Annotated in this window: 53 protein-coding genes and 1 pseudogene (2 of these 54 only partly in view); 30 read left to right on the forward strand and 24 right to left on the reverse strand. The window is 71.7% G+C overall.

What is annotated here, in order from left to right; translation table 11 throughout:
- Positions 1-360 carry the beginning of a methyltransferase gene (locus tag OG711_RS14500; RefSeq protein WP_073784362.1) on the reverse strand. Its footprint begins 669 nt before the window's first position, so 360 of the gene's 1,029 nt are visible here — the first part of the coding sequence; its start codon is at positions 358-360; its stop codon lies beyond the left edge, outside the window.
- Between the two features lie 329 nt (positions 361-689).
- Here OG711_RS14500 and OG711_RS39230 point away from each other — a divergent pair.
- From OG711_RS39230 to OG711_RS14515, 4 genes and pseudogenes are all read left to right on the forward strand, one after another.
- A pseudogene (locus OG711_RS39230) lies at positions 690-917 on the forward strand (methyltransferase family protein); the annotation flags it as partial.
- A gap of 81 nt (positions 918-998) precedes the next feature.
- The gene (locus OG711_RS14505) at positions 999-1,664 is read left to right on the forward strand and encodes a methyltransferase (RefSeq protein WP_456341297.1); all 666 of its coding nucleotides are present in this window, start codon (positions 999-1,001) and stop codon (positions 1,662-1,664) included.
- A gap of 178 nt (positions 1,665-1,842) precedes the next feature.
- Positions 1,843-3,018, forward strand: coding sequence for a glycosyltransferase (locus OG711_RS14510; RefSeq protein WP_329559430.1), 1,176 nt, complete (start codon positions 1,843-1,845; stop codon positions 3,016-3,018).
- 456 nt (positions 3,019-3,474) lie between these two features.
- Positions 3,475-5,049 (forward strand): alpha/beta hydrolase, encoded by a 1,575-nt coding sequence (locus OG711_RS14515; RefSeq protein WP_073784357.1) that lies wholly within the window; start codon positions 3,475-3,477, stop codon positions 5,047-5,049.
- Positions 5,050-5,162: 113 nt separating this feature from the next.
- On the opposite strand, the gene OG711_RS14520 is transcribed toward OG711_RS14515, so the two are convergent.
- Positions 5,163-5,573, reverse strand: coding sequence for a nuclear transport factor 2 family protein (locus OG711_RS14520; protein WP_329559431.1), 411 nt, complete (start codon positions 5,571-5,573; stop codon positions 5,163-5,165).
- 296 nt (positions 5,574-5,869) lie between these two features.
- Complete coding sequence (locus OG711_RS14525) at positions 5,870-6,679, reverse strand: AfsR/SARP family transcriptional regulator (RefSeq protein ID WP_329559433.1); 810 nt, start codon at positions 6,677-6,679, stop codon at positions 5,870-5,872.
- Positions 6,680-6,997: 318 nt separating this feature from the next.
- Here OG711_RS14525 and OG711_RS14530 point away from each other — a divergent pair, with 318 nt between their 5' ends.
- The 4 genes from OG711_RS14530 (at position 6,998) to OG711_RS14545 (ending at position 11,851) form a co-directional block, all read left to right on the forward strand.
- On the forward strand, positions 6,998-7,186 hold the full coding sequence (locus tag OG711_RS14530; RefSeq protein WP_073784350.1) for a hypothetical protein: 189 nt from the start codon (positions 6,998-7,000) through the stop codon (positions 7,184-7,186).
- Positions 7,187-7,418: 232 nt separating this feature from the next.
- Positions 7,419-9,767, forward strand: coding sequence for a TOMM precursor leader peptide-binding protein (locus OG711_RS14535; protein WP_329559434.1), 2,349 nt, complete (start codon positions 7,419-7,421; stop codon positions 9,765-9,767).
- 126 nt (positions 9,768-9,893) lie between these two features.
- Positions 9,894-11,159, forward strand: a complete 1,266-nt coding sequence (locus OG711_RS14540; protein WP_329559435.1) for a sensor histidine kinase — start codon at positions 9,894-9,896, stop codon at positions 11,157-11,159.
- Between the two features lie 77 nt (positions 11,160-11,236).
- Positions 11,237-11,851 carry a response regulator transcription factor gene (locus OG711_RS14545; protein ID WP_073784346.1) on the forward strand — a complete coding sequence of 205 codons (615 nt, stop codon included), beginning with the start codon at positions 11,237-11,239 and terminating at the stop codon, positions 11,849-11,851.
- 51 nt (positions 11,852-11,902) lie between these two features.
- On the opposite strand, the gene OG711_RS14550 is transcribed toward OG711_RS14545, so the two are convergent.
- Both OG711_RS14550 and rfbB read right to left on the reverse strand, forming a co-directional pair.
- A complete protein-coding gene (locus OG711_RS14550) occupies positions 11,903-12,547 on the reverse strand; it encodes an antibiotic biosynthesis monooxygenase family protein (RefSeq protein ID WP_073784344.1) in 645 nt (214 codons plus the stop codon).
- A 193-nt stretch (positions 12,548-12,740) separates the two neighbouring features.
- Positions 12,741-13,724 carry a dTDP-glucose 4,6-dehydratase gene (gene rfbB, locus OG711_RS14555; RefSeq protein WP_329559436.1) on the reverse strand — a complete coding sequence of 328 codons (984 nt, stop codon included), beginning with the start codon at positions 13,722-13,724 and terminating at the stop codon, positions 12,741-12,743.
- Positions 13,725-13,944: 220 nt separating this feature from the next.
- Between rfbB and OG711_RS14560 the strand changes: the two genes are divergently transcribed.
- From OG711_RS14560 to OG711_RS14570, 3 genes are all read left to right on the forward strand, one after another.
- On the forward strand, positions 13,945-15,165 hold the full coding sequence (locus tag OG711_RS14560) for an aminotransferase class I/II-fold pyridoxal phosphate-dependent enzyme (protein WP_329559437.1): 1,221 nt from the start codon (positions 13,945-13,947) through the stop codon (positions 15,163-15,165).
- A gap of 66 nt (positions 15,166-15,231) precedes the next feature.
- Positions 15,232-16,014, forward strand: a complete 783-nt coding sequence (locus OG711_RS14565; RefSeq protein WP_073784339.1) for an AfsR/SARP family transcriptional regulator — start codon at positions 15,232-15,234, stop codon at positions 16,012-16,014.
- A 23-nt stretch (positions 16,015-16,037) separates the two neighbouring features.
- Positions 16,038-16,922, forward strand: a complete 885-nt coding sequence (locus OG711_RS14570; protein WP_266508450.1) for a helix-turn-helix domain-containing protein — start codon at positions 16,038-16,040, stop codon at positions 16,920-16,922.
- Between the two features lie 771 nt (positions 16,923-17,693).
- On the opposite strand, the gene OG711_RS14575 is transcribed toward OG711_RS14570, so the two are convergent.
- The 3 genes from OG711_RS14575 to OG711_RS14585 all read right to left on the reverse strand — a co-directional run bounded on the left by OG711_RS14575 (position 17,694) and on the right by OG711_RS14585 (position 21,954).
- Positions 17,694-18,824: a ParB/RepB/Spo0J family partition protein gene (locus OG711_RS14575; RefSeq protein ID WP_266508452.1), complete on the reverse strand. Its 1,131-nt coding sequence runs from the start codon at positions 18,822-18,824 to the stop codon at positions 17,694-17,696.
- Positions 18,825-18,940: 116 nt separating this feature from the next.
- Positions 18,941-20,425: an FAD-dependent monooxygenase gene (locus OG711_RS14580; protein WP_329559438.1), complete on the reverse strand. Its 1,485-nt coding sequence runs from the start codon at positions 20,423-20,425 to the stop codon at positions 18,941-18,943.
- 32 nt (positions 20,426-20,457) lie between these two features.
- Positions 20,458-21,954, reverse strand: a complete 1,497-nt coding sequence (locus OG711_RS14585) for an FAD-dependent monooxygenase (protein ID WP_329559439.1) — start codon at positions 21,952-21,954, stop codon at positions 20,458-20,460.
- 239 nt (positions 21,955-22,193) lie between these two features.
- Between OG711_RS14585 and OG711_RS14590 the strand changes: the two genes are divergently transcribed.
- Together OG711_RS14590 and OG711_RS14595 are read left to right on the forward strand one after the other, a co-directional pair.
- Positions 22,194-22,922 (forward strand): SDR family oxidoreductase, encoded by a 729-nt coding sequence (locus OG711_RS14590; RefSeq protein ID WP_329559440.1) that lies wholly within the window; start codon positions 22,194-22,196, stop codon positions 22,920-22,922.
- Between the two features lie 152 nt (positions 22,923-23,074).
- Positions 23,075-23,947, forward strand: coding sequence for an NmrA/HSCARG family protein (locus OG711_RS14595; RefSeq protein ID WP_329559441.1), 873 nt, complete (start codon positions 23,075-23,077; stop codon positions 23,945-23,947).
- Between the two features lie 212 nt (positions 23,948-24,159).
- Here the strand turns inward: OG711_RS14595 and OG711_RS14600 are convergent, their stop codons facing one another.
- The 4 genes from OG711_RS14600 to OG711_RS14615 form a co-directional block, all read right to left on the reverse strand.
- Positions 24,160-25,974 (reverse strand): ABC transporter ATP-binding protein, encoded by a 1,815-nt coding sequence (locus OG711_RS14600; protein ID WP_405674869.1) that lies wholly within the window; start codon positions 25,972-25,974, stop codon positions 24,160-24,162.
- 181 nt (positions 25,975-26,155) lie between these two features.
- Positions 26,156-26,482 carry a TcmI family type II polyketide cyclase gene (locus tag OG711_RS14605; RefSeq protein ID WP_073784327.1) on the reverse strand — a complete coding sequence of 109 codons (327 nt, stop codon included), beginning with the start codon at positions 26,480-26,482 and terminating at the stop codon, positions 26,156-26,158.
- Between the two features lie 57 nt (positions 26,483-26,539).
- Positions 26,540-26,815 carry a hypothetical protein gene (locus OG711_RS14610; protein ID WP_329559442.1) on the reverse strand — a complete coding sequence of 92 codons (276 nt, stop codon included), beginning with the start codon at positions 26,813-26,815 and terminating at the stop codon, positions 26,540-26,542.
- Entirely contained in the window at positions 26,812-27,591 is a 780-nt protein-coding gene (locus OG711_RS14615; RefSeq protein ID WP_329559443.1) for an alpha/beta fold hydrolase, read from the reverse strand. Before OG711_RS14615 ends, OG711_RS14610 begins: the two co-directional genes overlap by 4 nt.
- A 138-nt stretch (positions 27,592-27,729) precedes the next feature.
- On the opposite strand from OG711_RS14615, the gene OG711_RS14620 reads away from it, so the two are divergent.
- Together OG711_RS14620 and OG711_RS14625 are read left to right on the forward strand one after the other, a co-directional pair.
- Complete coding sequence (locus OG711_RS14620) at positions 27,730-28,149, forward strand: helix-turn-helix transcriptional regulator (protein ID WP_073784321.1); 420 nt, start codon at positions 27,730-27,732, stop codon at positions 28,147-28,149.
- Between the two features lie 87 nt (positions 28,150-28,236).
- Positions 28,237-28,770 carry a hypothetical protein gene (locus OG711_RS14625; protein ID WP_329559444.1) on the forward strand — a complete coding sequence of 178 codons (534 nt, stop codon included), beginning with the start codon at positions 28,237-28,239 and terminating at the stop codon, positions 28,768-28,770.
- Positions 28,771-28,825: 55 nt separating this feature from the next.
- On the opposite strand, the gene OG711_RS14630 is transcribed toward OG711_RS14625, so the two are convergent.
- On the reverse strand, positions 28,826-29,458 hold the full coding sequence (locus OG711_RS14630; protein ID WP_329559445.1) for an SMI1/KNR4 family protein: 633 nt from the start codon (positions 29,456-29,458) through the stop codon (positions 28,826-28,828).
- A 93-nt stretch (positions 29,459-29,551) separates the two neighbouring features.
- On the opposite strand from OG711_RS14630, the gene OG711_RS14635 reads away from it, so the two are divergent.
- The 5 genes from OG711_RS14635 (at position 29,552) to OG711_RS14655 (ending at position 35,069) form a co-directional block, all read left to right on the forward strand.
- Positions 29,552-29,968: a VOC family protein gene (locus tag OG711_RS14635; protein ID WP_073785511.1), complete on the forward strand. Its 417-nt coding sequence runs from the start codon at positions 29,552-29,554 to the stop codon at positions 29,966-29,968.
- A gap of 89 nt (positions 29,969-30,057) precedes the next feature.
- Positions 30,058-30,468, forward strand: coding sequence for a VOC family protein (locus OG711_RS14640; protein WP_073784315.1), 411 nt, complete (start codon positions 30,058-30,060; stop codon positions 30,466-30,468).
- Between the two features lie 82 nt (positions 30,469-30,550).
- Complete coding sequence (locus OG711_RS14645; protein ID WP_073784313.1) at positions 30,551-31,345, forward strand: VOC family protein; 795 nt, start codon at positions 30,551-30,553, stop codon at positions 31,343-31,345.
- Between the two features lie 100 nt (positions 31,346-31,445).
- Positions 31,446-33,833: an excinuclease ABC subunit UvrA gene (locus tag OG711_RS14650; RefSeq protein WP_266508477.1), complete on the forward strand. Its 2,388-nt coding sequence runs from the start codon at positions 31,446-31,448 to the stop codon at positions 33,831-33,833.
- 201 nt (positions 33,834-34,034) lie between these two features.
- A complete protein-coding gene (locus OG711_RS14655; protein ID WP_329559446.1) occupies positions 34,035-35,069 on the forward strand; it encodes a glycosyltransferase in 1,035 nt (344 codons plus the stop codon).
- Positions 35,070-35,180: 111 nt separating this feature from the next.
- On the opposite strand, the gene OG711_RS14660 is transcribed toward OG711_RS14655, so the two are convergent.
- The 9 genes from OG711_RS14660 to fabG are packed head-to-tail and all read right to left on the reverse strand — an operon-like array spanning position 35,181 to position 43,721.
- Positions 35,181-36,158 (reverse strand): Gfo/Idh/MocA family protein, encoded by a 978-nt coding sequence (locus OG711_RS14660; RefSeq protein WP_329559447.1) that lies wholly within the window; start codon positions 36,156-36,158, stop codon positions 35,181-35,183.
- A 13-nt stretch (positions 36,159-36,171) separates the two neighbouring features.
- Positions 36,172-37,581, reverse strand: a complete 1,410-nt coding sequence (locus tag OG711_RS14665) for an NDP-hexose 2,3-dehydratase family protein (RefSeq protein WP_329559448.1) — start codon at positions 37,579-37,581, stop codon at positions 36,172-36,174.
- Positions 37,578-38,177 carry a dTDP-4-dehydrorhamnose 3,5-epimerase family protein gene (locus OG711_RS14670; protein WP_073784303.1) on the reverse strand — a complete coding sequence of 200 codons (600 nt, stop codon included), beginning with the start codon at positions 38,175-38,177 and terminating at the stop codon, positions 37,578-37,580. Before OG711_RS14670 ends, OG711_RS14665 begins: the two co-directional genes overlap by 4 nt.
- A gap of 25 nt (positions 38,178-38,202) precedes the next feature.
- Positions 38,203-39,312: a DegT/DnrJ/EryC1/StrS family aminotransferase gene (locus OG711_RS14675; RefSeq protein WP_329559449.1), complete on the reverse strand. Its 1,110-nt coding sequence runs from the start codon at positions 39,310-39,312 to the stop codon at positions 38,203-38,205.
- Positions 39,309-40,037, reverse strand: a complete 729-nt coding sequence (locus OG711_RS14680; RefSeq protein ID WP_329559450.1) for a class I SAM-dependent methyltransferase — start codon at positions 40,035-40,037, stop codon at positions 39,309-39,311. The genes OG711_RS14675 and OG711_RS14680 overlap by 4 nt, the downstream gene beginning before the upstream one ends.
- On the reverse strand, positions 40,024-41,043 hold the full coding sequence (locus OG711_RS14685) for an NAD-dependent epimerase/dehydratase family protein (protein WP_329559451.1): 1,020 nt from the start codon (positions 41,041-41,043) through the stop codon (positions 40,024-40,026). The genes OG711_RS14680 and OG711_RS14685 overlap by 14 nt, the downstream gene beginning before the upstream one ends.
- Entirely contained in the window at positions 41,040-41,996 is a 957-nt protein-coding gene (locus OG711_RS14690) for a putative sugar O-methyltransferase (RefSeq protein WP_073784295.1), read from the reverse strand. Before OG711_RS14690 ends, OG711_RS14685 begins: the two co-directional genes overlap by 4 nt.
- A 53-nt stretch (positions 41,997-42,049) precedes the next feature.
- Positions 42,050-42,919, reverse strand: coding sequence for a glucose-1-phosphate thymidylyltransferase RfbA (gene rfbA, locus OG711_RS14695; RefSeq protein WP_073784293.1), 870 nt, complete (start codon positions 42,917-42,919; stop codon positions 42,050-42,052).
- A gap of 16 nt (positions 42,920-42,935) precedes the next feature.
- Complete coding sequence (gene fabG, locus OG711_RS14700) at positions 42,936-43,721, reverse strand: 3-oxoacyl-ACP reductase FabG (protein WP_073784291.1); 786 nt, start codon at positions 43,719-43,721, stop codon at positions 42,936-42,938.
- Between the two features lie 233 nt (positions 43,722-43,954).
- Between fabG and OG711_RS14705 the strand changes: the two genes are divergently transcribed.
- Complete coding sequence (locus OG711_RS14705) at positions 43,955-44,224, forward strand: acyl carrier protein (RefSeq protein WP_329559452.1); 270 nt, start codon at positions 43,955-43,957, stop codon at positions 44,222-44,224.
- Positions 44,225-44,386: 162 nt separating this feature from the next.
- The gene (locus OG711_RS14710; protein WP_329559453.1) at positions 44,387-46,174 is read left to right on the forward strand and encodes an FAD-dependent monooxygenase; all 1,788 of its coding nucleotides are present in this window, start codon (positions 44,387-44,389) and stop codon (positions 46,172-46,174) included.
- 423 nt (positions 46,175-46,597) lie between these two features.
- On the opposite strand, the gene hemG is transcribed toward OG711_RS14710, so the two are convergent.
- On the reverse strand, positions 46,598-48,061 hold the full coding sequence (hemG, locus tag OG711_RS14715) for a protoporphyrinogen oxidase (protein WP_329559454.1): 1,464 nt from the start codon (positions 48,059-48,061) through the stop codon (positions 46,598-46,600).
- Positions 48,062-48,607: 546 nt separating this feature from the next.
- Here hemG and OG711_RS14720 point away from each other — a divergent pair.
- The 8 genes from OG711_RS14720 (at position 48,608) to OG711_RS14755 (ending at position 56,664) form a co-directional block, all read left to right on the forward strand.
- A complete protein-coding gene (locus OG711_RS14720) occupies positions 48,608-49,324 on the forward strand; it encodes a gamma-glutamyl-gamma-aminobutyrate hydrolase family protein (protein WP_329559455.1) in 717 nt (238 codons plus the stop codon).
- 86 nt (positions 49,325-49,410) lie between these two features.
- The gene (locus OG711_RS14725; protein WP_329559456.1) at positions 49,411-49,866 is read left to right on the forward strand and encodes a carboxymuconolactone decarboxylase family protein; all 456 of its coding nucleotides are present in this window, start codon (positions 49,411-49,413) and stop codon (positions 49,864-49,866) included.
- Between the two features lie 64 nt (positions 49,867-49,930).
- Entirely contained in the window at positions 49,931-50,584 is a 654-nt protein-coding gene (locus tag OG711_RS14730; protein WP_073784279.1) for a sulfotransferase family protein, read from the forward strand.
- Between the two features lie 150 nt (positions 50,585-50,734).
- Positions 50,735-52,006, forward strand: a complete 1,272-nt coding sequence (locus OG711_RS14735) for a beta-ketoacyl-[acyl-carrier-protein] synthase family protein (RefSeq protein WP_266508507.1) — start codon at positions 50,735-50,737, stop codon at positions 52,004-52,006.
- Positions 52,003-53,211, forward strand: a complete 1,209-nt coding sequence (locus OG711_RS14740; RefSeq protein ID WP_329559457.1) for a ketosynthase chain-length factor — start codon at positions 52,003-52,005, stop codon at positions 53,209-53,211. The genes OG711_RS14735 and OG711_RS14740 overlap by 4 nt, the downstream gene beginning before the upstream one ends.
- A gap of 211 nt (positions 53,212-53,422) precedes the next feature.
- Positions 53,423-54,526 carry an acyltransferase domain-containing protein gene (locus OG711_RS14745; protein WP_329559458.1) on the forward strand — a complete coding sequence of 368 codons (1,104 nt, stop codon included), beginning with the start codon at positions 53,423-53,425 and terminating at the stop codon, positions 54,524-54,526.
- Between the two features lie 102 nt (positions 54,527-54,628).
- On the forward strand, positions 54,629-54,880 hold the full coding sequence (locus tag OG711_RS14750; protein WP_218623230.1) for an acyl carrier protein: 252 nt from the start codon (positions 54,629-54,631) through the stop codon (positions 54,878-54,880).
- Between the two features lie 257 nt (positions 54,881-55,137).
- Positions 55,138-56,664, forward strand: a complete 1,527-nt coding sequence (locus tag OG711_RS14755; protein WP_329559459.1) for an NHL domain-containing protein — start codon at positions 55,138-55,140, stop codon at positions 56,662-56,664.
- 68 nt (positions 56,665-56,732) lie between these two features.
- Here OG711_RS14755 and OG711_RS14760 read toward each other — a convergent pair whose 3' ends face one another.
- Positions 56,733-57,048: the 3' portion of a hypothetical protein gene (locus OG711_RS14760; RefSeq protein ID WP_073785505.1), read on the reverse strand. Its footprint extends 173 nt past the window's final position; 316 of the gene's 489 nt are visible here — the last part of the coding sequence; the start codon falls outside the window, past its right edge; its stop codon occupies positions 56,733-56,735.

Consider the following 57,048-nt stretch of genomic DNA (forward strand, 5'->3'; position numbering starts at 1 on the left):
GATCAGATGACCGAATTCCTCCCAGTGCAGCGGGTGGCCCATCAGCATGGCGAGGCCGCGCATGGAGTCCGGCGCGTCCTCCCTCAGCGCCTGGGCCATCGGCGTCAGCGCGTACCGGCCGTCGGGCTGGACGGCGAACACCGAGAAGCCCGAGAGCGTGCGCAGCAGCCGGTACGTCGCGTCGGGGTCGGAGCCGACCCGCTTGGCTATGTCCTCGGCGGTAAGCGGCCCTTCGGCGAGCACATCGGCCATGCCGAGCCTGGCCGCGACGGAGATCGCCTGGGTGATCACCGAGCCTTGGATCAGATCGAGCAACGAGTACGCGGCAGACTGGTCCCGTGCGGCGGGCACTGCGGACATGGGAATACCTCCGGAATTCGTGGCCCTGAGGAATTGTCGGCCTCAGGTTGCCGACGATAGGTCGGCGGGTTCCCGCCCACAACTTCCGGATTCCCACCGCTCCCCGGTTGAACGCCTGTTACCGTCCCCGGCCGGACGCGCATTCCCACCTCGGTTGAACACGCATTCCGCTCACCGGTTGAACGCGTATTCCTGTCACCGGTTGAACGCGTTTCCGGTCCCGGTTGAACGCGCATTCCCGCATTCAGTGGTGACGCCGCCGTCCCCCTCTCTACTGTCTTGACACGGGCAGGCCCCAATCACCTTGGAGGCAAGAAGTGTCGGACAATGTGGATCTCTGGGCGCTGAGCGATCTGGCGACCCCCTGGTGCGTGCGCGTGGTGGTGACCCTGGGCGTCGCCGAGCACATGGCGGACGGCGTCACGAAGGTCGGCGAACTGGCCCGGCGGGCCGACTGCGACGGTGAGTCACTGGCCCGGGTGCTGCGCCGTCTCGTGGCGAACGGCCTCTTCGAGGAGCCCGCCGAGGACGAGTTCACGCTCAACGAGGCGGCCCGGGTCTTCCTGGAGCCCGGCCCGCTGCGCGGCGGACTCAACCTCGACGGCCACGGCGGCCGGCTGGCCGGTGCCTGGACCGGGCTGCTCGACGCCGTACGCAGTGGCCGCCCCACCTACCAGGGCGTCTTCGGGCTGCCGTTCTGGGAGGACCTGGACGCCCATCCCGGCCTCGCGGAGAGCTACGACTCGATGATGGTCGAGGGCCGTCATGTGCCGGACCCGGCGGTCCTCGTGCACGACGGGGACTGGGCGGACGTCCACCATGTCGTGGACGTCGGCGGCGGCACCGGCGCGATGCTCGCCGAGATCCTGCGCGCCCGGCCCCATGTCCACGGCACCCTGGTCGATCTGCCCCGTACCGTCGCCCGCTCCGGGGAGATATTCGGGCCCGCCGGGGTGGCCGACCGCGCCACGGTCGCGCCGCAGAGCTTCTTCGAACCGCTCCCCGCCGGGGCCGACGTCTATCTGATCCAGTCCGTGCTGCTGGACTGGCCGGACGAGGAGGCCACCCGGCTGCTCACCCGGTGCGCCGAGGCCGCCGCGCCGAACGGCCGGGTCGTCGTGGTCGGCGGCGTGTCCGCCGACCGGGCGGCCGGCAAGGGCGGGCTGCTGCTGATGGTGATGACCGGCGGCAAGCCGCGCAGCCTGGACGAGTTCCGGGTACTGGCCGCGGAGGCCGGGCTGACCGTCTCGGCGTCGGGCGAGAGCCCGTCCGGGCACTTCATCATCGAGAGCCGTCCGAGCTGAGAGCGCGGCACCCGGCCGGGCGCGGGCCCGTTCGACTGCCGATCCCACGCAGTCGAACGGCCCGCGCCGGGCCGCCGCAGGCCCGTCATGCCCGACGCGTCCATCACGTCAGACGCGTGCGTCACGTCCGCCACCACGTCCGCCGCCCTCGCCGTCTCACGGGAAGCGCCCGAAATCCATGAAGATCCTGTTCCTCATCACCGGCAGCCATGTGACCCTCTCCGCGGTCGCCCCGCTCGTGACGGCCGCGCAGAACGCCGGTCACGAGATCCTGCTGGCCACCAACGAGCCGCTGATGGAGGCGGCGGAGGCCATCGGGGTGCCCACGGTCTCCGTCCTGCCCGAGACGATCCGGCACTTCATGACGGCCGGCGACCCGGGCGACGCCCCCTCGGACACCCCGAACGACGCGCACGGCCCCGACACCGAAGCCGAGTTGACCACCACCGGCCACGGGCTGGCCCGGATGGCCGTCGCCGAGCTGGACACCCTGTACCGGCTGGCCGAGGACTGGCCGCCCGACCTGGTCGTCGGCAGTTCGATGAGCTACGCGGCGGGGCTGCTCGCCACCCGCCTGAAGGTCCCGTACGTCCGGCACGCCGAGTACCTGGCGATCCCGGTCACCGGCATCGACGTCGGGGCCGAGGAGGGGCTGCGGCCCGAGCTGGCACGCCTGGGGTCGGCCAGGCTACCGGAGCCGGATCTGTTCATCGATGTCTGCCCGCCTTCGCTGCGCCCGCCCGGGGCGCCGGACGCGCAGCCGATGCGGTTCATCCCGAGGAACCCCCAACGCAGGCTGAAGAGCTGGATGTACACCCGCCCGGTGGACCGTCCCCGGGTGCTCATCACCTCGGGCACCCACTTCCTGATGCTCCCCGGCGACTCGCTGCGGCTGCTGGTGGACCGGCTGACCGGGGCGGGGGCCGAGGTGGTGATCGCGGCGCCCGAGGAGGTCGCCCAGCGGCTCGGCGCCCTGCCGGAGGGCGTCCGTATCGGATGGCTCCCGCTCGACGCGGTGACCCCCACCTGCGATCTCGCGGTCACCCACGGGGGCGCCACCACCGCCATGACCATCATGGCCGCGGGCGTACCGCAGCTGCTGATGCCCCCCAACACCCATACGCGGCTCATCGCCGCGGCCCTGACCGGCTCCGGTGCGGCCCTGACCGTGACACCGGACGACCATCCGGACGAGGACCCGGGCGAGCTGGTCGCCGCGGGCTGCCTGGAGATCCTCGGCACCCCCGGCTACGCACGCCGGGCCAGGGACCTCGCGGACGAGATCGCCGGGCTCCCGACACCCGCCGAGGTGGTGGGAATGATGGAGAACCTGCGCGTATCCGGAACGAGTTGAGCCGCCTGCTGACGAACACCGCTGTGAGCACACGCCACATACCTCGTGCGCGACGCGATCCGGTTCGCCCCCAACGGAGTTGAGCGGCCGGTTCTGTGTGTGGGGGATATCACCCGGCCCGCAGGGAACCCGACCGCGACCGGGGCCGGGATGGCTCGAAAGGCACCCGGCCCCCGACGGCCCCGCACCCCGCTCCCGCCCCCCTGACCGGCGGCGACCGTACCGATGTCACTCAACCGGCATGCCTGGTCACAGCGGTTTCGCCGGTCCGCGGCCGGGCCGGGCCTCCGGCGGCCCACCCGCCACCCGACGGATGGCGACAACTCGGCTTCCAAGATGGCCTGTTGCGATTGGACAGGCCACGTACCCCCATGGTTGTCTTCGCGCCACCCCCCACGCCTACTTTCTGCTGTCCGGACTCGTTCGACGAGCCCGCGCTCGACCACGGGGGTATGAATGAAGAGATTCGTCGTGATCACGGCGGCCGCGGCCGTCCTGGTGGGCGCACAGGTGGTGATACCCCAGGAGGCGCCGGCCGGACCGCGGGTGGGCACCATCGCGTGGGCCCCCTGTCCGGCCAACGACCCGCTCATGGGTGACTACCTCATGGGGCTGGAGTGCGGCTCGCTCAAGGTGCCGCTCGACCACAGCCGGCCGGAGGGCCGGAAGATCACCCTGGAACTGACGCGGGCCAAGCACACCTCGCCGGCGAAGAAGTACCAGGGCGCCGTACTGCTCAACCGCGGCCAGTGGCCCGGCACCATCGGGCGCGACCTGCCCACCCGGTTCGCCGACGGCACCACCGGACTGCCGAAGGACGTCGGCTCCACGTACGACTGGATCGGCTTCGACCCGCGCGGGGTCGGGGCCAGCGAGCCGAAGATCACCTGCGACCCGGACTATCTGTACCCGGCGAAGGCCCGGCCGGACTATGTGCCGCGCACGGCCGCGCAGGAGCGGGAATGGCTCGACCGGGCCCGCGCCTTCGCCGACAGTTGCAGCCGCAAGTACGGCGCCTCGCTCAAGCACCTCGGCACCAAGGACATGGCCCACGACATGGACCTGATCCGCCGGGCGCTGGGCCAGGAGCGGATCAACTACCTCGGCTACTCGTACGGCACGTACCTCGGTTCGGTCTACGCCACGCTGTACCCGAACCGGGTGCGCCGGATGGTGCTGGACGGTGTGGTGCGGCCGAGCACGGTCGGGTACCAGGGCGGCCTCGACCAGAACGTGGCGTTCCAGAAGCGCGCCGAGATCTACTTCGACTGGATCGCCCGGCACGACTCGGTGTACCACCTGGGCGCGACCCGGGCGGAGGTCGAGGCGAACTACTACAAGGGCATGGACAAGCTCCGTGCCGCCCCGATCGACGGGAAGATCGGTCCGGCCGAGTACAACGACATCTTCATCGTGAACGGCTACCGCACCTACATCTGGAGCTACCACGCCGAGGTGCTGGCCGACTGGGTGCTGCGGGGCAACCCGGCGGGGCTGCGGGACAACCACATGCCGGGCGACTACCGCGCGCAGAACACCTACGCGATGTACGCGGCGACCCAGTGCCGTGACTCCGCCTGGCCGCGTGACTGGCAGCGCTGGAAGACCGACCACACCCGCCAGCAGGGCGAGGGCTTCCGCTTCATGACCTGGCACAACGCCTGGTACAACGCGCCGTGCGCCTTCTGGCCGGTGACCGCGCTCCCCCGGCAGAAGCAGAACGTCGGCGCGAGCGGTGTGAACATGCTGCTGGTGCAGGCGGAGAACGACGCGGCGACCCCGGTCGCCGGCGCCCACGAGACGCACCAGCGGTTCCCCGACTCCCGGTTCGTCCTGGAGCGCGGCGGCAACTTCCACGGTACGTCCCTCACGGGCAACGCCAACCAGTGCATGAACACGTACGTCGCCGACTATCTGCGCAACGGCACCCGGCCGTCCTCGGCGGCGGGCCCGGACGCCCACTGCGAGGCGAGCCCGCCCCCGCAGCCGTCGGCCCCCACCCCGCTCGCGGCGGCGCCCGGCCTCGGCTGAGGCACGGCACCGGCACGGGCACGACAGTGACGGCCGTGGCCGCGGCGGGCGAGATGCCCGCCGCGGCCACGGCCGTCGTGCGTCCGGTTCCCGGACGTGGGGGTACGTCCCTGCTACGGGCCCGCTCCGGACTCGAAGGCGCGCAGGATGCCGGCACTGTCGATGATGACCTCGGCCTTGACGACCATGCCGTGGCGGAACGTCCACAGATGCACGAAGCGGACGTCGAACTCACGGCCGGTGTCCCGCACCCGGCCCCACCAGTTCCCGACGACGGTCATCCGGTCGTCGCCCGTGGGCCGCATCTCGGTGACGGAGAAGCGGGTCCGCTCCAGCATCCCGAACGCGCGTGTGAAGCAGTCGACGGCACCGACCAGACCCGTGCGGGTGCCGCACGCCCAGGGCAGCGAGGGGGGCGCGACGACCTCGACCGCGGGGTCGCACAGCCCGACGAGCGCCTCCAGGTCGCACCGGTCCAGCGCCTCGTACAGACGCTTCGTCACCGCCGGCGAATGCTCCGCCATGGCATTTCCTCCGTAGTTCGGTGAGCACCGGTCCGACCGTCCCGGGCCCGTCGCGCGGCACAGCGCCGCGCAGGCTCACCGGAACGGCTCGCTTCCTCCCGGAAGCGGCCGAGCTTCTCCCGTATTGCTCAATCCCTACAACACACCCCGTCGAGAGCCGGTCGAGTACGCCTCGAACCGCGCTCGAACGGGACTTGAGCGGGCCCGTACGGGACCACGGAGGCACCGTGGACCGTGGGGGTCGGGCCTGCCGGGGCCGGTCGTCCCCGGGGAGTCCGCGGTGCGGGCGGCGGCCGTCAGCGCCCGCCCTTGCGGTCGGCGACGGCCTCGGGCAGCTCCAGTTGCGGGTCACCGGAGAGCACCGCCCGGTGCAGCCGCTGAAGGTTCTGCGACGGCTCCAGGCCCAGCTCGCTGACCAGCGCCTTGCGCAGCCGCTGGTACGACTCCAGCGCCCGCCAAGCGCCGCCGGAGCGGTGCAGTGCCAGCATGAGCTGGGCGCAGAAGTTCTCGTGCATGGGGTGCCGGGCGGTCAGGACATGCAGCTCGGGGACGAGTTCACGGTGCCGGCCGAGCCGCAGATCGGCGTCGATGCGCCGTTCCAGCGCGGCCATCCGGTTCTCCTCCATCCGCAGGACCTCCAGTTCGAGCACGGTGCCGACGCGCACGTCCACGAGGGCGGGTCCGCGCCACAGGTCCAGGGCCCGGCCGAACAGGTCGGACGCCGACGCGAAGTCGTCCCGCGCGTAGGCGGACCGGCCGGCCCGCACCAGGCCGTCGAACTCCTGCGCGTCGACCCGGCCGGTGCCTATGTCGAGCAGATAGCCGCCGTGCTGCGTGACCAGCACGTCCTTGGGACAGCGGCCCGGTTCGCCCCGGAGCCCGGCGGCGATGTTGCGGCGCAGTTGAAGGATGTACGTCTGGAGGGTGGTCGCGGCGCTGCGCGGGACGTCGGAGCCCCAGACCTCCTCGACCAGGGTGGGCACCGTCACCACATGGCCCGTCTGCAGCGCCAGCACGGCCAGGATCTGACGGGGCTTGGTGGCACTCGGCACCAAGGACACCCCGCGTTCGTGAGCGGTCAGCGGTCCCAGTACGTTGATCTCCATATTGCTCAGTCCCCTTCGCTCCCTCCGGTCGGAGGCCGGCGGGTGTCGTCGCATGAGCCAGTGGTGATCCTGCGCCCCCTGTGCCATGTGGGCCAGGGAGCCTCTCACGGTTGCGACCATGAATTCCTCATGGTCGGAGGGTGACGGACACACTTCCCCTTCGAGCCGGTGCGGCCCAGAATCGAGCGTCGATCCGGCCACACCCCAGTAGCCGGGAATCGGCGATACGCGGACACGCCGCGGCATCGGAACGCAGGCACAGCGCACCGGAAAATCTACTGGCACACCGGCCACATGGAACACAGAGGGGCATTCAGGATGAACACGCACACCAGCACGCGGTACGCCCGGACCTCCAGCACCTCCGCCGGCCCCGACGGCCTCCGGTCCACCGGTGACGGCGGCACCGCCGCACCGGCCGTCACGATCGAGTACCTCGACTGGACGGCCGCCCCGGCGCTCGCGCTGCCGACGCTGCTGAGCCGCTCCGGCACCTCGGACCACTGACGGCGCGGACCGCCACCGCCGACCGCTGACCGACCGGCGCGCACCCGGTCACCCCCGCGCACGACCGCCGACCGCCGACCGCCGCACCACGAGCGAGCGGTCGGCGGTCGGCGGTGAGCGGTCGCCGGTCGCCGGTGAGCGGTCGCCGGTGAGCGGTCGCCGGTCGGCAACCCGGCCAACCCGCCCAGCCAACCCAGCCAGCCAGCCAGCCAGCCAGCAGAAGGGGAACCCGATGGACACGGGCGACGCCGGCACGGACGAGGGCCCGCGGATCGGCTTCCGCCGCCATCTGCGGGCGGAGGTGGTGCCCGGCGAGGCCGTGTACCTGCTGTCCGCCCGCCGGGTCATCGCCCTGCACGGCCCGCACGTACCGGCGCTGGCCCGGCTGCTCGACGGCACCCGCACCCTCCCGCGGCTGCTCCGCGACGCGGCCCGGGAGGTGCCCGCCGAGGACGCCCGGCGCGCGCTCGACGAGCTGGACCGGGCCGGACTGATCGGCCGGGTCGACACGGGCGCGACGGCCGGTGCCACCCCCCGCGCGCACGACAACGCCCGTGCCGCCCAGGCGTACTGGGAGCTGGCCGGGCTCGACGGCCCCGGTACCGAGGCCACCGTGTCCGGATCGCCCGTGGACCTCGTCACCATGGGCCGGGCGGACCTCGCGGAGGCCCGCTCGGCCTGCGGGGCCGCCGGACTGCTGGTCGCCGGTGAGGACACCGGGCCCGCCGCCCTCGGTCTGGTGCTGTGCGACGACTACCTCGACCCCGGCCTCGCCCGTATCGACGCGGAACACCGCGCGCTGGGCCGCCCCTGGCTGCTCGCGGACCCGTACGGGGTGGAGGTACGGGTCGGACCGGTGTTCCGTCCCGACGGGCCGTGCTGGTCCTGTCTGGCGCAGCGGCTGCGGCTGCACCGCCGCGCCGAGGAGCCGCTGCGCAACGCGCTCGGGCTCAGCGGCCCCGTCGCACGGCCCGCCACCTCGCTCCCCGCGACCCGGCTGCTCGGTCTGCACCGGGCCGCCCTGGAGGCGGTCAAGTGGCTCGCCGGGGTCCGGGGCCCCGACCAGTCGGCCGTGTGCGTCGTCGACACCCTGACCCAGGGGAGCACCCTCCACCCGCTGAGCCGCCGCCCCCAGTGCCCCGCGTGCGGGGACGACGGCCTGGTCGCGGCACGGGCCTGGCAGCCGGTCGTACCGCGCTCGCGCGCCAAGGCCGACCACCGGGGCGGCGACCGCGCGCTGTCCTCCGCGCAGATGCTCGCGGCGCACGGGCACCTGGTGAGCGGGGTGACCGGGGTGGTGTCCGATCTGCGCCGGCCGCCGTCGCTGCCCGACGGCGTGCACGCGTATCTCTCCGGCTGGAACCCGGCCTTCGCCCCGCGCACCCTGTCCCAACTGCGCGGCGGACTGCGGAGCATGAGCGGCGGAAAGGGCCTCACCGACACCGACGCCCGGGTCAGCGCGCTGTGCGAGGCCGTCGAGCGCTACTCCGCGACCCGGCAGGGGGACGAGGCCGTCCGGCTGGGCACCTACGCCGCGCTCGGTGACGAGGCGGTCCACCCCGACGACATCCAGCTCTTCGCCGACTGGCAGTTCCGCGAGCGCGACGGATGGAACGCCGCCCACGGCGCGTTCCACCAGGTGCCGCTGCCCTTCGACGAGCACGAGCCGGTGGAGTGGACCCCCGTCTGGTCGCTGACCCACCAAAGGCACCGGCTGCTGCCCACGTCCATGCTGTACTTCGACGCCTGCCCGGACGGCCCGCCCGGCGCGCTGGTCGCCGACTCCAATGGGCAGGCCGCGGGCAGCAGTCCGGAGGACGCCCTGCTCCAGGGCTTCTACGAACTGGTCGAGCGGGACGCGGTGGCCCTGTGGTGGTACAACCGCACCCGCCATCCGGCCGTCGACCTGGACGCCTTCGACGAGCCGTGGCTCGCCGCGCTGCGCGGCACGTACCGCGCGCTCGGCCGGGAGCTGTGGGCGCTCGACGTCACCTCCGACCTGGGCGTCCCGGTGGTGGCCGCGGTCTCCCGGCGGACGGACCGGACGGACGGAGCGGACAGGGCGGACGGGACCGGCCGGGCGGCGGAGGACATCCTGCTCGGCTTCGGGGCGCACCCGGACCCCCGGGTCGCGTTGCGCCGGGCCGTCACGGAGCTCGGCCAGTTCCTGCCCGCCGTGCCCGGCCCGGAAACGGCCGGTGGCCGGTACGCGGCGGGTGTCCCCGCCGATCTCGCCACCTGGTGGTCGGAGGCGACCGTCGTCGGCCACCCGTATCTGCGCCCCGATCCGGCCGCGCCGCCCACCGTCCCCGGGACCCACCCGTACCGGCGCCGCGACGATCTGCGCGCGGACGTCGAGGCGGTGGAGGAACTGGTGCGGGAGCGGGGCATGGAGCTGCTCGTGCTCGACCAGACCCGCCCCGACGTCGGCATTCCCGTGATGAAGGTGATCGTTCCCGGTCTGCGGCACTTCTGGGCGAGGCTCGGTCCGGGCAGGCTGTACGACGCTCCGGTGGCGCTCGGACGGCTCGGCCGGCCGCGGCGGCGCGACGAACTCAATCCGGTGTCGCTTTTTTTGTGAGCCCAGCCATCAAACGCGTTCTTCCTTCTTCCTTCTGTTCGAATCTGCTCGTTACTCTGGACGAGGCCCACGCGGACCGGCCTGTCTGAACCACCCGGTTCAGCGTCCTCTCTTGGGAGAAGCTTGTTGAACGGGGAAGTGGACCATGCTGTCGACACAGCCGACGCGCACTGCTGCGCCGTCAGCGCCCGGCGGAAGGAAGGTCCCGCTTCCGCGGACCCGCTTCTCGCCCCGACGGTCATGCCCGCGCCCCGGACGGCCCGTGCGATAACCGCGTTCGCCCTGTGCAGCCTCGGCGCCATCGCCTTCATGAATGTGTACTGGACGGGCGCCACCAGCGGTCAGTACGCGGTCTGTCTGGCCTTCGCGCTGGCCGCCATCGGTGTGAGCTTCCTGATCACCTCGCCGAAGGCGCCCTGCTGGCCCGCTTCCCACCGCTGGCTGGCCCTCGGCGTCCAGGCGGTGGCGACCCATCTGCCTTTCGCCTTCTTCGGGTTCAGCTGGGGAAGCATGGGCGGGCCGCTGGCCGGGGCCGTCCTGTATCTGCTGCCGATGCGGGCCGCGGCGCCGGTCTTCGGGGTCATCGTGTCCGCGCAGGTCGGCATGGGGCTGTTCGCGGGGCACAGCCTGCTGCGGACGATCTACCTCGGGCTCGTCACCGCGTACATCGGGATGTTCCTCTACGCCCTCGCCCGGCTCACCTCCCTGGTGGTGTGGCTCGACGCCTCCCGCACCGAACGGGCCTACGCGGCGGTGACCCGGGAACGGCTGCGCTTCGCCCGGGACCTGCACGACCTGCTCGGCTACAGCCTCTCGGCCATCACCCTCAAGGCGGAGCTGGTGCACCGGCTGCTGCCGGACCGGCCGGAGCGGGCCGGTGAGGAGGTCGGGGACGTGCTCACGGTCGCCCGTCAGGCACTGGCCGATGTACGGCTGGTGGCCAGCGGTTACCGCGATCTGACCGTGGAGTCCGAGATGGCGTCGGGGACGAGCATCCTCGCCACCGCCGAGGTACGGACACTGACCACGGTGGACTGCGGTCCGCTGCACCCGGTCGTGGACACCGTGCTCGCCACGGTCCTGCGCGAGGGCATCACCAACATCCTGCGGCACAGCACCGCCCGCGAGGTCGGCATCACGGTCACCCGGTACGACGGGACCGTGCGGCTGACCCTGGTGAACGACGGGGTGCGCGACGGTGCCACGGTCGAGGCCACCGGGACCAGGGGGAGCGGTCTCGGCAACCTCCGGCACCGGCTGGAGTCGATCGGCGGCAGCTTCCGGGCCGGTGTGGGGGCCGACGGACGGTTCGTCCTCCGCGCGCAGGCACCGGTCGACCCCGTGGGCGTACGGCCGGCGGACGGCCACCTTTCGCTGGGTGTCCCCAGCTGATGGACATCTTCAGCTGAAACGATTTCTCCGGTCCCGGACACGTACGCTGCCAACCAGACGACATCGACGGGGGACACATGTTATCGGTGCGCATCCTTCTAGCCGAAGACGTCCATATGATCAGGGGGGCCCTCGCGGCGCTGCTCGAACTGGAGCCGGGCCTGAAGGTGGTCGCTTCGGTCGAACGGGGTGACACCATCCTCGAAACGGCGCTGGAGGTCAGACCCGACGTCGCCGTCCTGGACGTCGACCTGCCCGGGAAGGACGGCCTCACGGCGGCGGCGGAACTCCACGAGAAGCTGCCCTCGTGCGGCACCCTGATCCTCACCAACCTCAACCGGCCCGGCATCTTCCGGCGGGCCATGGCCACCCGGGTCTCCGGCTTCCTGCTCAAGGACGCGCCGCCCGACCGGCTGGCCCAGGCGGTCCGGTCCATCGCGGCCGGACAGCGTGTCATCGACCCCCAACTCGCGCTGGCCGCCTGGAACGCCCCGTCCTGCCCGCTCTCCCCCAGGGAGCTGCAAGTACTGCGGCACGCCGCCGGGGGCGCCGCAGCCGCCGAGATCGCGGGCACCCTCCACCTCTCCCCCGGCACCGTCCGCAACTACCTCACGGCGATCGTCACCAAGTTCAACGCCCGCAATCGCGTGGACGCCATCCGGATAGCCGAGGAGGGCGGCTGGATACCCTGACCGCTCCCCGGCGTCCCCGCTCACGGCCCGGGGACGGCGGACCGCCGGGCCTCACCGCGCCATCGGTGCGGTGACCCGCGCGACACACCGGCCACGCTCCATGTCGACGCGTTCCGTCCCGGTCAGCCGGGCCGACCCCTCCCGGAACCGCTCACCGTCCGTCGCCCGCCCGCAGGACTGCTCGTCCCACCACCACACCAGCCCCCGGTACCGGTAGGGCCGCAGCGTGGAGCGCAGCAGTTCGGCCCCGGCGAAGCCGGGCGCGCGGGCGCAGCCGGCGACCAGCGCGCCGAAGGACTGCTCGAACTCCGCCGGTACGCCCGCCAGATCGGCGTGCAGCAGCAGCAGGAAGCCGCCGTCGTCGTGCCGCCGGTCGGGCAGCCGTCCGACGCTCAGGTACTGGTCCGGCTCCGGGTCCGCGTCCGGTGCGGCCAGGGCGTGCAGGGACCGCAGCGCGTCGGCCGACCCGTCGGCGTGCGCACCGGCGAGCAGGTCACGGGCGCGGCGCCAGCGGACGAACGTCGCGTAGGTGTCCTGGGGTCCGGCCACCCGGACCGTGACCAGCAGGTCGAACCCGGGGCTGCCGCGCAGCCCGGCCCCGTACTCCCGGTGCCGTCGGGCCACTTCCGCGGGGTCGCCCCGGGCGGTGATCCGGGTGGTCGTGAACGCCGGCGGGTCCCGCGGCGGAACCGTCATCCTCCCCGCTTTCCGGACCCGCGGGCGGATCGTTTCGTCAACGCGTTCATCATCACCACCCGTGTCGGCAGCCCGAGTTGTGCCGCTGAGCCTGTGCACAGCGCACACTCGGCGGCGGACTCCATCTTGCCCAACTCCGGGTGCCTGTAGCGCGGCGGGTTCCCGCCTACGTGCGCCGGGACGTCCCGAATGCTCAGGAACCGGCCCCGAACGGCGTGAACTCATCCGTCCACCAGTCGCGGTGGCGGTCGTACCAGGACACGACGTCGGCCAGCCCGTCCTCGAACGGCACCCGCGGGGCGTAGCCCAGTTCGCGGCGGGACCTGCCGTCGTCGAGGGAGTAGCGGCGGTCGTGGCCCTTGCGGTCCTCGACGAAGCGCACCGAGTCCCAGCCGGCGCCGCACTTCTCCAGCAGCCGGGCGGTCAGTTCGCGGTTGGTCAGCTCGACACCGCCGCCGAAGTGGTAGATCTCGCCGTCCCGGCCCTTCTCCAGGGCCAGTTGCACACCCCGGCAGTGGTCGGCGACATGCACCCACTCGCGGACGTTGCGGCCGTCGCCGTACAGCGGCACCCGCTGCCCGTTCAGCAGACCGGCGACGAAGCGCGGGATCAGCTTCTCGACGTGCTGGTAGGGGCCGTAGTTGTTGGAGCAGCGGGTGATCACCACCGGCAGCCCGTGGGAGCGGTGGTAGGACCGGGCGAGCAGATCGGCCGACGCCTTCGACGCGGCGTAGGGCGAGTTCGGCAGCAGCGGGTGGTCCTCCGTCCAGGAGCCCTCGGCGATCGTGCCGTACACCTCGTCGGTCGAGATCTGCACGACCCGCCCGATACCGCGCCGCAGACAGCACTCCAGCAGGGTGTGGGTGCCGAGCACATTGGTGACGGTGAACGGGGTGGCGTCGAGCAGCGACCGGTCCACATGGCTCTCCGCCGCGAAGTGGACGACCGCGTCATGGCCGGGCAGCAGGTCGAGCAGCAGGTCCGCGTCGCAGATGTCGCCCTTGACGAAGGTCAGCCGCTCCTCCCCGAGCGGCAGATTCGCCAGGTTGCCCGCATAGGTGAGCTTGTCGAGGACGGTGACCTTGGTGTCCTCGTGGCCCGGGTACGAGCCGTCGAGGACACTGCGCACATATTGCGAGCCGACGAATCCGGCCCCACCGGTGACGAGTATTCTCATAACCCGATCAGCGCTCCGATCTCAGCGGCCGTGCCGGAAAGGAATTCCGCGTACCCGAGCGTCGGTGAACACGGCGGACACCCGGTGGAGTGCCGCTGGAACCGGTACCGCACAAGCCGCTCTCGACCGGGGTACGAGGAACGTACGGAATGCTCCTGTGCCGGGGAGAACCCGTGTGAAGCCGGACCGCGGGACCCACGGCCACGATGGAGATCCCGGCGTGAAGCAGAAATTCGATGACCTCGCCCTTTTCGGCGGCCCGGCGGAATTCCCGCAGCCCTTGTGCGTGGGACGTCCGACGGTCGGTGACCGTTCGCGTTTCCTTGAGCGGCTGAACGGGGCGCTGGACGAACAATGGCTCACCAATGGCGGCCCGCTGGTGCGGGAGTTCGAGGAGCGGGTCGCGGAGGTCGCGGGCACCCGCAACGCCGTGGCGACCTGCAACGCGACCATGGCACTGCAACTGCTGTACATGGCGACGGAGCTGACCGGCGAGGTCATCATGTCCCCGATGACCTACGTGGCCACCGCGCACGCGGCCCGGATACTGGGCCTCACGCCGGTGTTCTGCGACATCGACCCGGCCACCGGCTGCCTCGACCCGCGCGCGGCCGAGGCCGCGGTGACCTCCCGTACCTCCGCGATCGTCCCCGTCCATCTGTGGGGACGCCCCAGCGCGATCGACGAGTTGGAGAAGGTCGCCGACCGGCACGGTCTGCGGCTGCTCTTCGACGCCGCGCACGCCCTGGGCTGCACCTACCAGGGCCGGCCCATCGGCGGCTTCGGCGGCGCCGAGGTGTTCAGCTTCCACGCCACGAAGGTGGTCAACAGCTTCGAGGGCGGTGCCGTCGTCACCGACGACGACGACCTCGCCGGCCGTCTGCGGTCCCTGCGCTCCTTCGGCTTCGGACCCGACGGCAACAGCCAGCGCACCGGCACCAACGCCAAGATGAGCGAGGCGGCCGCCGCGATGGGGCTGACCTCCCTGGAGGCGTTCGGCGAAACCGTCCTGCACAACCGCGCCAACCTCGCGCACTACGCGGCCGAGCTGGCCGGACTCGACGGCGTACAGGTCGTCACCTACGACGAGGACCAGAGCCCCAACTGCCAGTACGTGGTCGTCAAGGTCGACGAGAACGTCACCGGCATCCACCGCGATCTGCTGATGCGGGTGCTGGCCGAGGAGAACATCGTCACCCAGCGGTACTTCTCCCCCGCCTGCCACCAGGTCGAGCCGTACCGCACGGAGCGACCCGTCGAGCTGCCGCACACCGAACGGCTGGCGGAGCAGGTGCTCGCCCTGCCGACCGGGCCCACCGTCACCGCCGCGGACATCCGCCGGGTGTGCGCCGTCGTACGGTGCGCCGTCGGGCAGGGCCCCGTGGTGACCGACCGGTTCCGCCAGGGGGCGGACCGCGCACCGGTGAGGGCGACCCGCTGACGACCGGTCCGAGCCGCCCCAGGGGCGCGCGATCCGTCGGTGACCGAGGGGTTCTGAGGAGACGGCATGAATCGTGAGTCCAGACACTTGAGCATCGGGCTCCTCGGCCCGCTGTCGCTGCGCCTCGACCAGAAGCCGGTGCGCACCAGCGCCCCCAAGCAGCGCCAGGTGCTGGCGCTGCTCGCGGTGAACGCCGGCCGGACCGTCACGGTGCCGACACTCGTCGACGAGCTGTGGGGGGACAGCCCGCCGCGCAGCTTCGCCACCACCCTCCAGACATACATCCTCCAGCTGCGCAACGCTTTGGCCGCCGTCGACTCCGGCCACCCGGACGCACGGCAGCTGCTCAGCACCCGCCGCCACGGCTATCAGCTGGAGGAGGACGCGTGCGAGACGGACGTGGAACTGTTCCACCACCGGGTGCGCACCGGACGTGAGGCCTCCGAGGCCGGCGACCACCGGTACGCCTCGGAGGAGCTGAGCCGCGCGCTGGAACTGTGGCGCGGCGCGGCACTGGTGGGCGTCCGGCTCGGGCGCGTACTGGAGATCGAGGCGCAGTCGCTGGAGGAGCACCGGCTGAAGGCGCTGGAGCTGCGTATCGAGGCCGATCTGCATCTGGGGCGCCACGCCGACCTGCTGGGCGAGCTGACGTTCGTGGCGGCCAAGCACCCCATGAACGAGAACCTGTGCGCGTTCCTGATGACCGCGCTGTACCGGGCGGGACATGTCGGGCGGTCGTTGCAGGCGTTCCACCGGCTCCGGTCGGTGCTGGAACGGGAGCTGGGCATCGAGCCGTGCCCGAGGCTCCAGCGGCTGCGGACGGCGATCGTGTCCGGAGCCGGACGCTGAGCCCCTGGACGGGAGGCGGAGAGATGCGTGACGTGTGCGAGACACGCGGGGACGATCCGGTCGGGCGGGCGGTCGCCTGTATCCGGGAGCGGTACGGCGATCCGCTGTCGCTCACGGACATCGCGGAGAGCGCCAGGCTCAGCCGCTTCCACTTCGCCCGGCTGTTCAAGGACACGACCGGGATCACGCCCGGCCGGTTCCTCGCGGCGGTGCGGCTGCACCAGGCCAAACGGCTCCTGCTGAGCAGCTCGCTGAACGTCGCGGACATCGCGGCGTCGGTCGGGTACAGCAGCCTCGGTTCGTTCACCACGAGCTTCACGGCCGGGGTCGGGGTCTCCCCCGGACGGTTCCGCCGACTGTCGCGGTCCGGCGGCGGGCCGGGTGCGCCCGGTCCGGCTCTGCCCGCTCCGGGTCCGCCCGGTCCAGGTCTCGCCGGTCCAGGTCTGCCCGGTCCGTGGCCGGGTGCGCGGGACGGGTCCGGCGCGGTCGCCGGGACGATCAGTCTGCCGGACGGGCACGGGAACGCGCGGGTGTACGTGGGCGCCTTCCCGACGCCCGTCGTCCAGCATCCGGCCGCGGCGGGGATCGTCGTCGACGTGCCCAGCGGGCGGCCCTCCTGCTACCGGCTGCCGGACGTGCCCGCGGGGACGTGGTACGTGCACGCGGTGGCCGTCGCCGACGGGGTCGGGCCCGATCCCCGGGCCCGTCGCACCTCGCTGGTCGGGGGGCACGGGGCTGTCGCCGTCGGTGCGGGCACTGTCACGAGTACGGCGGTGCGGCTGCGGCGGGACCGGCCGGCTGATCCGCCCGTGCTGCTCGCGCTGCCCGATCTGGAGCCCCCGCGTACGCCGCTGGCCCCTGCGGGGTGCCCTGCGAGTGCCTTGCCTTCGGTGGCCGCCACCGCGTGACGCCTTCGCTTGCGCTTCCGAGGTTTCCCTGTGCTGGGCGTACTTCGTTCCTGTGCCGTCGCTTGGTGGGTTCGCGCAGTTCCCCGCGCCCCTGGATGCTGCCCCGTTGCTGTCGCTCTTCGGGTGCGGGCCGGTTCTCGTCTTCGCGCAGTTCCCCGCGCCCCTTTGGGGCGCCATCTGCTGGTTCTTCGGGTCGGTGCCGGTCGGGATTCTCCGTCCTCGATCCGACACGCTCGGTAAGTCGTTTCGTTGCCCGACTGAAGAGCATCGGAGTCTGCGAGCAGAGATTCCCGCCCACCCCCTCCCGCAGTCCGGCGAGTGCGCGAGGAGGATGGTTCCGCACCCGACCGACAGCCTCAAGAGGCGCCCCCAAAGGGGCGCGGGGAACTGCGCAAAAACGAGGACGGTCCCGCACCCGAAAAGCGACCGTAATGGGGCACCACCCAGGGGCGCGGGGAACTGCGCACCCCCGTCCGACCCGCACAGGAACAAGTACGCCCAGGTGGGGAACCCCAGGGGCGCGAGGAACTGCGCGAGCAACCACGGGCCATCCGCACCCGCACGGAAACCGCAAGCGGGCGCGACCCAAGGGGCGCGGGGAACTGCGCACCCCCGTCCGACCCGCACAGGAACAAGTACGCCCAGGTGGGGAACCCCAGGGGCGCGAGCGAAGGCGACCCGCACAGGAAACCCGGAAGCTCGAGCGAAGGCGGCCCGCGGGGACGAGTACGTCCAGGTGGGGAACCCAGAAGCGCGAGCGAGGGTAACCCGTTAGACCGCCTCCTGCTTGGTCTTGAGGCGTTCCGCGAACGTGCTCCACTCGCGGCCGATGCTCTCCGCGATCGGCGCGATCACGCTCTGCCAGTGCTCCGGGATGGAGCTGACGAACTCCCGCCAGCCGTCAGGATCGTTCGCGTGCAGGGCCATCCACTGCAAGAACTCCTTGCCCGCCTCGGTGTACCGGATGGTCGGGTCCTTGGCCATCTTGCCCGCGATCCCGGACCAGGTGACCGGCGCGTCGGTGTGGTTCCTGCGCCGCAGCGGCACACCGCCGCCGGACGGCCCGTCGGTGTCCCGTTCCGCCGTCTCGTCGGCCGCGCGCAGCACCGGCCGGCCGGTGGTCCCGGGCGCGGGCAGGTCTACGGGCGCCGGGGCCCGCTGCCCGTCGAGTTCGGGGCTGGTGCCGCGGCGCAGCCGTGAGCTGACGTCGTGCACCGTGCCGAGGGAGACATCGGTGTCCCGGGCGACCTGCCGCAGCGGGGCGTCGGGATGCGCGCGGATGTACTCGGCGGCGCGCCGCCGGCCCTCACCGGCGGCCACCGGCCGTCGTCTGCCGTCCCGGCCCAGCCGTTTGGCGGAGGCGGTCCCGCCCGGGGACCGGCCGCGCAGCGACGCGATCGTCTTGGCGCTCAGCCCGGTGATACCGGCGATGGCGCGGTCGGACCAGTCGGGATGGGTGGTGAGGACGCGCTGGGCGCCCGAGACCCGGTCGGCCTTCGACAGCGGCAGCCCGTGCGAGCTGTTCGCCTTCATGGCGAGGACGAGCGCTTCCGAATCCGTGCAGTCGAGAAAGCGTGCCTCGATGAAATGGTCGCCGCGCAGCTTCGCGGCTTCCAGCCGGTGCAGCCCGTCAATGACGCGCCAGCCGTCCTCCTGGACGAGAATGGGCGGCAGCGCCGAGGTTCCCGCCGCGTCGACGAGCAGTTGGACATGGGCGGCGTTGGTGCCGCCCTTGCGCAGATATTGTTCCGGTGACAGATCGCTCACCGGAACGTCCCGTACCGGAAGCTGCTCGAAATTCTTCAGATCGAATCCGTCGTTGGTCACCGATTCATCGGCATCCGGCGTGACAGAGCCGAAGTCGCCCGCGATCAGGACGGCCCGCCCATGGTCCAGAGCCATTCAGTGTGCTCCTTTCTGCTGCCGTGCCCTGAAGAGTGGCAGAGGCGTCTTTAGCCGGAGTCGAGGGCGGCTGGACGCACGGCTGGAGCGGATTCGAGTTTCCGGGTGCGGGTGGTTCAGACGGGCTGTGCGGTGACGCCGGTGCGGGCGGTGCCGAACCAGCGGCCGAGCGCGTCGGACAGTCCGTTCCCGCCGCCGGTCGAGGTCCAGGCGACGTAGCCGTCGGGGCGGATCAGTACGGCGTCCGGCGGGGTGCCGCGGCCGGGTGCCCAGTCGCCGGTGACGACGTCGACCCGGTCGTTCCAGCCGTCCGCGATCCGCGCGGCGTCGGTGGCGGCGCCGGTCACGACGAGCACACCCCGTACGGCGCGCAGCAGTTCGACGACGCGTACGCGGGAGCCGTCGGGGCGGACGATCTCCTGGGCGGGCGGCATCCGCAGGCCGAGCAGCGGGTGGTCGCCCGGTCCCATGTCGTAGCGGATACCGAGCCCGCTGAGCATCCCGGCCAGATGACCGGCGGCGTCCTTGTGGCCCATCAGTTCGGTCAGCACCTCGCGGACCGGGTCCATCTCCTCGCCGGTGAGGCGCAGTTCGATCGCGGCGCGGGCGTTGCGGCCCAGCTGCCGTCCGACCGGGCGGCGTTCGGACTGGTAGGTGTCGAGCAGGGTGTCCGGGGCCCGGCCGCCGATCACCGCGGCCAGCTTCCAGCCGAGGTTCACCGCGTCCTGCACCCCCACGCTGAGGCCCTGCGCCATGGCCGGGGGCTGTACATGGGTGGCGTCCCCGGCCAGGAACACCCGGCCGCGCCGGTACTCGTCGGCCACCCGGGAGGCGTCGGTGAAGCAGCTGATCCAGCGGCAGTCACCGTGGTGGATGGACTCGCCGGTGAGCCGCTGCCAGGCGTCGGCCAGTTCCGCGTACGTCAGGGAGTCCCGGTCCCGTGGCCCCATGCCCCGCTCATGGACGACGACCCTGGTGACGCCGTTCTCCAGGTCCATCGCCATGACCATGCTGCCGCCCGGCAGGTCCTCGCCGATCCGGCGGCGGCGGGTCTCGATACCGGTGACGTCGGCGGTGTAGAAGCCGCGGGTGGGCTCCGGGCCGGGGAAGCCGATACCGGCGAGCCCGCGGACCGTGCTGCGGCCGCCGTCGCAGCCGACGAGATACGCGGCGCTCTCCTCGCCGGGGCCGTCCGGCCCGTCGAAGGCCACCACCACGCCGTCGGACGTCTCACGGAAACCGGTCACCTCGTACCCGCGCCGCACCGGCACACCCAGCTCGGTCACCCAGTCCTCCAGCATCCGCTCGGTGCGGTACTGGGGGATGCCCCGGGCGGCGAAGTGGTCCTCCTCGAACACGCCGAGGTCGATCGGGACCCCGCCGAAGTGGCTGTCGGCGCGTTCCGTGCCGCCCAGCCTGCCGAGCAGTCCGCGCTGGTCGAAGCACTCGGCGGTGCGCCGGGTGAAGCTGGCGCCGCGTGACTCCCGCGACGGGGCGGGCAGCCTTTCGAGGACGACGACGTCGAGGCCGCCGAGCCGGAGTTCGCCGGCCGCCATCAGCCCGACCGGGCCCCCGCCGACGACGATCACGTCCCTGGTCATTCCCACACTCCTCATCGGTCCGCTGCGGCCGGTCACCGGACGGCCGGGGTCGCGGTGGCATCGGTGCGGGCGGCGCCGAACCAGCGGCCGAGCGCGTCGGACAGCCCGCGCCCGCTGCCGGACGAGGTCCAGGCGACATAGCCGTCCGGGCGGATCAGCAGCGCGTCCGGCAACGGCTCCTGGCCGGGCGCCCAGTCGCCGGTCACGATGTCGATCCGGTCGGCCCAGCCGCCCGCGAGACGGCCCGCCTTCGCGGCGCCGCCGGTCACGACGAGCACCCCGCGCGCGGCGCGCAGCAGTTCCCCGGCCCGGACCCGGCTTCCGTCGGCGCGGATCACCTCGTGGCCGGGCGGCATCCGCAGGCCCAGCAGCGGGTGGTCGCCCGGACCCATGTCGTAGCGGATGCCGAGCCCGCTGACGATCCCGGACAGCTGACCGGCCGCGCCCTTGTGGCCCGCCAGCTCGCCCAGCACCCCGCGCAGCGGTTCCATGCTGTCGTCGCCGAGGTACACCATCGACGCGGCCCGGGTGTCGCGGACGAGCCGCCGGCCGACCGGGTGGCGTTCGGCGTGGTAGGTGTCGAGCAGGGTGTCCGGGGCCCGGCCGCCGGTCACCGCGGCGAGCTTCCAGCCGAGGTTCACCGCGTCCTGGAGTCCGGCGCTGAGCCCCCAGGCGGCCAGTGGCGGCAGATCGTGCGCGGCGTCCCCGGCCAGGAACACCCGCCCGCGCCGGTACGCGTCGGCCAGCGCGGTCCCGTTGCCACGGGCCCACACCCACTCCGCCCGCGCCCCGTGGACGGACTCGCCGGTGAGCCGCTGCCACGCGTCCGCGACGCGTGCGAACGTGAGCGTCCCGGGGTCGGGGTCCTTCGGCAGGCTCCGGTCGTGGATCACGATGCGCCAGCGTCCGCCGCCCAGCGGGGTGCTCACCACCATGTTCCCGCCGGGCAGGCGTTCGCCGATGGGCCGCGGGCGCAGCTCCGCCCCGGTGATCTCCGCCGTGTACATACCCCGGGTGGACGCCGGGCCGGGGGCCTTGATCCCGGCCAGCGCGCGGACGGTGCTGCGGGCCCCGTCGCAGCCGACGAGATACGCGCCGGTGTCCTCGCCGGGGCCGTCCGGCCCGTCGAGGGCCACCACCACGCCGTCGGACGTCTCACGGAAGCCGGTCACCTCGTACCCGCGCCGCACCGGCACACCCAGCTCGGCCAGCCAGCCGCCCAGTGCCTCCTCGGTCCTGGCCTGGGACAGACCCAGTACGCCGCTCTGGTCCTCGTCGAGCAGGCCCAGGTCGAAGCGGACGCCGCCGAAGTGGCCCATCGCGCCCCAGCGGAAGTCCCCCAGCCTCGCGAGCAGCCCGCGCTGCCCCAGGGATTCGGCGGCCCTCCGGTTGAAGCCGAGGGCACGGGATTCCCCGGCGGGGGCGGTCAGCCGGTCGTAGACGGTGACCTCCGCCCCGCCCATTCGGAGTTCACCGGCCAGCATCAATCCGACCGGACCGGCACCGACAACTATTACGCCAGACTTCATCTTCCGGTCCTCCGCGCTGTGGCTCTGGAATCGGCGCCGACAAACTACACCGGGCCGCGGTTCGACTGCGGATCGAGCACGGTTGAACGCTTCGCCGACCGCAACCACGGAGACACCCTTGTCCGTACGGCACTTCACGGTGAACGCGGAAATCTTGCGGCCACGGGGGACAGACGGTTCATTGGTGGGGCGGTATCGCAGTTCTCCGACCATGAAAGCCGACGAAAAGGGACTCCGACGTGACGGTGGAGAGGATCGCGCTTATCACCGGCGCCAACAAGGGCATGGGATTCGAGACGGCGCGGCAACTGGGCGAGCTCGGAGGTGTCGTCCTCGTCGGCGCCCGCGACGAGGGGCGCGGCAAGCGGGCCGCCGACGCGCTGGTGGACCGCGGCGTCACGGCGGTGCCGCTGCGCCTCGATGTGACGGACCCGGCCTCCGTGGCCGCCGCCGCGGCCGAGGTCGAACGGCGCTACGGGCGGCTGGACGTGCTGGTCAACAACGCGGGCGTGGCCGGTGGCTTCACCGGGGCGCCCAGCGCGGCGACCGCCGCCGACATGCGGGAGGTGTACGAGACCAATGTCTTCGGGGTGGTGACCGTGACCCACGCGATGCTGCCCCTGCTGCGCCGTTCGGCGGCCGGGCGCATCGTCAACATGTCCAGCCATCTGGGGTCGCTGACCCTGAATTCCGACCCGGGGACCCCGTTCGCGCGCATCAACATGATCGCGTACCAGTCCTCGAAAACCGCGCTGAACGCCGTCACGGTGGCATACGCGAAAGAACTGCGGGGGACGACGGTCAAAATAAACGCCGCCCATCCCGGAATCGTGGCCACCGACATCAACGGCCATCAGGGGAAGCGGACTGCGGCGGAAGGCGCCGTGATCGCGGTGCGACTCGCCACCCTCGACGACTCGGGACCCTCGGGAGCATGCCTCTCCGACGACGGAACCGTGCCCTGGTAACGGCACCCCCCGAAATTCCGTGACGCCGCCCGGACATTCCCGTTCCGCGCGGCTCCCGGAGGAACACCCTGCCGGATCGCACGGCATCACCCGCGAGAGCAGCCCGGCGGCGAAGAGAATTCCGGCCGGGAAAGCAGACATGGAGGAACACGGTGGCGGTAGACGGGACGATCCTGGTGCTGGGCGGGACCGGCCGGCAGGGCGGGGCGCTGGTGCGCGAACTGCTGCGCCGGGGAAGGCCGACGCATGCCCTGGTGCGTGATCCCGAGGCGCCCGGGGCGCGGGCGCTCGCGGACGCGGGCGCGGTGCTCGTCCACGGCGACATGGACGACGAGGCGTCGCTGCGGGCCGCCATGAAGGGCGTCCACGGAGTGTTCAGCGTCCAGCCCTTCCGGACCCCCGGCGGGGTGGCCGCCGAGGAGCGCCAGGGCCGGGCGGTGGGCGACATCGCGGCCGGGTCCGGGGTGGCACACCTCGTCTACAGCTCCGTCGGCGGCGCGGAACGCGCCAGCGGCATCCCGCACTTCGAGAGCAAGTGGAACGTCGAACGGCATCTGCGGACCCTGGACCTGGCGGTGACCGTCCTGCGGCCCACCATGTTCTACGACGTCTTCGAGGAGATCAGCCCCCGCCGCGTGGACGACGGACTCGTCCTCGGTATGTGGCTGCGCCCGGAGGTCCCGGTCCAGATCATCGCGACCGACGACATCGCCGCGTTCGCCGCGGACGCGTTCGACGACCCGGCCGCCTGGGCGGGCCGGCAGGTCGAGATCGCCGGGGACGAGCTGACCGGACCGCAGATGGCGGAGGCGTACGCGCGGGTGTCCGGCGTCCCCACCCGGTACGAGTACCTGCCGATCGAGAAGCTCCGCGCGGTCCGCGAGGACCTGGCCACCATGTTCGACTGGTTCGACCGCGAGGGCTACCGCGCCGACCTGCCGGAACTGCGCCGCCTCCGGCCGGACCTCATCACCCTGGAGACCTGGCTGCGCGCCAACTGGACCGCGCCGGTCCCCCGGCCCTGACACCCCGCCGTACCCGCCGGTGGCGGTGCTGGAGCCGGTGGAGCCGACCCGGCGGGTACGGCGGGCGGGCAGGTACAGCGGGCACGGGCTGGTCCTCCAGGAACGGCCGCGAAGCCGTCCGGGAGCCGGGTAACCGGTTCTCGGACGGCTTCGACGGTTTTCGTGGACCCGGCGGTTCTGGTGATCCCGGCGCTGCCGCCCGCCCCGGCGGCCTAGACGGCCTCGGTGGCCTCGGCCAGGTCGGCGTCGCGGTCGACGAGTGCCGTGTAGCGGCCGCCCTTGGCGAGCAGTTCGTCGTGGGTGCCGCGTTCGACGATCCGGCCGCCGTCCAGCACGATGATCTCGTCGGCGTCCCGGACCGTGGAGAGCCGGTGCGCGATGGTGATCGTGGTGCGGCCCGCGCTCGCCGCGTCGATGGCCTCCTGGACGGCCTGTTCGGTCCGGGTGTCGAGGGCGCTGGTGGCCTCGTCGAGCACGAGGACGGGCGGGTCCCGCAGTACCGCGCGGGCGATCGCCAGGCGCTGTTTCTCCCCGCCGGAGAACCGGTATCCGCGCTCGCCGACCACGGTGTCGTAGCCCCCGGGCAGGGACGCCACATGATCGTGGATATGGGCGATGCGCGCCGCGGCGACGAGTTCCTCGTCGGTCGCGTCCGGCTTGGCGAACCGCAGGTTCTCCGCGACGGTGGCGTGGAACAGATACGTCTCCTGGAAGACGATGCCGACCGCGGCGGCCAGTACGTCGAAGGACATGTCCCGTACGTCGACGCCGTCGATGGTGACACTCCCGGCGTCCACGTCGTACAGCCGCGGGATGAGATAGCTGAGGGTCGTCTTGCCGGAGCCGGTCTCGCCGACGATCGCGAGGCTGTTCCCGGCGGGGACGGTCAGATCGATGGCGTCCAGCGTGCGCTCCCCCGTACCGGGGTACGAGAAGCACGCGCCCCGCATCCGCACTTCACCGCGCAACTGCTCGGGGGCACGGGGGTTCCTGGGTTCGGGGACCTCGACGGGCAGGTCCAGGTACTCGAAGATCCGGGCGAACAGTTCGAGCGAGGTCTGGATCTCCACGCCCACCTCCAGCAGCGAGACGGCCGGGCGCAGCAGGTTCTGCTGCAATGTGGTGAAGGCGACCAGCGTCCCGATGGAGATGGCCATATGGTCGCCGCGGCCCGCCAGTCCGGCCACCCAGTAGATGACCGCGGGCATCGAGGCCAGCACGATCCATGTCGTGGACTGGGCCCAGCGGCCCGCCATCATGGAGCGCACCTCCAGATCGGAGAGCTTGGCGGACTCGTCGGTGAAGTGGCCGGTCAGCGAGCGTGAGCGGCCCATGGTGCGGCCGAGCAGGACACCGCTCACCGACAGGGACTCGTGCACGATCGAGGAGATCGCGGCGTGCTGGCGCTGCCGGTCGCGGGTGATGCGGCGGCGCTGGGTCCCGACGCGCCGGCTGACCCAGAGGAAGAACGGCACCATGACGAGCGACGCGAGTGTGAGCCGCCAGTCGAGGACGGCCATGGCGGTGACCGTGGCGGCCACGACGGTCACGTCGGACACCAGGGTCGTCGCGCTGGTGGTGACGGTGGCCTGCATGTCGCCGATGTCGTTGGCGATACGCGACTGCACCTCGCCGGTGCGGGTCCTGGTGTAGAAGTCCAGCGACATGCGCTGGAGGTGCCCGTACATGGCGCTGCGCAGATCGTGCATGACGCGCTGGCCGACCTTGGTGGAGACATAGGTCTGCCAGACGTTGAACGAGCTGTTCGCGACGGCCACGACGACCATGGCGAGCGCGAGCACGCTCAGCAGACCGGTGCGGCGGTCGGGCAGCGCCACGTCCATGATCTCGCGGATCAGGAACGGATTGACGAGCGAGACGAGCGACGAGGCGACCACGAGGGCGCCGACGAGCAGCAGACTGGGCCGGTAGGGGAGGAACAGCCGGACGATACGCCGCAACGGCACCCGGGGGTTGGCCTCCCCGGCTTCCCCGGGCTTCCCGGGCTTACCGGGCTTACCGGGTATCCCGGAAGTCCGGGCGTTCCCGGGTATCCCGGGCTGCCCGGTCGTCCCCGGCCCCCCGGACTTCGCGGACTCCGCGGACTCCGCGGCGGCGCCGGTCGTCCCGGTCCTCGATTCGGCGGTACTCAATAACGCCTCTCCCCCGCCGGTCGCCCGGTGCCCGTGCCGGCCGTGCGCCGACCGGTCACTCGGACTCCCAGCTGTAGAACCTCGTCGCCATGGCGTCCGCGGGCGTGCGCCAGGTCGCCGGGTCGTAGGCCTCGATGTGCGGCTTCAGGTCCTCGCTGATCCGGATGAAACGCGGATCGGCCTTCGCCTCCTCGATGAGCTCGCCGCCGTTCTCGGTGTCGAAGTCCTGGAGGTGGAAGTACAGGCCGCGGAACGCGAAGAGCTGACGCCGCCGCGTTCCCATCCGGTGCGGCATCCCGGTCGTGTCGAAAGCGCTGAAGAGCCGGGCCACGTCGGCGGTGGCCCCGGGGTCCATCCTGGCCACGATCAGATTGCTGTGCATGGTGGCGATGCCTCCGTCGTTGGTGTCCGTCGTCGGTGTCCGTCCGGTCGGGAGCCGCTAGCGGAGCCGTTCCTGGAGCGCTGCCCATTCGGCGCGCTCCGCACGCGACAGGGGTGTGCCGGAGAGCTGTTCCCGGTGTTCGCGCCCGTCGCCCGGTCCGGTCACCGGTCCGGGCGTCCCCCCGGTCGTACGTGCCGTCCGGGCGGTGACGCCCGGCGGGACCGGGGTCATGCCGTAGGGCGGGCCCATCCACATCAGCCCCATCCACATGAACCCCTCACCGAGGAGGTTCAGGACGGACAGCGCGGCGGACTCGAACCAGGTCGTCCTCACCGGGTGGCGGTGAAACCGGCCAGGACCCGGCCGAGGATGTCCGTCTGCACCCGGTGCCACGAGCCGGGCAGCTCCATGCCCCAGCCGTTGGGCAGCGCCTGCGCGGTCGCCCGTGCCGCCGCGCTCAGCCAGTCGCTGGTGCTGTCGCTGCTGACGACGAGCGACGGGACACGCATCGGGGCCAGCCGCTCGGCGGGGACCTTGAAGTCGCCGCAGATGGCCGCGTCGTACGGGAGGGTGTGCGCGTTCGCCTCGTTCATCGCCCACAGCGGGGTCTGCCGCCATTCCGCGATGGTGTCGGGGGTGAAGCCCACGAGTTCGGCGAGGAAGTACTCGACGGCCTCGCCGCGCTTGTCCCCGGCGAGCAGGGCCTTGAGGGCCGCCAGGAAGTCGGCCGGGGGCTGCGGGTAGCCGTCGATGCGGAAGTACGGCTCGTGCAGTGCCAGCTTGGTGATCGGGGCGCCGGCCATGGCCGCCTCCAGCGCGAGATTGGCGCCGGACGAACCGGCGAACACCACCGACTCGCCGCCGGCCGCCTCGATCACCGCCGTGAGGTCCTCGATCTCCCGTTCGACGGCGTACTCGGGGGAGTCCCCGCTCTCCCCGCGCCCCCGGCGGTCGTAGACATAGGTGGTGCAGTGCGCTGCCAGCTCCGGCACCAGCGGATCGAAGATCGTGTGATCGCGGAATCCGCCGTTCAGCAGCACGATCGGCGGTCCCTCACCCGTTTTCTCGTAGGCGATCGTCGTGCCGTCCCGCGAAACGACCTTGCGCATCACGCACTCCTCACCCCGGATGGACATGTGTTCGCGCCGCAAATTTCCGGTACCCCGGTTGACCGCCGGTCGAGCATCGGTCGGGGCCGGGCGGCAGCGGCGGGCGGCGGGCGCCGAATCCTGTGGGATGGTGGTGGTGTGATACTGGAAGATCTCGTCCGGCTGCGCAGGGCACGGGACCTGATGGACCGTGAGTACGCGAAACCCCTCGATGTGACCGCGCTGGCGCGTACGGCGCTGATGTCCCCGGGCCACTTCTCCCGCAGTTTCCGCGCCGCCTACGGGGAGACCCCGTACAGCTATCTGATGACCCGGCGGATCGAGCGGGCCAAGGCGCTGCTGCGGCGGGGCGATCTGACGGTGACCGAGGTGTGCTTCGCGGTCGGCTGTACGTCGCTGGGATCGTTCAGTTCACGTTTCACCGAGCTGGTCGGTGAGAGCCCGAGCGCCTACCGCGCCCGCGGCCACGACGACGGAGCCGCCATCCCGGCCTGCGTCGCCAAGATCCACACCCGCCCGGTCCGGGGCGGCACTTCCAAGGCGGCGCCCGAAGGCTGAGGGCTGCCCCCGGCGTGGGTAGCATCACCTGGACAGCGCGGAACGTCCGCGACCGCGCCAGGCGGCCCGGCCCGGCAAGGAGGCCATATGAGCGAGGCGTACTCGCCGATCCCGGAGTTGAACCTGCTCAAGGATTTCGAGGGCCGGATCGGCCGGGTCTACTACTCGGACGGTTTCGAGCTGCGCGAGTACGGCGCGGATTCCGGCCTCGACACCTGGTCGGAGCATCCGGATTTCCTGAGCCGGTTCATCCCCTTCGCGCGGGCCAACGGCTCCGGCTCCGACTACGCGCTGTGGCGGTGCGACGACCGGACCGACCTCGCCACGCTGCCCGTCGTCCTGGTCGGCGACGAAGGCCATCTCTATGTGATCGCGCGAGACCTGATGGAGCTGTTCCAGCTTCTGCTCATCGACAGCGAGCCAATGTACGACTTCGGGTTTCTCGACGCTGAAGACGTCGAGGAACACAGCGAGGGGCACCATGAGTTCCGCGTCTGGTTGAAGCAGACCTTCGGTCTTGAACCGCCGGAGGACCCGCACGCGCTCTGGACCGGGCGCGAGGAGTCCGACGACCGGTTCAGGGCATGGGCGAGCCGGTTCATCGAGTTGGACGATCGCTGACGGTCCATCGCGGTTCGTGATCTCCGTGGCTGTGCGGTTGGTCGTCGGCAGTGCGTCAGTGGACGGGGTGCCAGTGCGGCAGCGCGTCGTCCAGCAGCGGCGCCTCGGGCCAGTCCCAGATCAGGCACCCCCACACCAGGCCGGGCACATCGGGGCCCATGGCGTCCGCCGGCCCTTCGGTGAGCGTGCGGTGCACGGCTTCGAGATACGCGGCGATCGACGCGTAGCGGGGCTGGTCGCAGGCCAGGTTGTCCGGGTGCGACCAGGTGCCGACGCCGTCCGCGCCCACGTAGTCCCCGGACTCGGGGCCCGCCTCGTCGCCGGTCAGCCACGGCACCACCGGGGCGCCGCCCCACACATCGACACCGTCGATCCCGGGCAGCCGCGGCCAGAGCGCGTCCGCCGGGCCGAGCAGGATCCCGCCGGGCAGGAACTCCCCCGAACGGACCTCACCCGCCACCTCGTTGGCCTCGATGTACTGGTGTTCCACACCGCCGCACAGCCGCCAGAGCGCGCCCAGTTCAGCGGGCAGACCGAAGCCGAGGTACCGCCTCAGCTCGGCGTCGGCAATCTCGATGGCCTGCTCCGGGGCGGGCGGCAGCAGGGACGCGTGGGAGACCGGGGCATGCGCCTCCAGCCAGTCCATGAGGCGGTGCCAGGCCGTCTCCACATTGAGTTGATCGCTCATCCCGCCAACCTACCGAGCCCTCCGGCGGGTTGCGGTCCGCTGTCGCGTCGCGGTCCCGCCGGGGACCACGGGACAGCCCTTAGCATGCAACTCATGAGTATCAACCTTTCGCAGTGCTTCATCGCCGTCGACGACCACGACAAGGCACTCGCCTTCTACCGCGATGTCCTGGGGCTCGAAGTCCGCAACGACGTGGGCTTCGAGGGCATGCGCTGGGTGACCGTCGGCTCCCGGGACCAGCCCGACGTGGACATCGTCCTGGAGCCGCCCGTCGCGGACCCCAACGCCTCGCCCGCCGACAAGCAGGCCATGGCCCAGCTCCTCGCCAAGGGCCAGCTGCGCGGGGTCATCTTCGACACCGACGACTGCGACGCCACCTACGAGCGCATCCGCGCGGCCGGTGGCGAGGTCGTCCAGGAGCCCGTGGACCAGCCCTACGGCGTCCGCGACTGCGCCTTCCGCGACCCCGCCGGGAACATGCTGCGCTTCACCCAGCCCCGCCGCGCCTGACCCGCGGGGCCGAGAGGGACCGGTCCGGCCGGCCGGACCGGTCAGGATCGGAGAAGCGCGGGAGCCCGGTCCCCGTCTAGCGTGATCACATGGACATCGCCATTCACGCGAGCTTCCTTCCCCACACCGATCCGGACGCCTCGCTCGCCTTCTACCGCGACATGCTGGGCTTCGAGGTCCGGGACGACGTGGGCTACGACGGGATGCGCTGGATCACGGTCGGGCCCGCCGGCCAGCCCAGTACGTCCCTCGTGCTGCAACCGCCGGCCGCCGACCCGGGCGTCACCCCCGACGAGCGCCGGACGATCACCGAGATGATCGTCAAGGGGACGTACGCGGGCGTGGTGCTGTCCACGGCCGATGTCGACGCGCTCTTCGGGCGGCTGAAGGCGGGCGGGGCGGAGATCGTCCAGGAGCCGACGGACCAGCCGTACGGCGTGCGTGACTGCGCCGTGCGCGACCCCGCGGGCAACCACATCCGTATCAGCGAGATCCGCTGACCCCACCGACCGGCGGCCGAGGCGGCACCAGCCCCAGGCGTACGCTCACCCACTCCCCTCACCCACGCCCCTGGAGGCAAGGATGACGCTCTCGCTCGACGCGATGGGCCTCGGTGTTCCCGAGGTCGAGGACGCGCGGACCTTCTACACCACGACCTTCGCACCGACCGCCGACGACCGCGGCCGGCATGTGAACCTCGACATGCACGGGACCGGACAGGTCGCCCTGTACGGGACCGAGGCGCTCGCCGCGGACGCGGGGAAGGACGCGGAGCCCGCGTCCGGCTTCCGCGGCTACATGATGACCTTCATCGTCAAGCAGCCCACCGAGGTCAAGAACGTGGTGGACGCCGCGGTCCAGGGCGGCGCGAAGGTCCTGAAGCCCGCGAAGAAGTCGCTGTTCGGCGCGTTCTCCGCGGTGTACCAGGCCCCGGACGGCTCCATCTGGAAGGTCGCGGCCCCCACCAAGAAGGACAAGGGCCCCGCCGCGAGCCCCGCGGTGCCGACCGAGACCGCGGCACTGCTCGGCGTCGCCGACATGAAGGCCGCCAAGGCGTTCTACGAGGCGCTGGGCATGAAGGTCGACAAGGACTACAAGCACTACGCCGACTTCCACCCGGACGCGGGCAGCTGCCGGCTCGGCCTGATGCCGCGCGGAACCCTCGCCAAGGACGCGGGCGTCGAGGACGGCGGCAGCGGCTTCCGCGCGGCGGTGCTGCACCGCAGGGCCGGCTCCCGCGCCGAGGTCGACACGACCCTGGCGGCGGCCGCCGCCTCCGGCGGACTGATCGCCGTCGAGGCGGGCGAGACCGGGGACGGGTACTCCGGGCACTTCAGCGACCCCGACGGCTTCCTGTGGAAGGTGACCGCCGCGTAGGGTCCGAGCCTGCGCACCGCACCCGCCCGGCCCGCGAGGGGCCGGGCGCCGCCGCGGCGGGTGAACGTGAGGGCGGCCCCGCCCGACGACAGGGAGAACGATGACGAAGACCCCGAGGACGGACCCGCCCTCGCCCGCGCCGCACACCGCCGACAGCCACGACATGATCCGGGTGCGGGGCGCGCGCGAGAACAATCTCCAGGACATCAGCATCGAGCTCCCCAAGCGCCGCTTGACGGTGTTCACCGGGGTGTCCGGCTCGGGCAAGAGCTCGCTGGTGTTCGCGACGATCGCCGCGGAGTCCCAGCGGATGATCAACGAGACGTACAGCGCCTTCGTGCAGGGCTTCATGCCCACGATGGCCCGCCCGGACGTCGATGTCCTCGACGGGCTGACCAGCGCGATCATCGTGGACCAGGAGCGCCTGGGCGCCAACCCCCGCTCCACCGTCGGCACCGTCACCGACGCCAACGCGCTGCTGCGCATCCTCTTCAGCCGTCTCGGGCAACCGCACCTCGGCTCACCGCAGTCGTTCTCCTTCAACGTCCCCTCGGTCCGCGCGGCCGGCGCGGTCACCGTCGAGCGCGGCGACAAGAAGACCGTGAAGGCGACCTACACCCTCACCGGCGGGATGTGCCCGGGCTGCGAGGGCCGGGGCACCGTCTCCGACATCGACCTCACCCAGTTGTACGACGCGTCCAGGTCACTGGTCGACGGCGCGATCACCGTGCCCGGCTTCAAGGCCGACGGCTGGTCGGTGCGCTTCTACTCCGAGTCGGGCTTCCTCGTCCCCGACAAGCCGATCCGCGACTACACCGAGCGGGAGCTGCACGACTTCCTGTACCGGGAGCCCGCCAAGGTGAAGATCGCGGGCACCAACATGACCTACGAGGGGCTGGTGCTCCAGGTCAAGCGGTCGTTCCTGGCGAAGGACCGGGAGGCGATGCAGCCTCACATCCGGGCGTTCGTCGACCGGGCCGTCACCTTCACCGCCTGCCCGGAGTGCGGCGGCACCCGGCTGAGCGCCCCGGCCCGCTCGTCGAAGATCAAGGGGGTCAGCATCGCGGACCTGTGCGCGATGCAGATCAGCGATCTCGCCGTATGGGTACGCGAACTGGACGAGCCGTCGATGGGGCCGCTGCTGACCACCCTGCGGCACACCCTCGACAAGTTCGTGGAGATCGGGCTGGGCTATCTGTCGCTGGACCGGTCCTCGGGCACCCTGTCGGGCGGTGAGGCGCAGCGCGTCAAGATGATCCGCCACTTCGGGTCCTCGCTCACCGACATCACCTATGTCTTCGACGAGCCGACGATCGGGCTGCACCCGCACGACATCCGGCGGATGAACGATCTGCTGCTCCAGCTGCGGGACAAGGGCAACACGGTGCTCGTGGTGGAGCACAAGCCGGAGGCGATCGCGATCGCCGACCATGTGGTCGACCTCGGTCCCGGCGCCGGTTCGGGCGGCGGCACCGTCTGTTTCGAGGGCACCGTCGAGGGGCTGCGGGCCAGCGGCACCCTCACCGGCCGTCATCTGGACGACAGGTCCACGCTCAAGGACAAGGTGCGGACCCCGACCGGCGCCCTGGAGATCCGGGGCGCGGACACCCACAACCTCAAGGGCGTCGACGTCGACATCCCGCTCGGGGTGCTCACGGTCGTCACCGGGGTCGCCGGTTCCGGCAAGAGCTCGCTCGTGCACGGCTCGATCCCGCCCGGCGAGGGTGTGGTGTCGGTCGACCAGACACCGATCCGCGGTTCGCGCCGGAGCAACCCGGCCACGTACACCGGGCTGCTGGAGCCGGTCCGCAAGGCGTTCGCCAAGGCCAACGGCGTCAAGCCCGCGCTGTTCAGCTCCAATTCCGAGGGCGCCTGCCCGAACTGCAACGGCGCGGGCGTCGTCTACACCGACCTCGGGATGATGGACGGTGTCTCGACCGTCTGCGAGGAGTGCGGCGGCAGGCGGTTCCAGGCGTCGGTGCTGGAGTACCGGCTCGGGGGCCGGGACATCAGCGAGGTGCTGGCGATGCCGGTCAGCGAGGCGGCGGAGTTCTTCGGCTCCGGCGAGGCCCGTGTCCCGGCCGCGCACGCGGTCCTCGGACGGCTGGTGGACGTCGGCCTCGGCTATCTCGGCCTCGGCCAGCCGCTCACCACGCTGTCCGGCGGTGAGCGCCAGCGGCTCAAGCTCGCGACGCACATGGGCGACAAGGGCGGTGTCTACGTCCTGGACGAGCCGACCACCGGTCTGCATCTCGCCGATGTCGAGCAGCTGCTCGGGCTGCTCGACCGGCTGGTCGACGCGGGCAAGTCGGTCATCGTGATCGCGCACCACCAGGCGGTCATGGCGCACGCCGACTGGATCATCGACCTCGGTCCCGGCGGTGGCCACGACGGCGGCCGGATCGTCTTCGAGGGCACCCCCGCCGAGCTGGTCGCCGCCCGTTCCACCGTCACCGGCGAGCATCTGGCGGCATACGTCGGCGCCTGACCCCGCTCCCAAGGCCCCGTCGGCCCCGTTCGACTGTTCCCCCCCGGTCAGTTGAACGGGGCCGACGGCTGTCCCGGCCGCGTCCGGGGCGGGACCACCCGGCGGCGCCCGGCGAGGATTGCGAACAAAAGGACGGCCACGGGACGATGACCGCGCCTGTCGACATCGGTCCGCCGTCTCACGGGAAGCAGATGAATCCCCATGAAGTTTCTTTTCACCGCCGGTGGGAGCCACTCGACCGTCTTCTCCATGGCCCCGCTCGCGACGGCCGCGCGGAACGCGGGACATGAGATCCTGCTGACCGTCGACGAACCGACGCTGGCAACCGCGGAGGCCATCGGCATACCCGCGGCCCCGACCCCCCACCCCGGACAGGCCGCCGCCCGGCTGGACGCGCTGCTGGAGCTGGCGCGCGACTGGACGCCCGATGTGGTCGTGGGCGGTCTGTCGTACGTCCCCGGGCTGCTCGCCGCCCATCTCGACGTGCCGTACGTGCGCCACTACTGGGACATCGTGCCGCTGCGGGACGAGCCCGCGCTGCCGCCGCTGCTGGAGCGCATGGGCCTGACCGGGCCGCCGGAGCACGCCCTGTTCATCGATGTCTGTCCGCCGTGCCTGCGTCCTTCGCCGACCCCGGGCGCGCGGCCGATGCGCTGGGTGCCGCGCAACCGGCAGCTGCGGCTCGAACCCTGGATGTACACCCGTCCCAAGGGGCGCCCCCGGGTGCTGATCACCGCGGGGACCCGGGCCTTCAGGCTGCGCAACACCGGCGCCTCCATGCGGCGGCTGGTGGACGAACTGACGCTGACGGGGGCCGAGGTGCTGGTCGCGGCGCCGCCCGGTGCGGCCGAGGAGTTCGGCACGGAACTGGGCGATGTCCGGGTCGGCTGGCTGCCGCTGGACGTGGTGGCCCCCACCTGCGATCTGATGGTCCATCACGGCGGGGCGTCCACCGCGATGACGGGCGCGAGCGCCGGGGTGCCGCAACTGATCACCCCCGAGAACGACTACGCCAAGGCGATCGCGCGGGCCTTCACCGGCTTCGGCGGCGCCCTCACGGTGGTGCCGCAGGAACGCCCCGACGAGGACCCGGGCGAGGTCATCGCGGCGAGCTGCCGGGAGATCCTCGGCGATCCCCGCTACGCCGAGCGGGCCCGCGCGCTCACCAAGGAGATCGCCGCGCTGCCGACACCGTACGACGTGGTCGAGCAGCTGGAGACGATGGCCGGCGGCTGACCCGCGGCGGCCACCACGGACAACGGCCCGCCGGCCCGGTGGCATCCGGGCCGGCGGGCCGTTCCCGCTGTGCTCTGCGCGCTTCTCGCGCTTCTCGCGCTCTTCGCGCGGTCAGGCGGTGACGCGTACCGCGTGCGAGCGGACCCGGTCGACCAGTTCCGCCTGATGGGTGATCGCCTCGGCCTGCGCGTCGTAGTCGGCGCCGTCGAGGACCGAGCGGGCGAAGTACTCGACGATGTTCCTGAACTGGTGGTCGGCGGGGAGGGTCAGTTCCTCGGCGTGGTCCTGGGACTCGATCCGGATCACCGGCTGCCGGGCCGGGGGCGGGGTGAACGCCCGGTCCAGGGTGAGCCGGCCGTGGTCGCCCCAGATCCCGTACCAGGACCGGTAGGAGTGCTCGAAGCCGAAGGACAGTTCGGCGGTGACGCCCGACGGGGCGGCCAGCAGGATGTGGCCGGCCACGTCGACGCCACGGGTCGGGTGCAGCCGCAGCACCGAGCCGATGACGTCCAGCTCGGGCCCCAGGAAGTAGGAGGCCGCGCGGATCGGGTAGACGCCCACGTCCAGCAGGGCGCCGCCGCCGAGCCCGGAGTCGTACCGTACGTCGGCCTCGTTCAGCGGGGGGATGCCGAAGCTCGCGGAGAACACCTGGGGCGCCCCGATCCGGCCGTCCGAGACGAGGCCGCGGACCGTGGCGTGCTGGCCGTGGTGGAGGAACATGTAGTTCTCCATCAGCCACAGCCCGGCCTTGCGCGCCTGGTCCACCAGGTCGAGAGCGGTGGTCTGGTCCCAGGTGAGGGGCTTCTCCGACAGCACGTGCTTGCCCGCCGCGAGGGCCCGGCTCACCCAGTGGGCGTGCAGACCGGTCGGCAGCGGGACGTACACCGCGTCGATGTCCGGCCGCTCCAGCAGTTCGTCGTACCCGTCGGCGGCGGCGCAGCCGAAGTGCGCGGCGAACCTGCGCGCCTTGGCCGGGTCGCGGCTCGCGACGGCCTTCAGCTCGATCCCGTCGGCCTCCTGCATCGCCGGCAGGACCCGGCGGAACGCGATGGACGCGCACCCCAGGACTCCCATGCGGACCACGTGCATGCGGTGCGTCCTTTCACCAGAGGCTGTGCAGGCAGGCGACGAGGGTGCGTGCCTGGACGCTCAGGTAGTGGCTGTGCCGGAGCAGTCCGCTCAGCTGGCCGAGGGTCACCCAACGGTAGTCCTGCGGGACCCGCAGCGGGAAGTCGTCCTCCACCTCGACCACCAGGTAGCGGTTCTGGGCGTCGAGGAACCGGCCGCCCTCCTCCGAGAGATGGGCGTCGAACCGGATACGGGAGGGGTCGGCGCCGAGCACGTCGTCGAGATAGCGGGGCCGCGGCAGGCCCGTGTAGTTCTCCGGGATGAGCTGGAGGGTCGGGCCGAGCTCGACGGTGTCCACGAAGCCGGGTTCGACGCGGGCGTGCGCGAGCACATGCATGACCCCGTCGACGGATTTGGCGAGGTAGGCGATGACACCGCGTCCGACGGGTGCCAGCAGCGGCTGCCGCCAGGACTGCACCTCCCGCGAGGTGGCGCTGACGTCGACCCCGACGACCCGGAAGTGCTTGCCGTCCTCGTGGACGATCTCGTGGGCCGTGCGCTTCCAGCCGGTGATCCGGTTGGCGGGGACGAGGCTCGCCGACATGTCGTGCCGGGTGCGCTCGCCGGTGAACCAGCTGAGCACATCGCCGAGTTCGTGCAGGGAGCCCGCGGAGCGGTCCAGGGACCGGGCGAGCGCGGCACGGAACGCGGCGGGCGCGTGACGGGAGCCGCTGTCGCCGGGCGGCGGGGCGAACGGCATGCAGGACAGCACCGTACGGGCGTCCATGTTCACCAGGTTGTCCGTGTGGAGCAGGTCGAGTACCTCGCGCAGCGGCAGCCAGCAGAAGTCGTCGTGCAGCGGGACGTCCCCGGTCACCTCGACGACCATGTTGCGGTTGCGTTTGCGGTAGAACCAGGAGCCCTGTTCGGACTGGAGGACGTCGACGAGCACCCGGCCGCGGTCCTCGCCCTCCGCGAAGTACTCCAGGTAGCGGGTCCGGCCGCCGCGGTGCACCCGGGTGTAGTTGCTGCGGGTCGCCTGGACCGTCGGGGACAGCTGGAGGGTGTTGACGTTGCCGGGTTCCATCTTGGCCTGCATCAGACAGTGCGGCACCCCGTCGAAGACCTTGACGATGATGCCCAGGATGCCGATCTCCGGCTGGTTGATGATGGGCTGCGACCACTGGCGCACGGGGCCGCTGTCGCTGCGGACGTCCATGCCCTCGATCGAGAAGAACTTCCCGCTGACATGGCCGAGGTTCCCGGTGTCCGGGTCGAAGCGCCAGTCCCCGAGTTCGTCGAAGGGCACCTGGGTGACGTCGAAGCGGTTCGACCGGGCGCGCTCCGCCCACCAGGGTGCGAACCGGTCGGCCGCGCGGGGCGCCAGCACCGAATCGGTGAACATCCGCGCGGCGCTGTCGTGCCGGGCCGGGGCGGACGTCATGCGAGATCCCTCTCGATGGCCCGGCACCGCTCGTAGTCCGGCAGCAGTCCCGCCGCCGCCGCTTCCGCCAGCCCCGGGGCGATCCGGTCCCGGTCGGACAGGATCGGGTCGATGTCACCGGGGATCGGCAGCCCCAGTTCCTCGTCCAGGACGGATATCCCCAGCTCGTACTCGGCCACATAGGGCGCGGCGAGCATGTACGACATGACGGTGTCGTCGGCGAGCGCGACGAAGGCGTGACCGACCCCGACGGGGAAGTACACGGCCCGGAACTCCTTGGGGTTGACCCGTACGGCGTCCCACTTGCCGAAGGTGGGCGAGCCCACCCTGATGTCGACGACGATGTCGATGGCCTCACCGGCGGCGCAGTAGACGTACTTCGCGGTGCCGGGAGGGGTGAGCGTGTAGTGGACGCCCCGTACGACGCCCCGTTTGGACATGCTGTGGTTGGTCTGCGCGACACGGAACAACGGGGCGCCGTGCGCGCCCGTGAACGCGTGCTGCTGATAGGGGGACACGAACAATCCGCGCTGGTCGGGGAACACCTCGGGGGTGAACACGTACGCACCCTCGACCGCAAGCTCTTCCGCCTTCACTGCTCTCCCTTGGGGCTCGAACCGCTCACAGCGTGCTGAGGACTTCCCGGAGCGCGCCGATCGTCTTCTCCTGGAGACCGATCGGGAGCGAGGGGTACATGGGCAGCGAGAAGATCTCCCCGGCGAGCTTCTCGGTGACCGGGAAGTCGCCCTTCTCGTAGCCCAGATGCGCGAAGCCGACCATCGTGTGCACGGGCCAGGGGTAGCTGATGTTCAGCTCGACGCCATGGGCCCGCATCCGCTCGATGATGTCGTCGCGCCGGGGGTGGCGCACCACGTAGACGTAGTAGACGTGGTCGTTGCCCGCGGTCACCCGGGGCAGCTCCAGTCCGGTGTCCGCGAGGCCGTCCGCGTAGCGCTGGGCGACGGCGCGCCGGTCGGCGATATAGGTGTCGAGGCGGCCCAGTTTGCGGCGCAGGATCTCGGCGTGCACCTCGTCGAGACGGCTGTTGTGGGCGGGGGTCCGCACCACGTAGTAGCGCTCCTCCATGCCGTAGTACCGCAGCCGCCGGAGGTTCTCCGCCGCCTCGGCGTCCGCGGTGATCGTGGCGCCGCCGTCGCCGTAGGCCCCGAGGACCTTGGTCGGGTAGAAGGAGAAGGCCGCGGCGTCGCTCATCGTCCCGGCGAGCGCGCCGTGGTGGCGCGCGCCGTGCGCCTGGGCGCAGTCCTCCAGGACCCGCAGACCGTGCCGGTCGGCGATCTCCCGCAGCGGGCGCATGTCGACGCACTGGCCGTAGAGATGGACCGGCAGCAGGGCGCGGGTCCGCGCGGTGACGGCCGCCTCGACCCGCGCGGTGTCCATCAGGTAGTCCTCGGCGCGGACGTCGACGAAGACGGGCCTGGCGCCCACCGAGTCGATGGCGACGATCGTCGGCGCGGCCGTGTTCGACACGGTGATCACCTCGTCGCCGGGCCCGATGCCGAGCGCCTGGAGACCGAGCTTGATCGCGTTGGTGCCGTTGTCCACGCCGACGCAGTGCGCGATGCCGTGGTACGCGGCGAACTCCTCCTCGAAGCCGCGCACACTGTCGCCCATGACGAGCCGGCCGGAGCGGAACACCGTCCCCACCGCGTCGAGGACGTCCTCGCGCTCCTTCTCGTACTCGGCCAGGTAGTCCCACACCCGAATGGTCACGGCTGCTCCCCCCGCACGACGCCGACGAAGATCCCCCGGCCGCCCTGGACGTCCTCGACGTAGCTCACCTCGAAGCCCGCCGCGGCGAAGGCGGACTCGTACTCGTCGCGGCGGAACAGCTTGTGCTCGTAGCGCTCCGAGAAGTGCCGCACCCCGTGCTCGCGGTCGGCGACCAGGAAGTGCACGTCCATGGCCGAGGCGGCGTCGCCGGTGCCCACGGTGTGGGAGAGCCGGGCGATGGTCCGGCGGCCGGTCTCCACCACGTCGCCGGAGACATAGCCGTCGATGAACCTCTCCAGGAACCACCACGGTTCGACCAGGACGACACCGCCGGGGGTGAGATGCCGTGCGAAGCACTCCAGCGTGCCGCGCAGTTCGTCCTCGTCGCGGGTGTGGCCGACCGAGCCGAAGAGCGAGACGACCGTGTCGAACCGGCCTTCGAGGGCGAAGTCCCGCATGTCGCCGAGGTGCAGGGGCACCCCGGGCAGCTTGGGGCGCGCGGCGGTCAGCATGTCAGCGGACAGCTCCAGGCCCTCGACCCGGTCGAAGAGCCGCGCGAAGTGCTCCAGATGCCCGCCCGCCCCGCACCCGACGTCGAGCAGCGAGGCCGCCCCCGGCCGGTGGCGGCGGATCACCTCGGTGACGTACTCGGCCTCCGAGCCGTAGTCCTTGCCCCGGCTGCTGTTCAGGTCGTCGTGGATCTCGGCGACTTCACCTCCGTACACTGGGCTCCCTCCCTGTGGTCGCGGCCTCGTCGAGCAAGGCGGTCACGGTGCGGTCCACAGCGTCCCGCAGTCCGGTGCGCGCACTCCATCCCGACGCGAGCCGGAAGGGTGCGGGGTCGATGGTCGTGCTCAGGAAATCGATGACCGGCGCGTTCGCGGGCGGCTCCACCGATGTCACCGGGACCGGTGGCCGTCCGGTGTGCGCGGCGACGGACTCCGCCACCGTCCGGAAGACCGTGCCCAGCGGGTCCTGGCGGCCGGTGCCCACCAGCCAGTGCCGTCCGGCGAGCGCGTCGGGCCGGCGCATCGCGGCCAGGAACGCCCCGGCCGCGTCCTCGACGGGGACCAGGTCGCGCAGCACCGTCCCGTCGTGCCACATGGTCAGCGGCTCACCGGCCAGCGCGCGGCGGATCATCGTGGACACCACGCCCTGGTCGGGCACCGCCGACAGGGGGCTGCGGCCGAAGACCGTCGGCAGCCGCAGGCTCACCCCGCGCAGCACGCCCTCGGCGGACGCGGCCAGCAGCATCCGCTCGGCGGCCAGCTTCTGCCGGTCGTAGACCGTCTCGGGGCGGTCGGGCTCGCTGCCGTCCATGGGGTGCTCCGGCGGCAGGCCGACCTGGGAGGTCGTCGCGGCGAACACCACCACCGGGGGCGGGCCCGCGGCGGTCCGGCCGCCCATGACCCGCACGAGTTCGCGCATCACCCCGACGTTGATCGGCTCGCTCTGCGGGTTCCCCTCGGCGTCGCGCCAGCCGCCGCTGTGCTTGCTCAGATGGAGGACGACATCCGCGTCCGCGACCGCCGCGGCGAGACTCGTGGCGTCGGTGAGGTCCGCGGTGCGCACCTCGACATCGGCCGTCGTCCGCGCGGGCACGGGGCTGGGCCGCCGGGCCACGGCCCGCAGCCGGACCGGGAGGTCCGCGAGGAGGGCGGTGAGCACGGAGCCCAGATAGCCGGAGGCTCCGAGCACGGTCACCAGGGGCCGGTCCCCGGCGCCCGTCACAGGGCGGCTCCCGCGGACTTCCCGCCCGTCCCTGCGTTCCCGGCCGTTCCGCCCTTGCGGTACAGGGCCTGCCAGTAGAAGCTCCACGGCGCGGCCCACGCGTCGGCGGCGCTGCTCCAGCCGTCCCCCGGCCGGTAGGCGTCCAGGAAGCCGGGGACGGCGTCCCGCACCGCGCGGCTGTCGTGGACGTCCAGGACCTGCCGGAGCAGACCGGTCTCCATCGCCGCGGGCAGCAGTTCGTCCTCGCCCTCGGGTCGGCCGTCCAGGGTGCGGTCGAGGTACTTGCCGACCGGGTTCTTGGTGTAGAACGCGGCGCAGCACCGGTCGATCAGCGCGAGGTAGTTGCCCGCCGTCTCCGGGAACATCTCCGCGAGGGAGTCGATGTTGATGCTGAGGTCGAAACGGCGCGAGGCGAGCGCGTCGTCGACCTCGTCCACGGTGACGAAGTCGATCCTCGCGAACCGCTCGTCGTCCAGGACCGTCCGCAGGTACCGCTTGCTGAGTTCCATGGTGGTCGGCAGGTCCACGATGCAGTACGTCGCGATGTCGTGGTTGGACAGCAGGGTGTGGCAGGTCCGTCCGTATCCGGCGCCGATCTCCAGGACGGCGGCGCCCCGCAGCTCCACCCGCTCCTCGATGAAGCCCAGTTCGAGGGTGGCCTGGAGATAGTCGAGACAGATGTCCTCGCCGTCCCACCGCACCGCGTGCGGATTGCCCACGTCACGGTTGCGGGTCCGGCGCAGCCGGTCCCAGTCGGCGGGGGAGAGACCCGTCGCCATGTTGTGGACCATCGTCTTCAGATACCGGACGCCGTTCGACCCCGGGTCCCAGAGCGATATCTTGTGGTTCGGCCGCTCGGATTTGAAGTCGGTCAGGTCCACGGCCGCCTCTGCGGTGACCCAGTCCCTGCTGATCCGCTCCCACTGCCGGCTGGCCTGATAAGTGTGTGGCATCGTCTTCTTCCCTCGCCGTTGGAATGCGGTGGTAACGAGGTGGTGGCCGGCCCTCAACCGGTTTCGGCGATCGCCATGATGTACCGGCCGTAGGGGGACTTCGAAAGCCGGCTGCCGAGGCGGTAACAGGCCTCCCGGTCGATGTATCCCATACGCCAGGCGATTTCTTCGAGGCACGCGATGCGCACGCCCTGTCTGCGCTGGAGGACCTGCACGTACTGCCCGGCTTCCATCAGGGCGTCATGCGTACCGGTGTCCAGCCAGGCGAATCCCCGGCCCAGCGATATCAACTTGGCGTCCCCGCGTTCCAGATAGGCGCGGTTGACGTCGGTTATCTCCAGCTCGCCGCGCTCGGAGGGCCGCAGCCGTCCGGCGATGTCCACCACGTCGTTGTCGTAGAAGTAGAGCCCGGTGATCGCCAGATTGGTCCGCGGGCTGGTCGGCTTCTCCTCGATCGCCACGAGGTTGCCCCGCTCGTCCAGCTCACCGACCCCGTAGCGCTCCGGGTCACGTACCGGGTGACCGAACAGGACACAGCCCTCGATGCTGCGCGCGGCCTCCTGGAGGAGGGCCGCGAACCCGGCGCCGTGGAACACGTTGTCGCCCAGCGCGAGGGCGACGGAGTCGTCCCCGATGTGGTCGGCGGAGACCAGGAACGCGTCCGCGAGGCCCCGCGGCTTGTCCTGCTCCGCGTAGCTCAGCTGGATGCCGAGCGACGAGCCGTCGCCCAGCAGCCGCCGGAACGCCGCCAGATCGTCCGGGGACGACACGATCTGGATCTCGGTGATGCCCGCCAGCATCAGCACCGACAGCGGGTAGTAGATCATCGGCTTGTCGTAGACCGGGAGCAGCTGCTTGGAGACCCCGAGTGTGATCGGGTGCACCCGCGTGCCGTAGCCGCCGGCCAGGACGATTCCCTTCACCGCGGGACCTCCGGGCTCAGTAGTTGCCGAGGCCGCCGCAGACGTTGACCGCCTGCGCCGTCATCGGGGCGGCCGCGTCGCTGGTCAGATAGCCGACAAGGCCGGCCACCTCCTCGGGCGTGGAGTAGCGGCCGAGCGGGATCTTCGCCTGGAAGCGTTCGAGGATCGCGTCCTGCGTCGTCTCGAAGTGGGCGGCGTAGCCCTCGCGCACCCGCTGCGCCATCGGGGTCTCGACATAGCCGGGACACACCGCGTTGACGGTGACCCCCGTCTTCGCGAGTTCCAGGCCGAGCGCCTTGGTGAAGCCGATGACGCCGTGCTTGGAGGCGGAGTAGGGGGCGCCGAGCACCACGCCCTGCTTGCCGCCGGTCGACGCGATGTTGATGATCCGGCCCCAGCCGCGCTCCAGCAGCTTCCCCGACCTGAGCACTTCGCGGGTCACCCGGAAGACGCTGTTCAGATTGGTGTCGATGACGTCGTCCCACAGCTCGTCGTCGATGTCCTTGGTGACGCCGCCGCCGTTGCGTCCGGCGTTGTTCACCAGGACGTCGATGTGCCCGTACCGCTCCACGGCGGTGGCCACGAGCCGCCGGACGTCCTCCGGACGCCGCACGTCCGCGGCGCAGCCGTCGGCGCGGTGGCCGTTCGACCGGAGCTTGCCGACCGTCTCCGCGACGGCGTCGGCGTTCCGCGAGCAGATGAATACCGTGAGCCCGCGCTCCGCGAGGATCTCGGCGACCGCGAGGCCTATTCCGCTCGTAGCGCCGGTGATCAGTGCTACCTGCTCTCCGTTTTCCGCCATCCCAACCCCTTCGTGGATACGGTGTTCCGGCAGCGTCGCGGCGATTCCCATAATCTCGGTCGAGCGCCGGTGGACCGCTCCGGTTCGACCATGCCGATTCTTCAGTTGAACGTTCAGCGCCATACTCCGAGGAAATACGGAAGTTGCGGCCCGGTGACGCGCCCGCTTAACGTCGGGCTCCGCCGTCACCCTGCGATCACCGACCGGCAGGGTCCCGAGGGGAAGGAGCCTCCATGGCATCCGGCGAATTCACCGTCAGCGACCTCAGGCGCATCCTGCACGAGGCCGCCGGCGAAAGTGACGGGGCCGATGTCGGCGCCGGCACCCTGGACACGGATTTCACCGAGCTCGGTTACGACTCACTTGCCCGGCTCGAAACCGGCAGCCGTATCGAGCGGGAATTCGGGATCAAGCTGGAGGACACGGCACTGCTCGAAGCGCAGACCCCGAGGGTCCTCATCGCGGCGGTCAACACCCAGCTCAGCGTGGCCGGGGCGTCGTAGCACCGCCGCAGGGCCACCGTACGGCGTCCGCCGTTCCCCGAACCGGGTACTCCGTCTACTGAACCGGGTCCGGAAAGGGCGCCGGTGAGCCGTGGGGACAGCTCGCATTTCCCTACGCGGAAACATTCCGGAAGTTCGCAGCACACATGTGGAAGGAAGGATATGGGAGCAATCGAGGTCCCAGTTCTGATCGTGGGCGGCGGGGGATGCGGCCTGTCGGCCTCCAACTTCTTGTCCGATCACGGCGTCGCCCATCTGCTGGTGGAGCGGCACACGGACACCTCGCGGATACCGAAGGCGCACTACCTCAACCAGCGCACGATGGGGATCTACCGCCAGCACGGACTCGACGGCCCGATGACCGAACAGGGCGCGTCGCTGGAGGAGTTCGGGCAGGTGCGCTGGCTGACCTCGCTTGCCGGGGACGGTCCGCTGGACGCGCGGGTGGTCCACGAGATGGACGCCTTCGGCGGCGGCGCGCTGCGCGAGACGTACGCGGCGGCCGGTCCGGTCCTGCCCGTCAAGCTGCCGCAGGTCCGGCTGGAGCCGATCCTGCGGCGGTCCGCGGAGCGGCGCAATCCCGGCCGGGTCCTCTTCGGCCATGAGATGACCTCGTTCTCCGACGAGGGCGACCATGTCGTCGCCGAGGTCCGCGAGACCGCGACCGGGGAGATCACCACCGTCAAGGCGCGGTACGTCATCGCGGCCGACGGCGGACGCGGCATCGGGGCCGCCCTCGGGGTGCGGATGCAGGGCCGCCCCGGACTCCTCGACGTGAAGACCGCGTACTTCTCCGCCGATCTGTCACCGTGGTGGCACGAGGGCACCCTCATCACCCACTTCCTCAACCCCTATCACCCGGACCTCTCCGGCAACCTCATCGAGATGGGCCCGACCTGGGGCAAGCACTGCGAGGAATGGGTCCTCCACTTCCACCCGGGCGACGCGGCGAGCTTCGACGAGGAGGAGGTCGCCCCGAAGATCCGTGAGGTCCTCGGACTGCCCGACCTGGAACTGACCCTGCTCCATGTGACCAACTGGAACGTGGAGGCGCTGCTGGCGGAGCGCTACCGGGTCGGCCGGGTGATCCTCGCCGGTGACGCCGCGCACCGTCAGCCGCCGACCGTCGGGCTCGGTCTGAACTCCGGTATCCAGGACGCGCACAACCTCGCCTGGAAACTGGCCGCGGTGCTCTCCGGCCGCGCGGACGACAGCCTCCTCGACACCTATGAGGCGGAGCGGCGGCCCGTGTGCCGACTGAACGTCGACTGGGCGGTGTCCGCGTCCCTCCACCACCAGGCGATCATGAACGCCATCGGTCTGGGCCAGCGCATCCCGCTGGAGCGCCGGGAACAGATGTTCACCGCGTACTTCGAGGACTCCCCGATGGGCGAGCTCGCGCGGACCCGGGCACGGGAGATGTTCGTGACGCACCGCGGCGGCTGCCAGGCGCACGACCTGGAGATCGGCTTCGCCTACGAGGCCGGCGCGGTCGTCCCCGACGGCAGCGGACCGCCGACCCGAGCGCCCATGCGCGACGAGCACCACCCCACCACCCGCCCCGGGCACGTGCTGCCGCACGCCTGGCTGGAGCGCGACGGACAGCGGCTGTCGACGCACGACCTGACCGGCAGCGCGACCGGCTTCGCACTGCTCACCGGACCGGCCGGGAGCGCGTGGTGCGAGGCGGCCGCGCAGGTCGCGGAGAAGTTCTCCGTCCCGATCGTCACCGCCCGGATCGGGGACGGCGGCCAGTACACGGACGCGGACGGCAGGTGGGCGGCCGTCCGGCAGACGACCGACGAGGGCGCCGTGCTGGTACGGCCCGACAACCATGTGGCGTGGCGCAGCGCGGACGCGGTCGACAACCCGGTCGATGTGCTGACCCACGCGGTCGCCCATGTGCTGGAGCACCAGACGGCCGCGTCCCTGGTCCCCCAGGAGGCGTGAGCGGACGGACAAGGCGCCCGCCCGGATCCGGCGACAGCCGGCCCCGGACGGGCGCCGCCGCGCGTCGGGCGGGGGGAGCGGGGGTCGTTGGGCGGTGGGGGCCGGGCGCCGGACGTCGGGCGTTACGCGTCGGGCGATGGGGGCGGGCGTTACGCGTCGGGCGATGGGGGCGGGCGTTACGCGTCGGGCGATGGGGGCGGGCGTTACGCGTCGGGCGACGGGCGATACGCGTCGGACACCGTACGCCGCGCGTGCCCGTGCCCCGCGAACCCCGAACCGCCACCCCGCACCCCGCACCCCGCACCGGCATTCGCGAACCCTGAATCGCCATCCGCCACCCGCGCCCACGAACCGTGCCCATACCGCGAGGGCCCGTCCGTCCCCCGGAGTTCCAGGGGTCGGACGGGCCCTCGCTCGCGTGCCCTACGAACCGGCGGCGGCCCGCTTGCGCAGTACCGCGGCCACCTGGCGGGCGGCCTTGCGGGCGCTGGCGACGCAGTTGCCGACGCCCACGCCCTCGTACGCGGCGCCGCACACCGCGAGACCGGGCAGCTCCGCCACGGAAGCCTGGATACGGGCCACCCGGGCGAGATGTCCGACGGTGTACTGCGGCAGCCCGTCGACCCAGCGGTTCACCCGGGTCGCCACCGGTGCCGCGGCCGTCCCGGTGGCCTCGGCGAATTCCGCGACGGCCACCGCGACGAGGTCGGCGTCGTCACGCATCAGTACGTCGTCCTCGCCGACCCGGCCGAGCGTGCAGCGCACCAGGTCCACCTCGTCCGACATGTGCGGCCACTTCACCGTCGAGAAGGTGACCGCCTTGACCAGTTTCCCGTCCACCGCGGGCACCCGGTAGCCGCAGCAGCCCTGGGCGGCGATGGCGGCGGGCAGCGAGCCGCGCGGATAGGCGAGCGTGATGACCGTCCTGCTGGTGTACGGGATCTCCGCGAGACCGGCGACGGCCGCCGCGGCCCCCGGGGTCCCGGCCAGCAGCTTGCCGGCGGGACCGGCTGGCACCGCGACGATGACGGCGTCCGCGTCGATGTACTCCGGATCGGCCGAGGACCCCACGGTCAGCCGCCAGCCGCGTTCGGTGCGCGCCAGCTCGCTCACCGCCGCCCCGGTCCGCACCGACGATCCCGGTGCGGAGTCGCGTACGGCGTCCGCGAGCACCGGGGGCAGCGTGCCGAGCCCGCCCGCGATGGTGGCGATACCGGGCGGGCGCTCCTCCCCCGGCGGGGGCGGCGGCGGGATCAGCGAACCTGCTGCGGCGGCGAACGAGGCGTGGGTACGGGACGCGTTGGCCAGCGGGGCCAGCATCGCCTCGAACGACAGGTCCTCCGAGCGGCCGGAGCACACCTCGCTGAGGAACGGGTCGACAAGGCGGTCCACGACCTCCTGGCCGAACCGCTCCGCGACGAACGACGCGACGGACACGTCCCCGTCCCGTGGCGACGCGGGCCGCTTCACGTCCTCCCGGGCGCGGGCCACCCCGGCGTCGGACAGCAGGCCGGAGGCGGCCAGCTCGTCCAGGTCGGAGGGCACTCCCATGAACTGGCCGACGGGCAGCGGCCGCAGCCCGCCCCTGGTCCAGATGGAGGTCGTGACGGCACTGGCCGTCACGACCTGTTCGCCGAGCCCCGCGTCCGCGATCAGCCCGGTGGTCTTGGGGCGGTAGATGTACAGCCCTTCCGCGCCCTCGTCGACGGCGGCGCCCGCCACCTCCGAGACGGCCAGCTTGCCGCCGAGCGTGGACGACCCCTCCAGGACCGTCACCCGCACCGGCTCGTCCCGGAGGAAGAACGCCGCCGCCAGCCCCGCGATCCCGCCCCCGACGACGACCACATGCGGCGCCTCGCCTGCCCCATCACGTCCGCTGTCCGCCATTCCACCCGCTCCTTCGTCGATACGGTGTCGCAGCAGTGTGGTCGGCGCGCCGATATTCTCGGTCGAGCGGGAGTCGACCCGGTATCCGACCGGCCCGCCACGGCAGGCCGGAGGACCCCGGGAAAACCGGTCCGTACCCGCGCACACCTCCGCACCCGCGGTATATCCAGGTGCCCAGGTCCCGCCCGGACCCCGTCCCGTCGCCGCCCCGGCCGACACCCCTTCCACACCTCCGTGACCGGCGTACGGCCGGGGTACCGCCGAGGTACGGCCGGGGTACGAAGGCCCCCGCACCGCCCTGTTCCGTCTGCGCGCGATCCCCGGTTGAACACCGGCGGCGGCGGTTCATTTCCTACGTTGCGGGCCGTCGGAGCGCCGTTCTACTCTCGGCCCGTAGCCGGGAATTCAGCAGCGCGGACGAATTTCCCTTTCACGCGGATCGCCGCGGACGGCGTGTTCCGAGGAATTCACACGGGAATGACGAGGGTGGCCATGAACTCGGCGTCGAACGTTTCGCAAAGCGCGCGGAAGTCCTCCGGACGGCCCGTGATCGGAATATGCGCACGACGGGCGCCGGTCGTCCTGCAAGGGCTCGATCTCACCGTCAGCCTCGTCATCCAGCCGCATGTGGACCTGCTCGCCGCGGCGGGCTGCACACCCGTGGTGGTCCCGCTGGTACCCGGTGCGGAGCACCTCGTGGACCGGCTCGACGGACTGCTCGTACCCGGCGGCCCGGACGTGGACCCCTCGCTGTACGGGCAGGGCGCGCACCCCATGACCCGGGCCGTCGGCCCGGCGATGGACACCGCCGAACTGGCCCTGCTGGACGGGGCGTACCGGGCCGGACTGCCGGTCCTCGCCGTCTGCCGGGGTATGCAACTGCTCAATGTGCACCGCGGCGGCACGCTGCACCAGCATCTGCCCGAGGTCACCGGCGACGACGGCCACTGCCCGTCCACCGGCACGCACACCTTCGGCCGGCAGCCCTTGGAGGTACGGCCCGGCAGCCGGATCGCGGAGGTCTACGACGGTGATCCGCCCGACGCCGCCTGCCATCACCACCAGGCCGTCGACCGGCTCGGGACGGGCCTGACCGCCACCGCCTGGGCGCCGGACGGCGTGGTCGAGGCGGTGGAGGCGACCGACCGGCCGTTCGTGGTCGGCGTGCAGTGGGAGGCCGGACAGATCGCGGACGAGCGACTGCACCGGGCGCTCGCCGAGGCGGCCAGGAGCACGTCCCCCCGGACCGCCCTCGCGCGGTGAGCCCGGCCGCGTACTCCCGGGAAGCACCCGGGGGCCGCTCGCGGACCGCTGCGAAGGACCACCCCCGACCCCCAGGAGACGAAGCGATGTCAGCACGGATGACCAACCCCTCGCTGGTCGTTCCCGGCGCCCTGCAACCCCTGCTCGACCTGACGAAGGTCCTCAGCACCAACGGTGTGCCGCAGCTGACGCTCGACCTCATCCGGCTGCGGGTCAGCCAGGTCAACGGCCGCCCCATCCACGTCCCCGCGCACCTCGGCGAGGGTGACGCGAGGAAGCCGACGGACGAGCGGCTGCTGAGGGTCGCCGAGTGGCGCCACGCGCCCTGCTACAGCGACGCCGAGCGCGCCGCGCTGGCGCTGGCCGGGGGCGCCAGCAGGCTCAGCGAGGAGGAGGACCCGGTGCCGGACGACGTCTGGGAGGAGGCCGCCCGGCACTACGACGAGCGCGGGCTCGGCGTACTGATGATGCAGATCGGCCTGGTCAACCTCTGGAACTGCGTCAATGTCACCACCCGGCAGGTCCCGGCGGACTACAGCTGAGCCCCGCGCGCCCTGCCCACCCACCGCGCGACCGACATCCCGTGCGACCGAAAGAGAGTTCGCCTTGCTGAAGCTCATCAACGCCGGCCTGGGCCGGACCGGTACGACATCACTCCAAGTGGCCCTGGAACGCCTCGGGTTCGGGGAATGCTTCCATATGTTCGACATCGTCGGCAGCGAAGAGCGGCTGGCGCAGTGGGAGCGGATCGTCTGCGACGGGAAGCCCGCCGACTGGAAAGCGGTGTTCGACGGCTACACGTCCGCCGTGGACGGTCCCTGCGCCCTCTACTACCCGCAGATGCGGGAGACCTTCCCCGACGCGAAGGTCATGCTCACCGTCCGCGACGCGGAGGGCTGGTACCGCAGCACGCACGACACGCTGTACCAGTTCGCGGTGCGGGGCGCGGCGAACCCCCCGGAGGCAGGTTCGCGGCAGGCCCGGATGGGACGGCTGACCAACGCCCTGGTCTGGAACGGGCTCTTCGAAGGCCGCTTCTCCGACAAGGAGTTCGCCATCGAGGTCTACCACCGGCACAACCAGCGGGTCATCGACACCGTCGGGCGCGACAACCTGCTGGTCTGGGACGTGAAACAGGGCTGGGAGCCGCTCTGCGACTTCCTGGGGGTGGCGCCGCCGCCGGGCGAGGACTTCCCGCACGTCAACGACACCGAGTCGATGCTCAAGGTGATCCGCGGGATGAGCGGCAAGGCGGGCTGAGCTCCGTCCGGTGTCGAGTGGCCCTCCAGAGGACGACCGCAGGCTCGAAGTGGAACGTGGCCGGGCCGCGGACCAGGGAGGTCTGTGCCGAACACGAAGGCAGGAGTCGAGAAGCATGCGGGTTGCGAGGTCCAGAGTGGCGGTGTCGCGATGAGCGGCCGGAGGGTTGTGATCACCGGGCTCGGGGTCGTGGCGCCCGGTGGGACGGGTACCAAGGCGTTCTGGCAGACGATCACCTCGGGGCGCACGGCGACCCGGCGGATCACCGCGTTCGACGCGGCGGCCTTCCGGTCGCGGATCGCCGCCGAGGTCGACTTCGACCCGGTGCAGTCCGGGCTGTCGCACCGCGAGATACGGCGGCTGGACCGGGCCGCCCAGTTCGCCCTGGTCGGCGCCCGGGAGTCGGTCACCGACAGCGGCCTGGAGCCGGGCCGGTTCGACCCCACCCGGGTGGGCGTCAGTCTCGGCACCGCGACCGGTGCCACCTGCAAGCTGGAGTCGGAGTACCTGGTCCTCAGCGACAGCGGCCGGCGGTGGTCCCTCGACCACACCTACGCCGACCCGCATCTGTACGACCACTACATGCCGGGGTCCATGGCCGCCGAGCTGGCCCGGGAGGTCAACGCCCAGGGCCCGGTCACCGTGGTCTCGGCCGGGTGCACCTCGGGCCTCGACGCCGTGGGCCACGCGGCCGACCTGATCAGGGAGGGTTCCGCCGATGTGATGCTGGCCGGCGGCACCGACGCCCCCATCTCCCCCATCACCGTGGCGTGCTTCGACGCGATCAAGGCGACCTCGCCGAACAACGGGGAGGCGGCCACCGCGCTGCGCCCCTTCGACCGCACCCGCAACGGCTTCGTCCTCGGCGAGGGCGCCGCGGTGCTGGTCCTCGAATCCGAGGAGCACGCCCGCGCCCGGGACGCCCGGATCTACGCGGAGATCACCGGGTACGCCTCACGCACCAACGCGTACCACATGACCGGACTGAAGCCCGACGGCGCCGAGATGGCCGCCGCCATCAGCGCGGCACTCGCCGAGAGCGGGCTGCCCGCCGAGGCCATCGACTACGTCAGCGCCCACGGCACGGCCACCAAGCAGAACGACCGGCACGAGACCGCCGCGCTGAAGAGGGCACTCGGCCCGCACGCCTACGACACCCCGGTCAGCTCCATCAAGTCCATGATCGGGCACTCGCTCGGCGCCATCGGCTCCATCGAGATCGCCGCGTGCGCGCTCGCCATCGACCAGGGCCTCATCCCGCCCACGGCCAACCTCCACGAGCCGGACCCGGAACTCGACCTCGACTATGTGCCGCTCCACGCCCGCGAACTGCGCGTGGACGCCGTCCTCAACGTCGGCAGCGGCTTCGGCGGCTTCCAGAGCGCCATGGTCCTCGCCCGTCCCGGCAGGAGCTCGAAATGACGACGACCGCCATCACGGGAATCGGTGTCGTGGCGCCGAACGGCCTCGGCACGGAGGAGTTCTGGTCGGCGACGCTGCGCGGTGAGTCGGGCATCGGCGCCGTCCAGCGCTTCGACGTGAGCGGCTACCCGGCCCGGCTGGGCGGCGAGCTCACCGGCTTCGACCCCGCCGACCACCTCCCCAGCCGCCTCATCCCGCAGACCGACCGGATGACCCAGATCGCCCTCGCCGCCTCCGACTGGGCGTTCGCGGACGCCCGGCTGGAACCCGGCACCTACGACAGCACCGACATGGGCGTGACGACGGCCGGGGCGTTCGGCGGTTTCGAGTACGGCCAGCGGGAGCTCGACAAGCTCTGGACCGAGGGCCCCGAGCACGTCAGCGTGTATATGTCCTTCGCCTGGTTCTACGCCGTCAACACCGGCCAGATCTCCATCAGGCACTCGCTGCGCGGCCCCGCCGGTGTCGTCGTCAGCGACCAGGCGGGCGGGCTCGACTCCGTGGCCCAGGCCCGGCGCAACATCCGCAAGGGCGCCCGGCTCGTCGTCTCCGGGGGCGTCGACAGCTCGTTCTGCCCGTACGGCTGGGTGTCGCGCATGAGTGGCGGGGGCCTGAGCACCGGAGACGACCCGCGGACCGCCTACCTCCCCTTCGACGTACGCGCCCAGGGACACGTCCCCGGTGAGGGCGGCGCCATCCTCGTCACGGAGGACGCGGGGGCCGCCCGCGCCCGCGGCGCCCGGGTCTACGGCGAGATCGCGGGATACGGCGCGACGTTCGACGCCGCCGCCCGGCACGGCGGTGAACCGGGGGTGCGGCGCGCCGTCGAGACGGCGCTCGCGGACGCCGGGATCGGCGCCTGCGACATCGGTGTCGTCTTCGCCGACGGCTCGGGCACCCCGGAGGCCGACCAGGTCGAGGCCGAGGCCATCGAGGCCGTGTTCGGTCCGGGCGGGGTGCCGGTCACCGCGCCCAAGACGATGACCGGCCGGATGAGCTCCGGCGGCGCCCCGGCCGACCTGGCGTGCGCCCTGCTGGCGATGCGCGACGGGCTGATCCCGCCGACGGTCAATGTGCGCACGGTCGCCGCCGGTTCCCGGCTCGATCTGGTCCTGGACGAGCCCCGGCCCTGGCAGCCGGGCCCGGCACTGGTGATCGCCCGTGGCCGGGGCGGCTTCAACTCCGCGATGGTGCTGCGCCCGTAGCCGTCCGCCGGTTCGGGCCGGGACCCGCGGGGCTCCCAGGGCGCACCCGCGCGTACCGGCCACCGCGCTTCCCGCGCCCGTCCCCCACGACGCCCGGCCCACCGGGCGAGCGCTTCGACGCCCGACGCCCGGTGGCCTCGCGGCCGGCCCCGCCCCGTGGGACGCCGTCCCGTCCGTCGGCCCACGGGCCGCCACGCAGAAAGGCCGCAGCATGCCGACGCCGGACACCCGGACCGCCGACCGCGAGTCGGTCCCCACCGGCGGGCGACAGCCCGGGGACGAGCCGGTATCCCCGGTGGAGCAGCTGCCCCGGGAGGAGCCGCGAGCCCCGGACGACGCCCCCGGGGCACTGCCGCCCGCCCTGCTGATGCCCGGACAGGGTGCCCAGTACCAGGGCATGGGCACCGGACTGTACCGGGACCTGCCCGCGTTCACGGCGGCCGTAGACGAGGTGTTCCGGGCCATGGGGACGGCCGGGGACGAGCTGCGCTCCGACTGGCTCGCCGCCGGGCCCCGCCTCCCCATCCACCACTTCCGCCGCTCCCAGCCGCTGCTCTTCGCCCTCGATCACGCGCTCGGCAGGGTGCTGATGGACCGGGGGCTGGAACCGGCGGTCATGCTCGGGCACAGCGTCGGCGAGATGGCCGCCGCCGCCCTGGCCGGGGTCTTCGACCTGGGCGACGCCGCGCGGATCGTCTGCCACCGGATCGGAAGGCTCGACAGCGCGCCGGCGGGCGGTATGGCGGCGGTCGCGGCCACCCGGGCGGAGATCGAGCCGTATCTACGGCCCGGGGTGGACATCGGCGCGGTCAACGCCCCCCGGCAGACGGTGATCGCCGGTGCGGACGAACCGCTGGGAGAAACGCTGGACGCCTTGCGCGAGGTCGGGTTCCGCTGGGCGCGGGTCCAGTCCGTGGCGCCCTTCCACAGCACGGTGCTCCAGCCGGTGGTCGACGCGGCCCGCCCGCTGCTGGCGGCCCTGCCCGCGCGGGCTCCGCGGATCACGATGGTGTCGGGGTACACCGCGGAACGCCTGACCGACGCCGAGGCCGTCGACCCCTCGTACTGGGCCCGGCATCCGGTGGACCCGGTGCTGTTCTGGCCCGCGCTCGAAACGCTGGTCGCGGACGGGCCCCGGCTGCTGGTCGAGTGCGGTCCGGGCCAGGGGCTGACGACCCTCGCCCGGCAGCTGCGGGACGTCCGCTCCGGCCGTTGCGAGGTGCTGTCGCTGCTCGGCCCGCCCGCGTCGGGGCCGGACCGCGAGGCCGAACACTTCACCACCGCGCTCGCCCGACTGGGCCTGACCGCACCGTAGTCCGGTCCCGTCCCCGGGACCTTCCGTCCGGCTTCGAGCGGCCCTCCAGCCGCGAACCGCACGCTCAGGACGACCCGACCGGCCAGGAGAGAGGGACAAGCCGTGCAGCCGATCACCTTGCGGGAGCTGGAGGACATCATGCGTCAGCATGTCTGGGAGGGCGACTGGCTGTCGTTCGAGCAGGCGCCCGACCGGCTCTTCGACGAGCACGGGTACGACTCGCTCGCGCTGCTGGAGACACACAGCCGCATCAAGCGCGACTACGGCGTCGAGATCGCGGAGGACGACCTGGGCCGGGTCAGGACCCCGAGGGAGCTGGTCGACTTCGTCAACGCCCGGCTCCCGGCGGCCTGAACCGGGCCGACGGCAGTTCGCGTCACGGGTTCGGACTGGTGTCCCGTGGCGTGACCGCCGGACCGGTACCGACCCTGGGCGAATGACGTACGGCCTGGTCAGACGCCCGGCAGAGGCCATGCACCGCGGGTGCCGTCAATCACGGTCCAAGGGAAGCACCCGTAAGTGACCTTGTCCCCCGGACAGCTCCTATGACTTGCTGAAGTCAACCGACAACCGCCCGTAGCGAGCGGTCAGTTACCGACGCAAGGATGACGATGAGCACTACCCAGACGGCAGCCACGGACGGCGAACCCCCCGCCCCTCCGATCAGCACGATCGCGGGGACCGGGGTCGCGGGGTCCGCCGGTGACGACGGGCCCGCGGGCGCGGCTCAGTTGAACCGTCCGTACGGGATCGCGATGGACAGCACCGGCACCCTGTACTTCTCCGACTACAGCGGCCACCGGGTCCGGAGGATCACGACCGACGGGAGGATCAGCACGGTCGCGGGCACCGGCACCGCGGGCTACCGAGGGGACGGCGGCCCCGCCCTCCCGGCCCAGCTGAACTGCCCGCGCGGGGTCGCGGTGGACAGCGCGGGCGACGTCTACATCGTCGATGCCAACAACCACCGGATCCGGAAAGTCACCGCCGACGGCAAGATCAGCACTGTCGCCGGGACGGGCGTCGCGGGCTTCAGGGGCGACAACGGCCCGGCCACCGCGGCACAGTTGAACCTCCCCCTGGGGATCGCGGTGGACAGCACAGGCGTCCTCTACGTCACCGAGTACCACAACCAGCGGGTCCGGCGGATCACCACCGACGGGAAGATCAGTACGTTCGCGGGCAGCGGGGTCGGCGGATTCAGGGGCGACGGGGGTCCGGCGGTGTCCGCTCAGCTGAACCGTCCGTACGGAGTGGCGGTGGACAGCGCGGGCGACGTCTACATCGCCGACGCCGACAACCACCGGATCCGGAAGGTCACCGCCGACGGCAAGATCAGCACTGTCGCCGGGACGGGGGCAGCGGGGTTCGGGGGTGACGGCGGTCCGGCGGCATCGGCCCAGCTGAACTTCCCGGTGGGGGTGATGTTCGACAGCACCGGCACCCTCTACGTCCCCGACCTCCGCAACCAGCGGGTCCGGCGGATCACCACCGACGGGAAGATCGGTACGGTGGCGGGCACCGGCACCGCGGGATTCGCCGGGGACGACGCCCCGGCGGCATCGGCCCAGCTGAACCAGCCCTACGGGGTCGCCGTGGACTGTGTCGACGCACTTCACATCGCCGACCACAGCAACAACCGGGTCCGGAAGATCGCATCGCCGAAGATGGCCGGGCTGCCCGGCTCGGGCACGGTGGTCTCGTGGGCCAACGTCCGGAGCAAACTGCGGATGGCGGTCCAGCGCGAGTCCGTCAAGGACGGGGCCGAGATCCACCAGTCCCTCCCCGCTCCCAGGGCCCACCAGCGGTGGCGGCTGGTCGTGGCGGGCCAGGACAACGGCGACGTCCTGTACACGATCGAGAACGTGCGCAGCGGCAAGGTCCTGGAGGTCGTCGGAGCGCAGGAGGCCGCCGGGGCGGTGGTCGCGCAACGCGCCTACGAGGGCGGGGACGCGCGCCACCAGCACTGGCGGCTGATCCCGGTCGGCCCCGCGACCGGCACCCAGCGGGTGTACGAGATCGCCAACCGGAACAGCGGTCTGCTCCTGCGCGCCGACACCACGGCCCGCACGGTGATCAAGCAGCACGGGGCGGAGGGCGACCACCGGGACAGGCAGTGGCAGCTGCTCCCTGTGTGACGCACGAGGGGTCAGGGGCGCGGACGCCCCTGACCCCTCGGAACCCGCGAACTCCGCGGAACCGGCCGCTATTCGGAACCGGACGGCTCCTCGGCGGCCGGTTTGGCCGCCTTGGGTGCCTCCGGGGCCTTGGGAGGCTTGGTGTAGTCGCTCTTCTTCGGCTCGCTCTCCAGGTCCTCGTTCTTCTGGAGGCCGCTGTGCTCCGTCACCGTCGCGCTGGACTCCCGCATCCCGGCGGACGCCGCCGCGGACACCGAGCCGGGATCCTGGGCGTACTGGGCCTGCTCACCGGCGGACGCCTGGGTGGTCCGGATGAAGGAGCCGAGGAAGCCGAGGACCGCCCGTGCCTCGGGCGACTCCTCCCGCACGATCTTCGCCCGGGCG

Source organism: Streptomyces uncialis (assembly GCF_036250755.1).
Lineage (GTDB): Bacteria > Actinomycetota > Actinomycetes > Streptomycetales > Streptomycetaceae > Streptomyces > Streptomyces uncialis.

Bases quoted from the DNA above. Each gene is read 5' to 3' on its own strand.
- OG711_RS14510 (WP_329559430.1), top strand. From the start codon at position 1,843: ATGAAGATCCTGTTCCTCATCACCGGCAGCCATGTGACCCTCTCCGCG.
- OG711_RS14515 (WP_073784357.1), top strand. From the start codon at position 3,475: ATGAAGAGATTCGTCGTGATCACGGCGGCCGCGGCCGTCCTGGTGGGC.
- OG711_RS14520 (WP_329559431.1), bottom strand. From the start codon at position 5,573: ATGGCGGAGCATTCGCCGGCGGTGACGAAGCGTCTGTACGAGGCGCTG.
- OG711_RS14525 (WP_329559433.1), bottom strand. From the start codon at position 6,679: ATGGAGATCAACGTACTGGGACCGCTGACCGCTCACGAACGCGGGGTG.
- OG711_RS14530 (WP_073784350.1), top strand. From the start codon at position 6,998: ATGAACACGCACACCAGCACGCGGTACGCCCGGACCTCCAGCACCTCC.
- OG711_RS14535 (WP_329559434.1), top strand. From the start codon at position 7,419: ATGGACACGGGCGACGCCGGCACGGACGAGGGCCCGCGGATCGGCTTC.
- OG711_RS14545 (WP_073784346.1), top strand. From the start codon at position 11,237: ATGTTATCGGTGCGCATCCTTCTAGCCGAAGACGTCCATATGATCAGG.
- OG711_RS14550 (WP_073784344.1), bottom strand. From the start codon at position 12,547: ATGACGGTTCCGCCGCGGGACCCGCCGGCGTTCACGACCACCCGGATC.
- rfbB (WP_329559436.1), bottom strand. From the start codon at position 13,724: ATGAGAATACTCGTCACCGGTGGGGCCGGATTCGTCGGCTCGCAATAT.
- OG711_RS14565 (WP_073784339.1), top strand. From the start codon at position 15,232: ATGAATCGTGAGTCCAGACACTTGAGCATCGGGCTCCTCGGCCCGCTG.
- OG711_RS14570 (WP_266508450.1), top strand. From the start codon at position 16,038: ATGCGTGACGTGTGCGAGACACGCGGGGACGATCCGGTCGGGCGGGCG.
- OG711_RS14575 (WP_266508452.1), bottom strand. From the start codon at position 18,824: ATGGCTCTGGACCATGGGCGGGCCGTCCTGATCGCGGGCGACTTCGGC.
- OG711_RS14580 (WP_329559438.1), bottom strand. From the start codon at position 20,425: ATGACCAGGGACGTGATCGTCGTCGGCGGGGGCCCGGTCGGGCTGATG.
- OG711_RS14585 (WP_329559439.1), bottom strand. From the start codon at position 21,954: ATGAAGTCTGGCGTAATAGTTGTCGGTGCCGGTCCGGTCGGATTGATG.
- OG711_RS14605 (WP_073784327.1), bottom strand. From the start codon at position 26,482: ATGCACAGCAATCTGATCGTGGCCAGGATGGACCCCGGGGCCACCGCC.
- OG711_RS14615 (WP_329559443.1), bottom strand. From the start codon at position 27,591: ATGCGCAAGGTCGTTTCGCGGGACGGCACGACGATCGCCTACGAGAAA.
- OG711_RS14625 (WP_329559444.1), top strand. From the start codon at position 28,237: ATGAGCGAGGCGTACTCGCCGATCCCGGAGTTGAACCTGCTCAAGGAT.
- OG711_RS14630 (WP_329559445.1), bottom strand. From the start codon at position 29,458: ATGAGCGATCAACTCAATGTGGAGACGGCCTGGCACCGCCTCATGGAC.
- OG711_RS14635 (WP_073785511.1), top strand. From the start codon at position 29,552: ATGAGTATCAACCTTTCGCAGTGCTTCATCGCCGTCGACGACCACGAC.
- OG711_RS14640 (WP_073784315.1), top strand. From the start codon at position 30,058: ATGGACATCGCCATTCACGCGAGCTTCCTTCCCCACACCGATCCGGAC.
- OG711_RS14645 (WP_073784313.1), top strand. From the start codon at position 30,551: ATGACGCTCTCGCTCGACGCGATGGGCCTCGGTGTTCCCGAGGTCGAG.
- OG711_RS14650 (WP_266508477.1), top strand. From the start codon at position 31,446: ATGACGAAGACCCCGAGGACGGACCCGCCCTCGCCCGCGCCGCACACC.
- OG711_RS14655 (WP_329559446.1), top strand. From the start codon at position 34,035: ATGAAGTTTCTTTTCACCGCCGGTGGGAGCCACTCGACCGTCTTCTCC.
- OG711_RS14660 (WP_329559447.1), bottom strand. From the start codon at position 36,158: ATGCACGTGGTCCGCATGGGAGTCCTGGGGTGCGCGTCCATCGCGTTC.
- OG711_RS14665 (WP_329559448.1), bottom strand. From the start codon at position 37,581: ATGACGTCCGCCCCGGCCCGGCACGACAGCGCCGCGCGGATGTTCACC.
- OG711_RS14690 (WP_073784295.1), bottom strand. From the start codon at position 41,996: ATGCCACACACTTATCAGGCCAGCCGGCAGTGGGAGCGGATCAGCAGG.
- fabG (WP_073784291.1), bottom strand. From the start codon at position 43,721: ATGGCGGAAAACGGAGAGCAGGTAGCACTGATCACCGGCGCTACGAGC.
- OG711_RS14705 (WP_329559452.1), top strand. From the start codon at position 43,955: ATGGCATCCGGCGAATTCACCGTCAGCGACCTCAGGCGCATCCTGCAC.
- OG711_RS14710 (WP_329559453.1), top strand. From the start codon at position 44,387: ATGGGAGCAATCGAGGTCCCAGTTCTGATCGTGGGCGGCGGGGGATGC.
- hemG (WP_329559454.1), bottom strand. From the start codon at position 48,061: ATGGCGGACAGCGGACGTGATGGGGCAGGCGAGGCGCCGCATGTGGTC.
- OG711_RS14725 (WP_329559456.1), top strand. From the start codon at position 49,411: ATGTCAGCACGGATGACCAACCCCTCGCTGGTCGTTCCCGGCGCCCTG.
- OG711_RS14735 (WP_266508507.1), top strand. From the start codon at position 50,735: ATGAGCGGCCGGAGGGTTGTGATCACCGGGCTCGGGGTCGTGGCGCCC.
- OG711_RS14740 (WP_329559457.1), top strand. From the start codon at position 52,003: ATGACGACGACCGCCATCACGGGAATCGGTGTCGTGGCGCCGAACGGC.
- OG711_RS14745 (WP_329559458.1), top strand. From the start codon at position 53,423: ATGCCGACGCCGGACACCCGGACCGCCGACCGCGAGTCGGTCCCCACC.
- OG711_RS14755 (WP_329559459.1), top strand. From the start codon at position 55,138: ATGAGCACTACCCAGACGGCAGCCACGGACGGCGAACCCCCCGCCCCT.